The organism is Brevundimonas sp. Marseille-Q4549 (genome assembly GCF_976940555.1).
The window spans coordinates 1,105,820-1,162,139 of sequence record NZ_CDRHXG010000001.1 but is presented as its reverse complement, the minus strand read 5'-3'; the positions used below and the strand labels follow the sequence as shown (position 1 = coordinate 1,162,139).

The window sequence follows — 56,320 nt, the reverse complement described above, 5'->3', positions numbered from 1 at the left end:
GCCGAGGCCGTCCAGCGTCACGCCGCCGATGTCACGGACGCCGCCGCAGGCGCGGATCGCAGGGCGCTGTTCAGCGCCGTCGCCAGGGCCGGCAGGTCCAGCGGCTTGGTCAGATAGGCGTCGAACCCGGCCGCCCGCCCCTTGCGAATGTCGGACGGCGAAGCGGCGGCGGTCAGGGCCAGAACCGGAATCCCGCACGTCGCCGGGTCCAGTCCCAGATGCGTCTTCACCTCATAGCCGTCCATGCCCGGCAAGCCGATGTCCAGAAGCACGAGGTCGGGGCGCAGCGACCGCGCCAGATCCAGACCTTCGGGGCCGGACGTCGCCGAATAGAGCGTCAGGCCCAGTCCGTCCGCCACCTGCCGCAACAGGGCGATGTTGGCCAGACTGTCCTCGATATAAAGCACCACCGCACCCTGCCGCCCCTCGACCGGCGCGGCGCCCGCGGCCGGCAGGCTCAGGGCGAAGATCGCCTCGCCTTCCGCGCCGATCGCGGTCGCGATCCCGCCGCCCATGCGTTCGGCCAGCTGTCTGGCCGTCGTCACGCCCAGCGGACAGGCCAGCCGATCCACCGGATCGTCGAGGGCGCAGTCGGGGTCGAAGACGGTCGTCACCACCCGGTCGTCGATCCGCTCAAGCTCCAGCCTCACCGTCCCGCCCGCCGGCGTGTGGCGGATGGCGTTCAGCATCAGCCGCCGCAGGATGTGCCGCACCCGCGCCGGGTCGCCCACCACACCCAGGCCGGAGGTCGGCGGCGGACAGGCCAGAACGACCCCGGCGGCCCGCGCTTGCGGCTCCAGCCCGTCGCAGACCTGTCGCAGGGCCAGCCGCATGTCGACGCGCTGCGCCGACAGCATGCACACGGCCTCGTGAGCCGCGATGACATCGTCCGCCTCCTCGACCAGCGCCCACAGCACGCCGCCGGCGGCCTCGATCTGGCGCAGGGCCTCGGACTGGCGATGGGTCAGGGGATCGGCGTGGGGATTGGCCTGCAGCCATTGGCTGAAGCCCATGACGGTGGTCAGCGGCGTACGCAGTTCGCGCCCTATGGCGCGCAGCAGTTCCGTTTTCGCGCGATTGTCCTCGGCCAGACGGCGGCTGTCGGCGTCGGCGGCGGACAAGGCTCGGCGCAGCGCGGCCGTCCGCTCGGCGACCTGGCGTTCCAGCCCGGCGTTGCGCCGGTGCAGACCCGCCGCGATTCGGCGGGTCCGCAGCCACATCCAGATCCCAGCGGCGGCTCCGGTCAGCGCCAGAGCCAAGACGAGCAAGACGATATCCATGACGCCCTCCCACGCGAGCAGAATTGCTCGCAAGGGTTGCGTTCCGGTAAATACGCCCGCTTAAGTTATTCTCAGTCCTCGCCGGTCGCGGGTTCGGCCTTGCGGCGCGGCGCGCGACGACGTGGGGCGGCCTCGCCCTCGGGCTCGGCCGCCGCAGCAGGGGTGGTCGGCCGGGTCAGGAAACCGGGCAGGGCCGCAGGCGCTTCATCCTCAGCGGCGGCGGCGGCGGCCGGACGACGGGTGCGGCGGGCCGGGCGTTCGACCGCGGCCTGATTCTGGACGGCGGGCGTCTCGACAGACGTTTCGGCAGGCGCGGCCTCGGCCTGATCAGCGTCGGCCTGCGCGGCTTCGCCCGAGAAGGTTTCACCTTCCTGATTCTCGAAGCGGCGGTTGCGTTCCTCGCGGCGACGCTCCCAGCGCTCGCGGCGGCTTTCGCGGCGACCGCCGCCCTCGCCCTCGGCGCGGGGCTCGCCATCCTCGCGGGGCTCACGCGGTTCGCGCGGTTCACGGTTCTGGTCGCGATTCTGATCCCGGTCGCGATTGTAGTCGCGATCCCGGTCCCGGTTCTGGTTCTGCTCGGCGCGCTCGGCGGCTTCCTGGGCCTGGCGCTCGGCCGCCTGCTGGGCGGCGACGAAGGCGGCGGCCTGAGCGCCCGATTCGTCCTCGAAATCGATATCGAAGCCCTGGTTCGACTGTTCGCGCGCGGCGATGTCCGAGAAGGACCGCTGCGGCTGAAGCGCCCTGAGGACGCGGTAATAGTGTTCGGCGTGCTGCTGATAGTTCTCGGCCAGAACCCGGTCGCCGCTGGAGGCCGCGTCGCGGGCCAGTTGCTGATACCGTTCATAGACGGTCTGGGCGTTGCCCCGGACCTTGATGTTCTCGGGACCTTGCGAATCCCACGAACGATTCGGATTGGCGCTGTTGGCGTTGTTCGCCCCCGCCTTGTTCCGATTGCGTCCGCGTTGACGCTTCATGCCCTTGAAATCTCTCATGCCCGCTACCGTGTGCAGGGGCGGAGCCGACGCCTGAAAGGCCGGGTCCGTCCGTTTCGTGGTTCCGTTTCGCCCGGGGCCGATCCCCGATTGTCGATCTGTCGGAATGCCTTGCCGCCCGCATGGTGCGCCGGCCCTTTCGGACCGACCGTCATGGCCGGCTCAAGCCGCGAACAGCCGGACGTTCATCCGGAAGGCTGCGTCGTGAGTGGGAGACGAGGATAACTTAGCCTGTGCGACGCGCCTTTCCAAGCGATATTCGTCAAGGTGTCGCGGCCCGGACATCGCCCGGTGCTTTGCCGATGCGCGCCGCATGGGCTAGGCATGGGCTTTGAGACGACTACGAGGCTTTATTTCATGCGCGTTCTGGTTCTGGGCGGCGACGGCTTCTGCGGCTGGCCCACGGCGCTGCACCTGTCGGCCGGCGGCTGGGATGTGACCATCGTCGACAACCTGAGCCGTCGAAACATCGACAACGAGTTGGAGGTCCAGTCCCTGACGCCCATCCGCACCATGGGCGAACGAATCAAGGCGTGGAAGGACGTCTCGGGCCGCGACATCGGCTTCGTCAACATGACGGTGGGCAAGGAGTTCGACCGGCTGGTCGCCCTGATCCGCGACCTGAAGCCCGACAGCGTGGTCCATTTCGCCGAACAGCGGGCGGCCCCCTATTCGATGAAGTCGGCGCGGCACAAGCTCTACACCGTCGACAACAACATCAACGCCACCAACCACCTGTTGGCCGCCATCGTCGAGAGCGGGCGCGACGTCCATCTGGCGCACCTGGGGACCATGGGGGTCTATGGCTACGGCACCGCCGGCCTGCGCATCCCCGAGGGCTATCTGAAGGTGACGGTCGATACGGACAACGGTCCGACCGAACAGGAAATCCTGTTCCCGCCCAATCCGGGCAGCATCTATCACATGACCAAGACCCAGGACGCCCTGCTGTTCCAGTTCTACGCCAAGAACGACGGGCTGCGCATAACCGACCTGCATCAGGGCATCGTCTGGGGCTGCCAGACCCAGGAGACCCGCAAGGACGAGCGACTGATCAACCGTTTCGACTATGACGGCGATTACGGCACGGTGCTGAACCGTTTCCTGATGCAGGCGGCGGTCGGCTATCCGCTGACGGTGCATGGATCGGGCGGCCAGACGCGGGCCTTCATCCATATCCAGGACACGGTGCGTTGCGTCGAACTGGCGCTGAACAACCCGCCGCGCCGGGGCGAGCGGGTCAAGATCCTGAACCAGATGACCGAGAGCCGCCGGGTGCGCGATCTGGCCCGGATGGTCGCCGACATGACGGGCGCCCCGGTTCATAACGTCCCCAACCCCCGACAGGAAGCCGACGAGAACGACCTGGTCGTCGCCAACGACCAGTTCAAGGAGTTGGGGCTGAAGCCGATCACCCTGGCCGAGGGACTGATGCGTGACGTGACCGAGATCGCCCGTCGTTACGCCGACCGGGCCGATCTGACACGCGTCCCTTGTGTCTCCGCCTGGAACCAACGTCGGGCCGAAGCGCTGGAAAACGAAGCGTGGCCGTTCGATGCGCCCCCCGCGCAGCACCGCACCGCCTGACCGCCGAAAGACCGACCGCCGCCATGCCGAGCCCCGCCCCCGCCCCGTCCCTGTTGGTCTTCGGCGGCGGCTATGTCGGCCGCGCCGCCGCCCTGGAGGCGATCCGACGCGGCGGCCGGGCCTGGGCCACCTCGCGCGACGCCGACCGCCGTCAGGCCCTGGCGGCCGAGGGGATCGCCGCCCTGGACCCCGCCGATCACGCCGCGCTGAAGGCGGCGCTGGAGCAGGCCACGGCGATTCTGATCACGGCGGCGCCGGACGGTCAGGGCTGTCCGGGTCTTCGGGCGCTGGCGCCCCTGGCTTCGCACGCCTGGCCCGACTGGATCGGCTATCTGTCCTCCACCGCCGTCTATGGCGACCGGGCGGGCGGCTGGGTGTTCGAGGACGGCCCGCTGAACGCCGCCGCCCTGGAAGGCGCCCGCCGCGTGCGGGCCGAGCGCGACTGGCTGGACGGGGCGCGCGGCATGGGGCTGACGATGCAGATCTTCCGCCTGCCCGGCTTCTACGGACCGGGACGCAGCGTGATCGATCAGTTGCGCGACGGCAGCGCCCGTCTGGTGCGCAAGCCCGGCCAGGTCTTCAACCGAATCCATGTCGACGACATCGTCTCGGGCCTGTTCGCCTCGATGGCGCGGCCACGTCCGGGCGCCGCCTACAATCTGACCGACGACGAACCCTCGCCCGCCGATGTGGTGATGGAATGGGCGGCCGAGCGGATGGGCCTGCCCCGCCCGCCCGAGGTCCAGTTGGACGATCCCTCGGTCAGCGACGCCATGCGCCGCTTCTACCTGGACTCAAAGCGCGTCTCGAACGCCCTGGCCAAGGCCGAACTGGGCTGGCGCCCGCGCTACTCGACCTGGCGCGAAGGCCTGGCGGCGCTGCTGGACGCCCCGCCGCCGCTGCGGCTGGCGAGCTGACCCAAGCCCCCGTCATCCTCGGACTCGACCCGAGGATCAGATGATCCGCCGCGCGTGCGACAGGATCGACGCACAACCCGATCCGCGCCCGGTCCTCGGGTCGAGCCCGAGGATGACGGACAGCGTGTGGACCTAGAACGGCAGCAGATTCCGCTGACGGCTATAGCTCATGGTGCCGACGTTGGCGCCCAGGCGCAGGCCGACGCCGGTGCGGATGGGCGCCAGGACGATGCCGTCCGCGCGCTGATAGTTCACGCCCAGGCCGGCGACCAGATAGGCCGACCCCTCCACCCCCGGATAGCGACGATAGATCATGTCGGGGTGATACAGGCCATAGACCAGGGTGAAGACCCGGCTGGCGTTGCCGCCCCAGTCCCAACCGATCGACGCGCCTTGCCAGAACACCTCCTGCGAAGCCGACAGGTCCTTCATATGCAGGGCGCCGCGGCCATAGCGGGCGCCCACGACAAAGGAGCCCGCCCCCTCCTCGCCCGCGATATAGGCGGTCGGACGGTCGCCCTGGTCGGCGAAGACCCGCTCGATGGCGCCGCCCACCACCTCAGCCGCGATGCCCAGTTCGCGCGAGCCCGCCGCCACCAGTTCGTCGAAACTATAGGCCTGGGCGTTCTGGTCCGAGCGGATCGGATAGTTGGGGTCGCGCGCCGGCGCGGTCGCGCAGGCTCCGACAGCCGAGGCGCCGGCGGCGGTGGCCAGGCCGGACAGGATCAGTTGGCGACGATGCATGAGGGGCGCTCCGAAAGGCGGCGGGAAGACGGCCGGCTGAGACGCCGAACTTGACGCCACCGTCCCCGACCTTTGCGGCAGCCTTGCGGCTCTAAGGTTAACCGGACCTTACGGGTCCGGCCTTCGTGAGGCGACGCCGTTAGGGGAAAACGGAGGTCAGCGCATCGATTGAAACAACCGACGTTGCGCCTCATTGATCGACCCATCGGGCAAATCGACTTCGCGTTTGGTGAGGGGCAGATGATGGCGCCGCGCAGTCCAGTCGTAAAATAGCGTACCGTGAAGACCGTTCGCGTCCCTCTTTAAGATGGGACGTTCCCAGATCGCGCCCAGGATTTCACCGGCGCGATCCTCACCGAGACGTCCGATGACATCTTCGACAAGATCCATGTCGGCGCCATCGACGAACAGTTCGGCGTATTCATCTTCCCTCGCTTGGAAGAGGCTGAACGTGGCGTTATCCGCGCCGTCGATGATCTGGATGTTCTTCATGCCGCTATATAGCAGCAGGCATTCTGGGCGTCCCCTCTGGATCGGGAAGCGGCCTTCCGGATCAGCCCAGAAAGCCGCTCCGATAGTCACGCCCTCAGCTTGCCGCCCTGCTTCTCCACCGCCGCCACGATCTTGGCGGTCAGGGCCTCGATCTCGGCCTCGGTCAGGGTGGCCTCGCGCGGCTGGATCACGACTTCCAGGGCGACGGACTTGAAGCCGTCGTCCACGCCCTTGCCGCGATAGACGTCGAAGACCCGAACCTCGGCGATCAGGGCCTTGTCGGCGCCCGTCGCCGCCCGGACCAGATCGCCTACCGGCTTTGCATCCTCGACCACGAAGGCGAAATCACGGGTCAGGGGCATGAAGGCCGACAGGTCGGCCGACCCGCGCGTCTTGCCGGACTTGCCACGCGGTTCGGGCACGTTCTCCAGCACGATCTCGAAGGCCAGCATGGGCCCGTCCGCATCCAGCGCCTTCAGCACGCGCGGATGCAGCTCGCCGAACTCGACCATCACATTCTTCGGCCCCAGTTGCAGCCGGGCCGAACGGCCGGGGTGCCACCAGTCGCGGTTCTGGCCCTGAACCAGCTGCAGCGAGGCGACCGGCGCGCCGATCTCCTCCAGCACGGCGTTCAGGTCGCCCTTCAGCGCGAACAGCGGGTTCTCGCCCGCGCCCTCCCAATGCCGGGCGGCGTGCGGCGCGATCAGGCCGGCGATGACCGTGCGCTGATCCTTCGGCCCGTCGCCCAGATAGATCGGGCCGATCTCGAACAGGGCGGCGTCGGCGAAACCGCGCGCGGCGTTGCGGGCGGCCGCCTGGATCAGGTTCGGCAGGGCCGAGGGCCGCATGCAGTCCAGATCGGCGGCAATGGGGTTTTCCAGCACCAGTCTATCGTCGCCGCCGCCGAACAGGGCCGCCGTCGACTGTTTGGTGAAGGACCAGGTGACGGCCTCGGCGTATCCCAGCGCCGCCAACGCCCGGCGCGCCGTGCGGACGCGGGCCTGGCGCGGGTTCAGCACGCCCCCGGCGGCGTTGGCGACCGGCGGCAGGGCGACCTTGGGCAAGGTGTCGAACCCCTCGATGCGGGCGACCTCCTCCACCAGATCGGCGGGGCCTTCCACGTCGCGGCGCCAAGACGGCGGGGTGACGATCCACGGTTCGGCCTGCCCGGCAGGCGCGGCCTGAACCAGAAAGCCCAGTTGGCCCAGAATGGTCCCGATCCGGTCGTCGGTCAGGTCCATGCCCGTCAACCGCTTCACATGGGCGGGATCGAAGGCGAAGGGCGAAGGACTGGCCGGGGGTTCGCCGACAAAGACGATGTCGGACGGCTCGCCGCCGCACAGGTCCAGGATCAGGCGGGTGGCCAGCTCCAGCCCCGGCGTGACCGAAACCGGATCGACGCCGCGCGCGAACCGATATTGGGCGTCGGAATGGATGCCCAGCGTCCGCCCCGTCTGGGCGATGACCAGTGGATCGAACCAGGCGCTCTCCAGGAAGACGTCGGTGGTGTCGTCGTCGCAGCCGGTCGATTCCCCGCCCATGACGCCGCCCAGACCGATGGGGCGTTCCCCATTGGCGTCGGCGATGACGCAGTCGGTCGGCCCGGCCGCATAGGTCTTGCCGTCCAGCGCGATCAGATGCTCGCGCTCGCCCGTCTCGGCGGACGTCAGACCGCCGCGCACCACGATCTCTGTCCCCGACAGCTTGGCCAGGTCATAGACGTGCAGCGGCCGCGCGCGGTCGTAGGCGATCAGATTGGTCACATCGACCAGACGGTTGATCGAGCGCAGGCCGATGGCGGTCAGACGCTTCTGCAGCCAGGCCGGCGACGGGCCGTTTTGCACGCCGCGAATGACGCGACCGGCGAAGACCGGGCACATCTCGGGCGCCTCCAGCCGTACCGAGATCGGCGACGGGAAACCGCCGCGCACCACGGCGATGTCGAAATGCTTCAGCCTGCCCACGCTGGCGGCGGCCAGATCGCGCGCGATGCCCGCAACGCCCAGCCAGTCGGGCCGGTTCGGCGTGACCTCGAAATCAATGACGGGCTCGGCGCCGAACAGGCCCGCAACCGGCGTCCCGACCGGGATTTCCGGCGGCAGCTCCTGAATGCCGTCGCTCTCGTCGGCCAGCTCCAGCTCCGACGCCGAACACAGCATCCCATTGGACACCACGCCACGCACCGGCTTCTCGACCAGGGTCACGCCCAGGCCGGGCACATAGGCGCCGATGGGCGCATAGATGGTGGTCAGGCCCGCCCGCGCGTTCGGCGCGCCGCAGACGATCTCCTTCACCCCGTCCACCGTCTCGACCTGGCAGACCTGCAGCCGGTCGGCGTTCGGGTGACGCTCGGCCGAAATGATCCGGGCCACCGTGAACGGCGCCAGCTTGGCGGCGGGGTCGAGAACCTCCTCGACCTCCAGCCCGGCCATGGTCATGGCCTCGGCGATCTGATGGACGTCCGCCTCGGTCTCGAGATGGTCCTTCAGCCAGGACAGGGTGAATTTCATGGTCGTCTCAGGCCTTGGGCTTGTCGGTCAGGGTGCTGACCTCGGCGATGAACGCTTCTGGCCCGGTGAAACCGACGCCGTAGAATTCACAGCCTATGAAATGGCAGTCGCGCATCGGAATGGTGCCGATGGCCTTGTCGCCCACGGGGCGCAGCAACAGATTGGCGATGCCGCCACGGCTTTCGCCGAAATTGGTGTCGGAGAAGGTCACGCCGGTCGAGGCCAGGACGATGGCCGGCCCCTGGAACCGGCATCCCCGGAACGTCCGCCCCTCGATCAGCGGAACGCCCTTCGCGGCCGCCGCCGTGAAGAGTTCATACAGGATGATGTCGACGTTTTCGAAGGTCGTCGCATTCAGGTCCGGCGCGTCGGTCAGCGGACGATTGATCGGCAGAATGGACTTCATGCGCCGGCGCCCAGGCCGGCGATCATCTCGTCGAGGAACGCCTGCTCCCCGGTGAAGCCGACGCCCAGGAAACGGCAACGGATGAACTTGCAGTTCTGGATCGGGATCGTGCCCGTCACCCGGGCGGCCAGCGGCTTGACCATGAGATTGCGCGGATCGCCATGCGCCTCGCCCATGTTGCAGGCGTCGAAATGGCATCCCCCAAGCGGAAGCAGGATGCCCGGTCCTTCGATCAGGCATTCGATGAAGGTGCGGCCTTCGATGTTGCCGCCGCCTGCCTGGCGGGTTTCCAGAAACAGCTGAGGCAACCAGATCGAACCATTGCGATATTCGGGCCCCGGGCCGATGGCGTCGAAACTGATCGAGGCTGATTGGGTGTCGGTCATTTCAAATCCTCAGATGTCAGCTCAGGCCCGAGGCCGGGTTGGGGGCGGCGAAGGCGGAAAAGCCATAGTGGGCCAGCCAGCGGGTGTCGGCCTCGAACATGGGGCGCAGGTCCGGCACGCCGTATTTCAGCATGGCCAGACGGTCCACGCCCATGCCGAAGGCGAAGCCCTGATATTCGTTCGGGTCGATGCCGCAGTTTTTCAGCACATTGGGATGCACCATCCCGCAGCCCAGAATCTCCAGCCAGTCGTCGCCGGTGTTGAACACCAGTTTCCCGCCCGAACGGTCGCAGCGGATGTCCATCTCGGCCGACGGCTCGGTGAAGGGGAAGTGGTGCGGCCGGAACCGGGCCTGCACTTCGTCCAGCTCGAAGAAGCGGGCGATGAAGGTTTCAAGCGTGGTCTTCAGATGGCCCATGTGGATGTCGCGGTCGATCACCAGACCTTCGATCTGGTGGAACATCGGCGTGTGGGTAGCGTCCGAATCCTTACGGAAGGTGCGGCCCGGCGCGATGATGCGGATCGGCGGCTTCTGCGACATCATGGTGCGGACCTGCACCGGGCTGGTGTGGGTTCGCAGCACCTTGCGCTCGCCCGTTTCGGGATCGGGCTTCAGGAAGAAGGTGTCGTGCATCTCCCGCGCCGGGTGTTTGGGCGGGAAGTTCAGGGCGGTGAAATTGTGGAAGTCGTCCTCGATGTCAGGGCCTTCCGCCACGGCGAAGCCCATCTCGGCGAAGATGGCGACCATCTCGTCCATCACCTGCATGGTCGGGTGGACCCCGCCCCTGCGACGCGGCCGGGCCGGCAGGGTCAGGTCGATGCGCTCGGCCTGAAGCCGCGCGTCCATCTCGGCCGCCTCCAGCTCGGTCTTGCGTCCGGCGATGGCCGAGGCGACCCGGTCGCGCAGACCGTTGATGATCGGCCCCTGTTCGCGCCGCTGATCGGGGCTCATCGCCCCCATCCCCTTCAACAGGCCGGAGATCGAGCCGGACTTGCCCAGCGCGGCGACGCGCACCTCTTCCAGGGCGGCGACGCTTTCGGCCGAGCCGATGGCGTTGATCAGTTCGAGTTCGAGTGTGGCGAGATCGGTCATTGTGGCTGACGCCTTAACGGCCTCGAGCCGTTTCGTCACCCTTCAAGGCGCGGTTTGACCCGCCGCGATGGCCTCCAGCTCCGACGCCGGCGCCGCATTGGCCGCCCTGGCGAGCGCGCGGGTCTGCACCTTGGCGAGTTTCGATCCGCTAACGGAACAACTGTCGAAAACACGCCGCGAAAGCTTCATGAACGGCAAAGCTGGCGTTAAATTTCAGCCGTTAAGGCGATGGCGGAACAGGTGGGGACCGCGATGCCGCTGATCGGTGATTTCGTCGACTTGATCGCGCCTGTAGCGCCGTCCACCCTGGGCGCAGAGGTGTTCGAGCGGTTTCAGAACGAACCCAACACCCTGGCCTTGGCCGTGGTCGACGATCAGGGCCGGCCCCTGGGCGTCATCGAACGCAACGCCTTCACCCTGCGCATGGCGGCCGAGTTCGGGCGCGCCCTCTACGCCCGCAAACCGGCCGAGAGCCTGATGGACCGCAATGCGCCGATCGCCGAAGCCTCTGCAAGCGCCGAGACCTTCTTCGACGCCTATGACGCCGCCGAACTGGGCGCCCTGCTCAGCGGCTTCATCGTGGTGTCAAACGGCCGCTACCTCGGCGTCGGCACGGCCTTGCAGGTGGTTCAGGCCGGGGCCGCCGTTCACCGCCAGCGCGCCGAGGCGATGGGCGCCCTGGCCCGCGACCTGGCCCTGGCCGAGGCCGAGGCCGTCGCCTCCAGCCGCGCCAAGTCCGAGTTCCTGGCGGTGATGAGCCACGAGATCCGCACGCCCCTGAACGGGGTTCTGGGCGTCGCCGCCCTGATGGACAAGAAGCTGGAGCAGGAGGAGTTGCGTCCCTACGTCCGCACCGTGATCGATTCGGGGCAAAGCCTGCTGCGGCTGCTGACCGACGCCCTGGACATGTCGCGCGCCTCGGCCGGGATGCTGACACTTGAGGAAGAGCCGCTGGACCTCTCGGCCGTCGCCTTCGACATCGACGCCCTGTGGCGCGCGCGGGCCGAGGAAAAGACCCTGTCGCTAAGCGTCCGCGCCGATCTGTCCGTCCCCTTCGTCCAGGCCGACGGGATGCGGCTGAAACAGCTGCTGAACAATCTGATCGGCAATGCGCTGAAATTCACCCTGACGGGCGGGGTCTCGGCCCTGATCGAAAGCCGTGCGGACGGTCAGGTGATCCTGACCGTGGACGACAGCGGCCCCGGCGTGCCCGAAGCCGCCGCCGCGACCATCTTCGAACCGTTCAACACCGGCAAGGCGGGGCGCGAGGGCGCGGGCGCGGGCCTCGGCCTGGCGATCTGCCGCCAGATCGCCGAAAGGATGGGCGGCGACATCGCCCTGGACGCCTCGCCCCAAGGCGGCGCGCGGTTCCAGGTGCGCCTGCCCCTGCGCCCGGCGGTCCAGGCCCAGGCGGCGACGCCGGAAACGGTCGCCCCCACCCCGCACCCGACGCTGCATGTGCTGGTGGCGGACGACAACGCGGCCAACCGTTTCGTCGCCGGCAAGCTGCTGGAGATGTTCGGCTGCACCGCCGAAATGGTCGAGAACGGATGCGAAGCCGTCGCCGCCGTCGCCGCCCGCCCCTTCGATCTGGTGCTGATGGACATCAAGATGCCGGTGATGGACGGGGTTCAGGCGACCCGCGCCATCCGCGCCCTGCCCGCCCCGGCCGGCGCCCTGCCCATCCTGGCCCTGACCGCCAACGCCGACGAACGCGACGAGATGGACTATGTCGCCGCCGGCATGAACGGTGTGGCGCAAAAGCCGATCCAGCCCGACGCCTTGCTTAACGCCATCCGGCTGGTCATGACCGCCGCCGAAACCAACCTGTCCCATGCGGCTTGAAGATCGTCCTTCCGGGGCGTCCGAAAGACGAACCCGGAACCCGGGAAAACATCCCCGACGCCAGATACGTTCAGCCGCGCGACCGCACCCCTGGCTTCCGGGTTCCTCGCTCCGCTCAGCCCCGGAATGACGAAATTCGGAGGCGACTCAACGCCCCAACGAAAACGCCCGCCCCAGCGAACCGGAGCGGGCGTTGATCTTCGCCGTGACGACCTGGCTTACGCCAGGGCGGTGCGGACCTTGTCGGCGATGGCCTTGAAGCCGGCGCCGTCGGCGGCGATGGCGGCCAGGACCTTGCGGTCCAGTTCGATGCCAGCCTTGTTCAGGCCGTTGATGAACTGGCTGTAGGTGAAGCCTTCCAGACGCGCGGCGGCGTTGATGCGCTGGATCCACAGGGCGCGGAAGTTGCGCTTCTTGGCGCGACGGTCGCGATAGGCGTATTGCCCGGCGCGGTCGACGGCGGCCTTGGCCGTGCGGATCGTATTCTTGCGGCGGCCGGAGAAGCCCTTGGCCTGCTCCAGAACCTTCTTGTGCTTGGCGTGCGAGGTTACGCCACGTTTGACGCGAGCCATTTTTTTATTCCCTTCGGGAAGTCCCTATCGTTCGCCGCGCGGCGGCTCACTGCTTGAGGGACTATGCTGTTCAAATTCGTTGAAAATCGTCTGTTCGCGCCACGCCTTAGGCGTAGGGCATGTAGGACTTGATCTTCTTGGCGTCGGCGTCGGACATGGTCTCGGTGCCGCGGTTCTGGCGGATATATTTCGAGTTGTGGCTGATCAAGCGGTGACGCTTGCCCGCAACGCCCGACTTCACCTTGCCGGATGCAGTGAATTTGAAGCGCTTCTTGGCGCCCGACTTGGTCTTCAGTTTCGGCATTTCAGTCTCCTTTTTGGAGGGGCTACCGTCCCTGGGACTACTTGAGCCCGGCGGGTGGCGTCTCTCCAGAGTTTAAGAACCGCCCAGGCATGCCTGTTCGCCCGACGGTTCGGTACGCGAAGGCGCGGCTTCTACGCGAAGACGCCGCCTAAGGCAAGACGAGTCAGGACGGGGTTTTGACGCCGCCGCCGTTGCGGATCACCCGGCCCGCATTGATCGCCATCACCGCCGCCGGAATCGTCAGCAGGGCCCCGATCAGGAAGGGCCAGTCGTGCCCCAGGCCCGAGAACAGCGCGCCGGCGATCATCGGCCCGAAGATGCGCGCGATGGAGCTCGAAGCCATGTTCAGCCCCAGCATGGCCCCCTGCCGGTCGGGCGGCGAGGCGCGGCTGATCATGGCCGAGATATTGGGCATGGCCAGAGACATGCCGCAGGCCCCCAACGCCATGACCAGGGGAATGATCCAGCCCTGCACCACCGGGACCGTCACGGCGCCGATCTCCAGCCGCACGGCCGGGAACCAGGCGACGGGGGCCAGGACCTGCAGCACCAGCGAGGTTCCGAACAGCAACATCCCCGTCGCCAGCACCCTGGATTCTCCGAACCGCCGCGCGAAACGTCCGGCGAGAAACCCCTGGTTCAGCGTCGAGACGACGCCCACGATCATGAAGCTGAGCCCCACTTCGCGCGCGCCCCACTGATAGCGTTGCTCGGCCCACAGGCCGAACACGCTCTCCATCGCCGAAAACCCGGCCATATAGATCAGGGTCACGACCAGAACCCGCGACACCACGTCATTGTCGCGCGCCGCCTTCAGGCCAGACAGAAAGGCCGGGCGCGGCGCAGCAGGATCGGCCTTGGCCCGGCTCTCGCGCAGGAAGACGATCACCCCCACCGCCGCCAGAGCCGCCAAGGCCGACGCCAGAAAGATCGGCAGCTGATAGCCGATATGGCCCATCTGCGGCTGGGTCAGCAGCCCGCCCAGTCCCGGCCCGACGATGAAGCCCAGGCCGAACGCCGCCCCGATCAGCCCCATCCGCCCGGCCCGCTGCTCGGGCGGCGTCACATCGGCCACATAGCCCTGGACCGTCGAGATATTCCCCGCCCCCAGGCCGGTGAACAGCCGCACCGCAATGGCCAGCCAGATGTTGGGCACGAACGCCAGCATCAGATAGCCCAGCGCATTGGCGACCAGCGTCATCAGCAGCACCGGCTTTCGCCCGATCCGATCCGACAGCCGTCCCCAGAACGGCTCGGCGAAGAACTGCCCCAGCGAATAGGCCGAGAACATCAGGGTGATCTGCCACGCCTCGGCCTTCAGGCTCTGGGCGAAGAACGGCAGCAAAGGCACCACCAGCCCGAACCCGACCAGATTGATGAACACCATCGAGAACAGCACGGCCAGGGCCGAAGCCTGGACCTTGGGAGGCGTGGATTGGAACATCGTCATGCCGCCGATCTAGCGCGACGCTCCGCGACTAGCGAGGCGGATTGTGGGTCTCCAGAAACCGCACGGTCTCGCGCAACATCTGCTGACGGGTGTCGGCGCGGGACATCCAGTGATCTTCGCCCTGAAGTTCGATCAGTTCGGCCCGCTTGCCCGCGCGGCGCATCGCCTCGGCCATGATGCGGCTCTGCTCGATCGGAACCACGGTGTCGTCGCGGCCGTGGATCAGCAGCAGGGGACTGTCGACCGCCTCCGCCAGATAGGCCGGCGACCGGGCGTCCAGGGTGCGGTCGTTCATTCGCGCCGCCCCCATGAACCGGTTCCAATAGCGCACGGTCTGGCTGTCGCGACGCCCTTCCTGACGCCCCTCCCAGTTCACCATGCGGCGCAGGTCGGACACGCCGGCGATGGCGACGCCGCAGCGATAGGCGCCCTTGTCCAACGTCAGCCCGGCCAGAGCGGCGTAGCCCCCGTAACTGGCGCCGACGATGCAGACCCGGCTCGGATCGACGATGTGCTGATCGGCCAGCCAGCGGACGCCGTCGGACAGGTCGGTCTGCATCTTACGCCCCCATTCGCCGTAGCCCGCTTCCAGGAAGGCTCGGCCGTATCCGGTCGATCCGCGGAAATTGGCCTGGAGCACGGCATAGCCGCGCGAGGCCAGCGCCTGCGCCCACCAGTCGAAACCGGCGACGTCGCGCGCAGCCGGCCCGCCGTGGGCCAGGACGATCAGCGGCAGCCTCTCGGGCGTCTCGACGCCGGGCGGCAGGGTCAGATAACCCGCAATCTCCAGCCCGTCCGCGGCGGCGTAACGGATCGGGCGAACCGCGCCGACCTGTTCGGACGGGATCGCGGGATAGGCCTCGGCCAGGATGTCGGCCGTCCGCCGATCGAAATCCACCAGCTGATAGAGGCCGGATTCCCCGATATCGGTGAAGACCAGGACGCGGCTCTGGTCCGCGCTCCACGACATCAGCTGCGGGGCCTTGTCGCCCAGCGCCCGCGTGATCGACCGCCAGCGGCTGGCCGAGACCGGGTCGATGAACTCGTAGCGCATGCCATCCTCCTCCATGCGCGAGGCGCCGACCAGAAGGTGCGTCTCGGGGTGATGCAGCAGGGCGTGAGGATGATGCTCAAACGGCAGCTTGGTCCATTCCCCAGTGTCGACGTTCACCTCGAACAGATTGGTCGCCGTATCGGCGTCGGTGTCCTGAGCCGCCAGGTCCGGCCGGTCCGCGCCGATCACCACCGTGCGCGGCGACCGCCCCAGGCCGTGAAACCGCGGCGTATCGATCGGCGCCTCGACCGACCAGGACTCGCGAAAGACGCGGCCGCCCGGCAGCATCATCGACCACCGGCGCGTGAAGTCGACATAGCGCGAATAGGCGATCACGGCGCCCTCGCCGTCCAGCACATAGTCGTCCGTCTCCAGGGTCATCGACTTGACGGATCGCCCCCGGCCGGAATTCAGATCGATCCTGTACAGATCGACCAGTCCGCTATCGACATTGACGCCCCGCACGAACAGCGCCTCGCCCTGGGCCGTGTTTCGCACCGACGCGGGGCCGTAAAGGACGGACAGGACGCCCTCGGTGCGATCCAGCACCTGGACCAGCTTCCGCGACGCCAGATCCAGCACCATGCCGAAATAGAGTTCGGATCGCGGCACGCCCACGAAGGGGATCGCCCGCGTCTGCGAGGTGACGATCAGCACCCGCCCCTCGCCGATCCATCGCAGATCGCGCACCTTGGTCTCGCCCAGGGTCGAGAGGAACAGATGCTCGCCCGTGTCCATCCGCGTGACCGCGATGGCCCGAGCTTCCTGCGTCACCACGATGCGCGCGATCAGTTCGCCGCTGGGCGACAGTTCCATCAGTTCGACGGTCGGAGAGGCGGCGTAGACCTCTATCGGCGGCGGCTCCTGTTGCGCGGCATGGGCGCTGGCGGCGGAACTCCAGGCGCCGGTCGACAGTGCGACGCACACTACGGCCAGGAGCAATCCCGGCAGACCAAACTTCAGCATGAACGCCCCCAAGGGCGAAACTCAACCCGAAGACACGGACCGACGCAAGCGCCGGATGCAAAAACACCCCGGTCCTGCGACCGGGGCGTTCTGGATTTCAGCGATGGATCGCGATCAGCGCGGGGCCAGGATCATGATCATCTGGCGGCCTTCCATCTTGGGCGCGAACTCGACCTTGGCGACTTCGTCGAAGTCGGCCTGGACCTTGTTCAGCAGCTTCATGCCCAGTTCGGGGTGCGCCATTTCACGACCGCGGAAGCGCAGCGTGACCTTGACCTTGTCGCCCTCGTCGAAGAAGCGGTGCATGGCCTTGGCCTTCACCTCATAGTCGTGGGTGTCGATATTGGGCCGCAGCTTGATTTCCTTCAGCTCGACGACCTTCTGGCGCTTGCGCTGCTCGGCCTTCTTCTTCTGTTCCTGGAAACGGTGCTTGCCGTAATCGAGGATCTTGGCCACCGGCGGCTCGGAGGTGGAGACGATCTCGACCAGATCCAACCCGGCTTCCTCGGCGGCTTCCAGAGCGGCGGAGGTGGGCATGACGCCTTGTTTTTCGCCGTTCTGGTCGATGAGCAGAACGCGAGGGGCGCGGATATCCTGGTTCATACGCGGCCCGTCTTTCACGGGCGGCGCTTGCATGGGACGGCGAATGGGCGTCGTTTCCTTATGTGGTCAGATGAAGCGTGTGTCTTGATGAGCAGAAACGCGCGGCGAGCGCCACGTTCCCCTCAAGGCACGGCAATATGACGCTGGAAGCCCCGTTTTTCAAGGGTTGGCGGGCGTTTCCACGACATAGGCGTCATGAAGCGCCAGCACCGCCTCGAACACGTGATCCACGCTCAAGTCCTCAATGGGCGCGAACTGGCCCCTCGTCTCGTTGGAGGCCGCCGTGCGCGTCCGGGGGCCCCACGGGCCGTACAGCCACCATTCGGTCGGACCGAACAGGCCCAGCGTCGGCCGCCCCAGCGCCGCCGAGACGTGCATCAGCCCCGAATCATTGCCAACGAACAGATCGGCCCGGTCGATGGCGGCGGCCGAGGCCAGAATGTCGCCCTTGCCGACGAAGTCGATCGCCCTCGGCCCGGCGGCTTCCAGCGCAGGCGTCGCCGGCGGCCGGTCGCCCGGCCCGCCCACGGGCATGAAGCGCCAGCCGTCGAAACGCGGCTCGGCCTTCAGCTTCTCGACCAGCGCGCCCCAGCGGTCGGCGGGCCAGCTCTTGCCCGGCTGGTGCGCGATCGGCGCCAAGGCGATGATCGGCCCCGGACCGGCGCCCGCCGCCATCTGCGGATCGATCACGGCGGCGGCCTCGGCCCGCGCCGGATCGTCCAGGAAGATTTCGGGGTCCAGCGGCACGGGCGATCCCATCAGGCGCGACACCATCTCGACCTTGCGCAGGCCCGTCTCCCAGCTGCGGTTATAGATGACGCGCCGTTTCGCCGGGATCAGATAGCCCAGCGCCGAGCCCCGGATGTCGATGACCAGATCCCAGCGCGTGCCGACGACCTGTTTCCACAGATCGAGCCAGTGGCCGGACATCTTCTTCTTGTCCAGGATGATCGTCCGCACCACGCCGGGCGCCGAGCGGAAGAAGGGCGCGGGCGGCCGGCCGCAGGCCACGGTGATCTCGGCCCCCGGAACCTGGCGCGCGATCTCGCGGATCACGCCGGACGAGATGACGCAGTCGCCGATGCGGTTGGAGGTGACGAACAGGACCTGGGGCGACTTTGGGGGCGCGGACACTTCTTCCTCCGTCATCCTCGGGCTTGACCCGAGGATCGGCGGCGCCACGCGACAAGTGCGAGACGCAGGGTTACGGCCGGGACCGCCTTCAACCGTCCGTGTGCGTCACGCCCGATCCTCGGGTCAAGCCCGAGGATGACGCACAGGGGAACATCTGGATGACGAACGATAAAAGTCGGGGCACAACACCGCCATGACCGACATCCAGCATCTGTCCCGCCCCGACGGCGAAACCCTGGCTCTCAAGCGCGTCGAGGGCGACGGCCCGACCGTGATCTGGGTCGGCGGTTTCCGCTCGGACATGGAGGGGACCAAGGCCCTGGCGCTGGACGCCGCCGCACGCGAACGCGGCTGGAGCTTCGTCCGCTACGATCATTTCGCCCACGGCCGCTCCTCCGGCGACTGGCGCCAGGCCACCATCGGCCGCTGGCGCGAGGACGCCATCGCCCTGATCGACAGCCTGTCCGGCCCCGTCATTCCGGTCGGCTCGTCCATGGGCGGCTGGGTGTCGCTGTTGGCGACCCTGGCGCGGCCCGAGCGGATCAAGGGACTGGTTCTGGTCAATCCGGCCCAGGACTTCACCGAGCGGCTTATGTGGCCGGGTCTGGCCGATCACGAGCGCCAGGCCCTCCTGCGCGAGGGCGAGACCCTGATCGTCGAGGAAGGCCTCGGCGAATACGTCCTGACCCGCCGGATGTTCGAGGAGGCGAAGGACTGGCTGCTGTTGGACGGGGCGATCCCGATCACCGCCCCCGTCCACATCCTGCAGGGCCGCGCCGACGACGTGGTGCCCTGGCGTCATCAGATCGAACTGGTCGAACGCCTGACCGGCGGCGACGCGCGCCTGGACCTGATCGAAGGCGGCGACCACCGCCTGTCCACCCCCGCCGACCTCGACCGGCTGGTCGCGGCGGTGGAGGCGATGCGCCCCTGACGCCGCTCATCCCCGCGAAGGCGGGGACCCAGCGCTTTGGGCGCTCCTCTGCCTCAAGCTCACGCCGAAGCCGATCCAACGCAGGGTGATGCGTAAAGACCTGGGTCCCCGCCTTCGCGGGGATGAGCGGGTTGTTTTCAACCCTTGCCCGTCAGCGCCCCATACAGATCCGTGCGCCGATCCCGGAAGAAGCCCCAGGCCGCGCGGTATTTGTCCAGCGCGTCCAGGTCGAAGGCGTGGACCAACACCCCCTCCTCCTCGGCGCCCAGTTGCTCGACCAGTTCGCCCTGCTGGTCGGCGATGAAGGAATGGCCGTAGAAGGTCTGGCCGACCTCGGTCACGCGCTCATGACCGATCCGGTTGGCGCCGACCACCGGCACGGCGTTGGACACCGCATGGCCCTGCATGGCGCGGCGCCACGGTTGGGCGGTGTGCAGGCTCGCGTCGTGCGGCTCGGTGCCGATGGCGGTCGGATACATCAGGACGTCGGCGCCCATCAGCATCATCGCCCGCGCGCATTCCGGGAACCACTGGTCCCAGCAGATGCCGACCCCGACCTTGCCGAACCGGGTCTTCCAGACCTTGAAGCCGGTGTCGCCCGGTCGAAAATAGTATTTCTCCTGATAGCCGGGGCCGTCGGGAATATGGCTCTTCCTATAGACGCCCAGCGCCTCGCCGTCCGCGTCCAGCATGACTAGCGAGTTATAGTATTGCGGCCCGTCCTTCTCGAAGATGGACACGGGAATGGCCACGCCCAGCTCTTTCGCCACCTCGGACATCGCCGTCACACACGGATGCTCGCGCCATTCATAGGCGTGGCTGAACCAATGCTCCTCCTGCGACACGCAGAAATACGGCCCCTGGAACAGTTCCGACGGCAGGATCACCTGCGCGCCCTGCCCCGCCGCCTCGCGCACGAAAGCGATGGTCTTGTCGATGTTCGCCTGCATGTCCTCGCCATACGAGGTCTGGATGCCGGCGACGGTGATGGTGCGGGTCATGCGGGCTCCTGCTGGGAGATGCAGTGGAACGAGCCGCCGCCGGTCAGGATGGCGTTGGAGGGCAGCGGAATGATTTCACGGTCGGGGAAGGCCTCCTTCAACGCCTGACAGGCCATGTCGGCCGCACGCGCGTCGCCATAGGTCGGCACGATCACAGCGCCATTGGCGATCAGGAAGTTCATGTGGCTGGCCGGGATCGGGCGTTCGTCCTCGTCCAGCACCAGGCCGGGCGACAGAATACGCACGACCTTCAACCTTCTTCCGGCGGCGTCCGTGACGGCCGCCAGATCGCGCGCCGTGGCGTCATAGACCTCGGCGTTCGGGTCGTTGCGTCCCCAGGCGATGGGGCAGGCCACGACGCCCGGCGCGACGAAACGGGCCAGGTTGTCGACATGACCGTCTGTGTGGTCGTTCAACAGGCCGTCGCCCAGCCACACCACCACCTTGGCCCCGACGGCCTTCTCCAAGGCGGCGGCGGCGACGGCCTCGTCCTGGTTCCAGGCCGGGTTGCGGTTGGGGTTCAACAGGCATTGGCGCGTGGTCAGGACCGTTCCTTCCCCGTCGTGATCCAGCGACCCGCCCTCCATGACGAAGTCGTTCCAGGTCAGGGCCACGCCCGCGTGCGCGCCGATCTGGTCCGCCACCAGTTCGTCGCCCGGCATGTCGTACTTGCCGCCCCAGCCGTTGAACTCGAAGGCGGCCGCCGTCTTCGACCCCGCGCCGAAGATCGGGCCGGTGTCGCGCAGCCAGACATCGCCGAACGTGCCCGCGACGACCTCGACGTTCTCGACCCCGGCGAACCGCGCCCGGGCGTCCGCCAGCGCCGCCTGCCCGCCGACCATCAGCTTGACCTGTTCGCGCCCCGGCCCGGCCAGCGCCCGCACCAACCCTTCGACCTCGTCACGGGCCTGGTCGAGATGGTCGAACCAGTATTCGCCGTGCGTCGGCCAACCCACCCACATGGCGCGATGCGGAGCCCATTCGGCGGGGATGGCGGCGGTCATCGGCGAACTGTCCTGTCTGTGCGGCCCAAGGCGTCCGCAGGCGAAACGCGAGCCGCGCCATATGGCCCCAAGCGCCCCCGACTTCAACGCCCGGCGCCCCCAAAGAAAAAGGGCGGCCCGCGAACGGACCGCCCTTCGTCATCGTTCTGACGCAGGCCTTAGAAGGCGTAACGCAGAGTCGCCATCATGGTGCGCGGCGCGCCGACGCCGGCGAACGGACGGCTGTAGCCCAGCTGACCAGGCGTCGCCGAAGCGCGGGTGCCCAGCGTGCTGTAGTACTTTTCGTCGAACAGGTTGGTGACGTTGAACTGCAGGTAGGTGCCTGCGAAGCCCAGCGACGAGAAGTCGAAGCGGGCGTCCAGATCGACAACGGTGTAGGCATCGGTCTTCAGATCGTTGACGTCGGTGACCCAACGCTCGCCGGTGTACTTGCCCTGGATGCCGGCGGTGAACACCTCGTTGAACTGGTACGAGGCCCGCAGCGAGTACATCTGGTCCGGGGTTTCGACCTGCTTCTTACCCTTGGTCGGCAGGCGGTTGCCGGCGCGGTCATAGACGTAGTCGTCTTGCAGTTCGCTATCCAGGAACGAAGCCGAACCATAGAGGCTCAGCGCCTGGATCGGCGACCAGCCGACCGAGATTTCGACACCCTTGGACTTCACCGAACCCACGTTGCGGTCGACGAACTGGTCCAGGTCAGGCTCGTAGGTGCTGACGATCCGGTTGTCGAACTGGTTGAAGAAGCCCGAAGCCTGGGCGATCAGCGTGCCCGTCACATAGCGATAGCCGAAGTCGATGTTCTTGGACGTTTCCGGTTGAACCGTCGGATTGCCGATGGAGCCGTCGGCCAGACGCGTAGCGGCGTACAGGCTGTCCGTGCGCGGCGCCGACAGCGATTCCGAGTAGCTGGCGTAAACCGACTGGGCGCCGCCGAACTTGTAGGTCGCGCCGATGTTGGGCAGCACGTCGTCGAACTTCACCGTACGCTGATACGGCGCGATATAGTTGGCGCTACGACCAGCGAAGGTGACGTTGCCGTTGGCCAGAGTCGCGTTGGGCGTTTCCGAAGTGCAAAGCACGTTCGAGGAGGCGTTCTGGGTATAGCAGAACTGGTTCAGCTCGCGCTTGAAGAAGGGTGCACGGACGCCGATGTTCAGCGTCAGCGCCTCGTCCAGGAAGCGACCGATGTATTCCAACGAGAACTGGTTCAGCTCGGCATAGGACAGACGGTCGCGCGAACGCAGGGCGTAGCCGTCCAGGTTGACGACGCGATTGCCTTCTTCCTTCAGGCCGCCGAACTCGTCCACGAAACGCGGGCTGGTCGGATCCGAGAAGTCGATGCGGCCGAACAGACCAGTCTGACGGTGGCGTCCCCAGTCCAGAGCGTAAGCGGCGCGCAGGCGGTGATGAGCGTTGATATCCCAGATCAGCGAGCTGTTGACCGTGTAGCGCTGGGTATGGGTGTTGGACGGCGACATGACACGCACGCGATCCAGGATGTCGCCGTCGCCGTTCAGGTCGACGCCGCCGGTCGTGCGGGTGCCGCGCAGCAGCGCGTCGTTTTCAGCCAGGACGGTCTGTTGCGAACCACCGTTGGCCAGGGTGTAGGAGAACGAGGGGTCGATCGTCAGGATCAGGCCCTGCGCCAGCGTAAAGCGCGACTGACCGCGGATGTTGCCCGTATCGGACGGGTTGATGCGCAGCCCCCAGTAGTTGGCGCTGTTGCTGTCGACGTCGGCGACGTTCGGACGAACGGTCGGCGCGGTGTAGGCGCGGTCGAAATCGACGCCCCAGCCGAAGGGGCTGGTCTCGACATCGCTGACGCAGACCTGAGTGCGCGCCACGTCGCAGAAGCCCGTCGCCGTCGCCAGGTTCGGCCCGTTGTAGTTGTTGTTGCGGTTCTCGTTCCAGTGCGCGGCCAGCGACAGGAAGTCGCCGTTGTCACGCAGGGGCTGATAGATCCGGGCGTTGTACTGGGTTTTCTCCAGTTGGCCGAGACCCTTGAACTTGTCGTATTCCTGGTGCGAAACGGCGAACCAGGCCGAAGTTCCCCACGGGCCGACCGCGCCGGTGTCGATCAGACCCATGATGCGGTTGTAGCTGAAGTCGCCCAGCGAACCTTGCAGCCAGCCGCCGAAGTCCTTGGCGGGACGGCGCGTGACATAGTTGATGGTGCCGCCGGTGGCCGATGCGGTGGGGCTGTCGACATCGGTCGAGCCGGTGTTGATCGACGCGCGTTCGATCAGTTCCGGGTCCAGTTGCTGGTTGGTGTAGGTGGCGTAGTTGCCGGTATCGTTCAGCGGAATGCCGTCGAACGTCAGCGACACGCGGTTGCCGTCGAAGCCGCGCAGACGAATGTTGCCGCCCGACGAGCCGTAGGGGTCGGCGTTGGTGAAGCTGAGGCCAGGCGTCAGGTTCAGCGTCTGCAGGATGGTTTGGCCAGCGGACTGGGTGGCGATGAACTGTTGACCAATGGTGTTACGCGTCTTGGCGACAGTTTCAGCCGTGGCCAGACCTTCGATGGTGCGTTGACCCCGGACGCCGGTGACGACGACTTCACCGACTTCGGTCGCTTCCGTGCCGGTCGACTGGGCCGAGGCGGCGCCGGCGAACACGAGCGAACTCGCGAGAGCGGTGGTCGCCCAGATCAGGCGGTTGCGGTTGGTCATTGCATCTATCCCCAGATGGAAGGCGTGAAGGCGGCAGGCGTGAGTCGCCTGCCTCGATGCCGCCCCCTCTAAGGCCAATGTCGGAACGTCGGGCGACAGTTATATGACACTGATATGACAGAGCGGAGGGGTGGTGCCGGCGCCACACCCCATCGCGGGTCAATCCTCGGATCGTTCGAACACCGATACGACGCCTGCGGCCGTCCGGGCGATGGCCCTCGGCTCGTGGAAATTGCCGTTGACCTGGCTCTGGGCGATCACATGGGCGCGGAATCGGTGGAACAGGGCGGCGTCCGGCGCCTGCGGATTGCGCCAGAAGTCGTCGATATCCTGCTGATCCGTGAGACCTTCGAAATCGAAGAAGGCGTCGCCCAGCACCTTGACCGGCGTATGGAACCCCAGGGCGGAAAGCGCAGCGCTTGAGTTGTTCACGATCATGCCGCGCGAGGCGCGACACAACTGGGCCAGATTGCCGCCGTCGATGAAGTCGACGCGCCCCTCGACGCCCCGCTCGACCGCCAGACGGCGCGTCACGGCCTGAAGATCGACCAGACCCGGATCCAGCGGATGGTTCTTGACCACCAACCGGTCGCCGGCTTGGGCATGCCGGGCGAAACTGCTTATGACCGCTGCAAGGAAGGCCGTATTGTCGGCATAGCGCGAATATCGCAGCAGCTGGGCGTCGCCCTCGCGTTGGAGACAGGCGATGAAAAAGGGGCCGCGCGGGGCGATGGCGGCGACATCGCAATCTGCGCGAGACCTAAGCGACAGCGCCAGATAGCGACGGATATGGCCCAGACACTGCCGCAACGGCGAGGCGGTATAGTAGTTGACGTAGTTCGGAAACAGGAACCCGCCTAGACCCTGCGCCAGATGATAGGCGCTGATGTTCACGACATGGTGCGGCAAAATCTTGCCGACCGGCGTCGGCTCGATCAGGCGAGGCGCAGGCGCCGGATAACCCTGTGCGAAACGCGGCAGGGCGCTGGAGCCGTTCACGCCGTTGCGCTCGACCGTGATCCAGTCGGGCCGGAAATAGCCGTTCTCCAGCACCCAGATCCGCACACCCATCGCCTCGCCGGCGGCTACGACCGCGCGATTGTAGGGACCGCCCTCGCCGAACAGAACCACGTCGGTGAAGCCCTGCGCGACGTCCGGCAGGCGCGAGGCCCACGCCTGGGCGTCGCCCTTGAACACGATGGCGCCCCGACGTCGCCAGGAGACGGCGTCGCCGGCGTTGAAGATCATCCGGGCGACTTCGGCGCCTCTGGATTCGAGCACCGCCGCCAAGGCGCTGGCGAAAGGACCGAAGGGCGCGGTGACGATCAGAAAACGTCGTCCGGAAAGCGCCGCCCCGCTACGGCGGAACGGAGCGTCCAGCACGATTGAGCGGCGCGGCTCCGCAACGGCCGGCGTTCGTAGGCGGAGGGGCGCGCTCGCACCCAGGACGTTCTCGGCGCGCAGGCGATAACGTCGACGGCGACGCCCTTGGAACGCTTTGGAGGACTGACGCAGATCGACCACTAGGACCGCTCCCGGCGCGGCCGCGCCAGCGACGGCGCGGCCGCATCGCCGATGCAATCAGAACGTTTGAAAGATCGGATCATTTGCCCCCTATGTCGCGCGCGACATATTTGTAATCAATCGAAAAACACCGTCCGAAGACAGGCCTGTCGTCGAGTGATGCAGATTGAAGACACCCCTCCAAAACAAAGCAAAGCCGCCCCGTGTCCCTTTCGAGAACGGGACGGCCCGCTGGTCTTGCAACGTCATGACGCATCGATTTCCGGCCCGGATTTTTGCTCCGGGCCGGGTTTCGCTTGGTCTTAGAAGTTGATGTCGATGGTCGCGCGACGGTTGAGCGGTTCGCGCACGCCGTCGGCGGTGGGCTTGGCCAGGTTGGTCTCGCCCTTGCCGTCCAGGGCGATCACGCCGCCGTTGACGCCTTGAGCCACCAGGGCGTCCGCGACGGTGCGCGAACGACGGTTGGACAGACCCAGGTTATAGGCGGCCGAACCCGAGGTGTCGGTGTAGCCGACGACCAGAACGCGGGTCGGAGCGCCCGACTTGGCGTAGTTGGCGGCCTGCGTCACCACCGAACGGGCTTCAGCCGTCAGGTCCGAGCGATCCCAGTCGAAGTAGACCACGAACTGACGCGCGGTTGGCTTCTGCACCACCGGCGGGGGCGGCGGGGGAGGCGGCGGCGGGGGCGGAGGCGGAGGCGGCGGGGGCGGAGGCGGCGGCGGCGGCGCGTCTTCGGCGCCGAAGCTGTAGCGCAGACCCAGGGTCACGGTGTGCGACTGGTCGTAATCGCCGTCCCAGGTGCCGTTGGTGGTGGCGCCCGGACCCGTGCCGACCGTGGTCGAATCCCACGAGGCGTCGCCCGTCAGATAGCGGTAGGTCAGGTCGATGTTGGCGCGGTCGCCGATGGCCCAGGCCAGACCGGCGATCGCCTGGGCGGCGAACTTGGTCGAGCTGTCGTCGGCGGTGAAGGTCGCGCCGCGGTTGGCGCGCAGGTTGCCGACCGTATCCGTCTTGACGTGGTTCACGCGGCGCCCAGGCCGACAAACGGACGGATGCCCCAGGCTTCATAGCCGAAGTCGTAGATGACATTGGCCATCAGCGTCATCGACTCGATGTCGCCTTCCGGCGAATAGCAAGGGCCGGTGGTAAGCGTCAGGTTGCACAGGCCCTGCGTGCCGGAAACGGCGCGCACGGTGCCGATGTCGCCCGAGCGGTAGCCGCCTTCCAGTTCGACGCGCCAGTTCGGGTTGAAGCGATACAGGCGCGCAAAGGCGGCCCAGCCGTTGTTCACTTCATAGTTCCAGTTCGCGCCCGTCGTCGACGACTCGGCGTTGATCTTGTCGATCCACTGATAGTAAGCGTCAACCGCGCCGTACCAGCCGTTCGGTTCCGCCGACGCCGCGCCAGCTGCGAACAGCCCGGCGGTCGCGACGGAAGCTAGAAGCAAGTTCTTCATATGCATCCTCACTCGAATAAGATTTGCCCGAAGCCGAGCTGTTGCACGGCGTTCCCGAGCCGAACGGTGTCGGCAGGGGGCGGTTCCCGCTTATAGCGACGATTGTGGCGACTGTGGCGCCGTTCCAACACATTATTCGGCCCGGAACGAGAAAATGACCCCCTATCGGCGCTTTTTCCGCCTTCCTTGGCCGCTTGCCTTGACGCGGGGTGAGGCGCCTAAAGTCCCTTTGCAAAGTCACACAGCCGCGCCGCAGCGAAACGGCGTGGAAAGGAAGGAAGCACCATGCGCGAAGCCGTCATCGTCTCCACCGCCCGCACGCCCATCGGCCGCGCCTATCGCGGGTCCTTCAACGACACCCAGGCGCAACAGCTGGGCGCCCACGCCGTTCGTCACGCCGTCCAGCGCGCCGGGGTCGATCCGGCCGAGATCGAGGACGTGGTCATGGGGGCCGCCCTTCAACAGGGTTCGACCGGCACGAACGTCGCGCGCCAGATCGCCTTGGCCGCCGGCCTGCCCGCCTCCGTTCCCGGCATGAGCCTGGACCGCCAGTGCGCCTCCGGGCTGATGGGGATCGCCACGGCGGCCAAACAGGTGATCTTCGATCAGCAGAAGATGGCCGTCGGCGGCGGGCTGGAGTCGATCTCTCTGGTCCAGAACCAACATATGAACCTTTACCGCATGAAGGACGAGGCGCTGCTGAAGCTGGCGCCGCACATCTATATGTCGATGCTGGAGACGGCCGAGGTCGTCGCCCGTCGCTATGGGATCAGCCGCGACGCCCAGGACGAATACGCCTTCCAGTCCCAGCAGCGCACGGCCGCCGCCCAGGAGGCCGGACGGTTCGACGCCGAGATCGTGCCGATGACGACCTCCATGCTGGTGATGGACAAGGCCACCGGCCAGACCTCGTCGAAGGAAACCACCCTGTCCAAGGACGAAGGCAATCGTCCCGACACCACCCTGGAGGGTCTGAAGGCGCTGAAGCCCGTCTTCGGCGGCGGCGAGGAGATTCAACAGGGAGAGTTCATCACCGCCGGCAATGCGTCCCAGCTGTCGGACGGCGCCTCGGCCTGCATCGTCATGGAGGCCGGAGAGGCGGTCAAGCGGAACCTGCAGCCACTGGGCGCCTATCGCGGCATGGCGGTCGCCGGCTGCGAACCGGACGAGATGGGCATCGGCCCGGTCTACGCCGTGCCCAAGCTGCTGAAGCGCCACGGCCTGACCATCGACGACATCGGCATCTGGGAGCTGAACGAAGCCTTCGCGGTCCAGGTCCTGTACTGCCGCGACACCCTGGGCATTCCCGACGACCGGCTGAACGTCTCGGGCGGCGCCATCTCCATCGGCCACCCCTACGGCATGTCCGGCGCCCGCATGACCGGCCACGTCCTGATCGAGGGCAAGCGGCGCGGCGCTAAATACGGCGTCGTCACCATGTGCATCGGCGGCGGCATGGGCGCGGCCGGGCTGTTCGAAATCTTCTGAGATCGCCCGAAAGCCGCGCCCACATCAAACAAAGCTTCGAAACGCCAGCGTTTCGAAGCGGCGCGGCCGGGCCGGTCGAAATCTACTGAGAACACCCGAAAGCCGTGCCATCCAACCCCGTCATCCTCGGGCTTGCCCCGAGGATCGGATGCGGATCGGGCTGTGCGTCGCTCTTTTCGCAAGGCGGCGGACCATCCGGCCCTCGGGTCAAGCCCGAGGGTAACGGTTGGAAAACGTCAAACCTTCTCGCTGACCTTGATCGCCACCCGACATCCCGCCTTGATCACGCTGGACAGCAGGCGATAGGCAGGGGCCTCGCGGCTGCCGTGTTCGATGGCGTGGTCGTGGTGCGCCAGTTCCTCTTCGCGGAACTGCTTCAGTTCGGCGGCCAGGTCCGGGTCACGGTCGCCGATCTCGGCGATCTGGTCGGCATAGTGTTTCTCGATCACGCTCTCGACCGCCTCGGTGCAGGCGTGGGCCGCTTTCTCGCCCATCAGGGCCGTGCCGGTGCCCAGGGCCGAGGCCGCCAGACGCCACAAGGGCGTCATGACGGTGGGCCGCACCCGACGCTCGTTCAGCAGACGGTTGAACCGGTCCAGGTGCACGGCCTCCTGGTCCTGCATTTCCGACAGGTCGCGCACCATTTCGCCATGCGCCTTTCGACCCTCGAACACCGCCTTCTGAGCGCGATAGATCAGGACGGCGGCGTATTCGCCGGCGTGATCGACCCGCAGGATTTCGTCCATCCGGGCCTTGTCGGCGCCGGCGCCGGGGCGTGGCAGGGGAATGTGGGCGGCGTCGCTCATCGGCTCAGGCCTTTTCGATCCGGGGCGCGCGGGCGTCCTTGGGGCGTTTCGCGGCCAACAGGCTGAACACCGCCAGCGCCGCCGAGATCACGGCGTTCCATCCGGCCATGGACAGGCCCCAGCGCCAAGCCACGTCGCCGCAGCCGATGACCTTGACGGCCGGCCCCGTGCCCAGGGCCAGGGCCGTCAGACTGTCCAGATCGACCTTGCCGCCGACCGAGGCACAGGTCGCCGGCAGCGCCCACCAGCCGTATTCACCGCCCATGTGGAAGACAGCCGTGACGGCTCCCGTGGCGAAGACCGCCGCCAGCAGGAAGGAGGCGATCCGGGGCGTGCCCCGCCGTCCGCCGCTGAACAGGGTCCAGCCCGTCGCCAGCGCCGCCACCACGACGGCGCCCCAATAGACCTCGCGTTGTTTCAGGCAAAGATTGCACGGCGCCAGGCCGCCGAACCGCTCGAACGCATGGGCCGCGCCCAGCATGGCCAGCGACGCGGCCAGGGCGAAGGCGGTCCACCAGCGGGTGAGAAGGCGATAGAGGTCTCTCATCGTATCCCGGTCATACTCCGCCGCCGGCCCGCCGTCGACTTACAGAAGCTTCAGCAGAATAAAGCCGCCGATCAGCAGCGCCACGCCGATCCCGAACGACAGGGCCAGGCGCTGCTCGACGACTTTCAGCATGGGCGGCCCCCATGTCTTCAGGATCCAGGCCTCCAGGAAGAAGCGTCCGGACCGGGTGATCGCCACCGCCAGGACGAACAGGCCCAGATGAAAATGCGCCAGCCCCGCCGCCACCGTCACCAGCTTGAACGGCACCGGCGTCAGCCCCTTGGCCAGGATGACCAGAAAGCCGTTCGAGGCGAACCAGGACTGATAGACGGCCATGTCCATGCCGTGGCCGAAAATCTCCAGCAACCGCACCGCCAACGGCTCCAGGAAGATCCCGATCGCATAGCCGAAAAGCGCGCCCATCAGAGAGGCGATGGAACAGACCGCCGCATAGCGATAGGCGCGCTCTGGTCGAGACAGGATCATCGGGGCCAGCATCACGTCCGGCGGAATGGGAAAGAACGAGGCCTCAGCGAAGGACACCGCCGCCATGGTCCGCTCCGCATAGGGCTTGCGCGCCTGTTCGAAGACCCAGTCGTAAAGCTTGCGCAGCATGGTGATCCCTGTCGCCGTCTCCCTGCCCCTAGCAACGCCCGCCCGCCGCGTCACGGCGTCCCAACGCCTCAGCTTGCTTTTTGAGCTTAGACTTCCGGGGCGGGTCATCACGTCCCCGTGGCTTCGTCTTGGCTCCGTCGCCTTCCACGACTAGGTTCCGCGCCAATCGGCGGCCCCTATCGGTTAAGTCCGCCTCAAAATCCGTGCGGGAGACGCGCCATGAACGACATGACCCAGGACCAGCCGACGGCCCAACAGATCGACCAGGAAAACCCCCTCGGCGTCGACGGCTTCGAATTCGTCGAATTCACCGGCCCGGAGCCCGAGGCCATGATTTCGCGTCTGGAGACGATGGGCTTCACCCAGACCCATGTGAATCCGACGACCGACGTGGTGCGCCTGAAGCAGGGCGACATCACCATGCTGGTTCACCGTTCGCCCCAGGGCCAGGCGGCGGACTTCGCCCGTGATCACGGGCCCTCAGCCAACGGCATGGCCTTCCGCGTCGCCGACGCCAAGGCCGCCTTCGAGGGCGCCCTGGCGCGCGGGGCGGTCAAGGCCGAAGGCGCGGCCGGCGGCGCCCTGGGCCAGGACTATCCCTATATCCTGCAAGGCATCGGCGGCTCGCTGCTCTATGTCATCGACCAGTACGGCGAGACCGGCTCTCTCTACGACAGCTGGGACGAGATCGAGGGCTGGGAAGAGGTTGAGCGCAAGAACTCGGTCGGGCTGGAGGTGCTGGACCACCTGACCCACAACGTCCGTCGCGGCCAGATGCGCACCTGGTCCGGCTTCTACAACTCGATCTTCAACTTCGAGGAGCAGAAGTATTTCGACATCAAGGGCAAGGCGACCGGCCTGTTCTCCCAGGCCATGATCGCGCCCGACCGCGCCATCCGCATCCCGCTGAACGAAAGCCAGGACGAAAACTCCCAGATCGAGGAGTTCATCCGGCGCTACAACGGCGAAGGCATCCAGCACATCGCCCTGACGACCGAGAACATCTTCGAGACGGTCGAGGCCATGCGCGAACGCGGCGTGGACTTCCAGGACACCATCGAGACCTATTTCGAACTGATCGACAAACGCCTGCCCAACCACGGCGAGGACGTGGAACGGATGCGCAAGAACCGCATCCTGATCGACGGCTCGGACGAAGAGGGCCTGCTGCTGCAGATCTTCACCCAGGACACATTCGGCCCGATCTTCTTCGAGATCATCCAGCGCAAGGGCAACGAGGGCTTCGGCAACGGCAACTTCCAGGCCCTGTTCGACTCCATCGAACTGGACCAGATCCGTCGCGGCGTCATCAAGGTCGACGCCTGAATGCGGCTGCGTCCGCCGACATGGCTGCCCTGGCTCGGCCCGGTCCTCGCGGCCGGCGCCGGGGCCCTGGCGGGCGAATACTGGCTGGGAGGCGGGTTCTGGGTGGTGCTGTTCGCCGCCCTGATCTGCGGCTTCGCGCCGATCATCGGCTATCAGGTGTGGAAGCGGCTGCACCACCGAGGGTGAAGTCCCCCTCCCTGCTTCGTCATTCTCGGGCACGGCCCGGGAATGACGGGCGAAAGACGCCTCGATTCAGATTCTCGACCCGATCGACCTGACACGCGCGCGCGTCGGGCTACAATGCGCGCGCCTCATCGGGGAACAGCATGACGCGCATCGGACTCATCGGACTGGTTGGACTCTTTTTTCTGGGATCGGCCGCCCGGGCCCAGGAGGCCCCACGCTGGTCTCTGGCGATACACGGCGGGGCGGGGGTGATCGAACGCGCCAATCTCAGCCCGGAACAGGACGTCGCCTATCGCGCCGCCTTGCAGCAGGCGCTGGACGCCGGTTCGGCCGTGCTGGCGCAGGGCGGCTCGGCGCTGGACGCGGTCCAGGCCGCCGTTCAGGTCATGGAGGACGACCCCCTGTTCAACGCCGGGCGCGGGGCGGTCTTCACCGCCGCCGGACGCAACGAACTGGACGCCGCGATCATGGACGGGACAAACCGCGCCGCCGGCGCCGTCGCCGGCCTGACGACCATCCGTCACCCGGTCGCCGCCGCCCGCGCCGTGATGGAAAAATCGCCCCACGTCTTCCTGATCGGTCCCGGCGCCGAGGCCTTTGCGGCCCAGCAGGGCCTGGAACAGGTCGATCCGGCCTTCTTCTTCACCGAGCGCCGCTGGCGCGGATTGGTCGACGCCCTGACCGCCAAGGGCCTGCCGATCCCCGACCGGCCCCAGGGCGCGCCGCCGCCTCCGGCCGTGCCGATGGCCGCCAACGATCCGTCCGCGCCGCCGTTGAACGAGCGTAAGTTCGGCACCGTCGGCGCCGTCGCCCTGGACAGCCAGGGCCGCCTCGCCGCCGCCACCTCGACCGGCGGGACCACCGCCAAGCAATGGGGTCGGGTCGGGGACGTGCCGGTGATCGGCGCGGGGACCTACGCCTCCAACGCCGACGGCTGCGCGGTCTCGGCGACCGGCGACGGCGAATATTTTATCCGCGCCACCGTCGGCCGCGACATCTGCGCCCGCATCGCCTTGGGCGCGGCCGGACGGACGGCAGGCAAGGCCGAGGTCGAGGACGCCAAGTCGCTGGGCGGTCTGGGCGGCGTCATCGTCATGACCACGGACGGCGTGCCCGCCTTCGCCATGACGACGTCCGGCATGTATCGCGGCGCCGTCTCCTCCGCCGCCCAGCCCCACGTCGCCATCTACGCCGACGAGGACTGAGCCCGATTCCGGACCATTCGGACTCTTTGGACTCTCTTTATTCTTGCCCCGGACCTCGCCCATGCCCGCCCCCGACGACGAACTGACCCTGATGGCCAATGAAGAACTGGACGCGGCCTGCGCCATGCCCTTCGTCGAGGTGAAGAAGATCACGCCCTGGGGCGACAGCTACGAAGGCTTCGCCCCGTCCGGCCGCACGGTCGAGATCGAGCGTCGCTACCTCTGGGCCGTCGAGCCGGAAGGCGGCGTCATCGTCGAGGTCGAGGTGCGCGACCGCGCCGCCCGCGCCGGCGCCGAAGCCCGCGCCCTTCTGACGGCCGCCGAATGATCCGGTCGGTTCCCAATCCCGCAAATCCGGTCTAGGCCTTGGTCATGAAACTCGCCTCGCTCAAGCACGGCCGCGACGGCCGCCTCGTGGTCGTCTCCAAGGACCTGAACTGGTTCACCGACGCCTTCCTGATCGCCCCGACGCTTCAGGCGGCGCTGGACGACTGGGACAACTGCGGTCCCCGGCTTCAGGCCCTGGCCGAAAGCCTGGAGCATGAGGGCGTGCCGCGCGGCCGGTTCCACGAACGCGACGCCGCCTCCCCCCTGCCCCGCGCCTATCAGTGGGCCGACGGCTCGGCCTATGTGAACCACGTCGAGCTGGTGCGCCGCGCGCGCGGGGCCGAGATGCCCGAAAGCTTCTGGACCGACCCGCTGATGTATCAGGGCGGCTCGGACGGCTTCCTGGCGCCGCGCGATCCCATCCCCCTGGCCGACGAGACCTGGGGCTGCGACCTGGAGGCCGAGATCGTGGTGGTCGTCGGCGACGTGCCGCAGGGCGCGACGCGCGAACAGGCGCTCGACGCCATTCGCCTGGTCGGCCTGGTCAACGACGTGTCCCTGCGCAACCTGATCCCGGCCGAACTGGCCAAGGGGTTCGGCTTTGTCCAGTCCAAGCCCGCCAGCGCCCTGTCGCCCGTCCTGGTCACGCCCGAGGCGCTGGGCGACCGCTGGAAAGACGGCAAGCTGCACGGCGCCCTGTCGGTCCAGCTGAACGGCCGCGATTTCGGCCGCGCCGACGCCGGGGTGGACATGACCTTCGACTTTGGAACCCTGATCGCCCACCTGGCCAAGACCCGGTCGCTGTCGGCCGGGACCATCATCGGTTCGGGCACCGTCTCCAACAAGGACGCCGACGGCGGCCCCGGCAAGCCGGTCAGCGAGGGCGGCCTGGGTTATTCCTGCATCGCCGAGGTCCGCACCGTCGAGACCATCCTGCGCGGCGCCGCCGAGACGCCCTTCCTGAAACACGGCGACACGGTGCGGATCGAAATGCTGGACGACCGCCACCACACCATCTTCGGCGCCATCGAACAGACCGTGGCCCCGCTTTCCAGCGCGGGCTGACGGCGCTAGGCTGATCGCAGCGGCCCGATGGCCGTCAAGTCTTTGGGGAGAGACGACGTGCCGCCTGAAAACTGATCCCGCTGCTCATGATCCCGATCATGCTGGTGGTGGTGCTGCTGAAGAACCGCAGGAAGCGGGTGCTGAAGCCCCAGTTCCTGTGGATCATGCCGGCCATCGTCCTGCCTCTGATCGGCCTGGGCCTGTGGGGCATGGCCCAGAACCCCAACGCCGCGCACGCCCCGTTCGGCCCCGACGCCTGGGCGGTTCTGGCCGTCGGCGGCGTTTTGGGCGGGATCGCCGGCTGGTATCGCGGCAAGACCGTCACCATCGAGAAAGAGCCCAATGGCGTCCTGATGGCCCAGGCTTCGCCCCTGGGCCTGATCCTGCTGGTCGCCCTGTTCGCCGGCCGGTCGCTGCTGCGCGACCTGATCGAGGGCCACGCCGCCCAATGGCATCTGAACGCCATGGCCGTCACCGACGCCTTCCTGGTCTTCGCCATGGCGCTGATCGTCATGCAGCGCGTCGAAATGTACATCCGCGCCCGCCGCGTCCAGGCCGGCCGCCTGGACGACCATGTCGAGGTCGTGGCGTAAGGTTGCGCTGGACGCGGCCTCGACCCTTGTGGCATGAGGCGGTCCTTCCGCTGCGGGCGTGGTGGAATTGGTAGACGCGCTGGACTCAAAATCCAGTTCCGAAAGGAGTGCCGGTTCGACCCCGGCCGCCCGCACCACTCTTCGTCGGCTCAGCCCAGCTGCCGATGGAAGAACCCCGTCACATCCGCCAGCACGGTCGCCTTCTTCCTGAACAGGGGCGAGAAGGTCGCGATCAGGTCGGCGTGGTCCAGACCTGGATAAAGCTTGGCCTCCGAGCGCCCGCCAACCGCGCGCATCCGCTGATCCAGAATGACCGTGTCCTCGTCGTGGACCACCGTGTCGGCCGTGCCGTGGCCCAGCCAGATCGGCGGGGCGTCACGACGCACGAAGGTCACGGGCTGGGTCAGGGTCGGGTCCGGCGCGCGGCCAAACGCATTCTGCGACGCCGCCACATCGAACGGCAGGAAGTCGTAGGGCCCCGCCAGTCCCGCCGCCGCCCTGATCAGATCAGGCCGTTCGACCGCGGCCATATAGCGACGGTCCAGGGCGATCATCATCGCCAGATACGCGCCCGCCGAATGGCCCAGCACACCGAGTCGGGCGGGATCGCCGCGATAGCCGTCCACGATGTCCGCCGCCTTGGCCGTCGCGGCCGCCGCATCTTCGACGAAGGCCGGAAAGACGACCTGGGGGACCAGCCTGTAATCGGGCAGGATGACCACGAACCCCTGCGCCGCCAGCGCCTGCGCGGCCCAGCCGTACAGTTCGCGCGAGCCTGAATCCCACCCCCCGCCATAGAAGAAGACCAGTGTCGGATAGGGGCCGCCGCCCTTGGGCGCATAGACGTCCATCCGTTGGCGTGGATCGTCGCCGTAGGCCAGGTCCCGCGCCACGCGCCGCACGCCGTGATCGCGGGGGCCCAGGGTGTTGAGCAGGCTCAAGGGCGAACAGGCGGCGGCCAGAAGGCCCAGCGCCGGGGCGAACAGGCCGCGTCGGGTCATGAAAGAGGATCCATGGCCGTTTCTACGATGGAAAGGCCGGATCGGTCTTCGGCGTCAGGCAAATTAGCGCGCGCCCGCCATCAGGCGACCACAGTCGGCGTCTTCCGCCAGGCCTGGATCGACGAAGGCGAACAGGGCCGTCACCGGCGCCACCAGCGTCCCCAAAAGGCCCGCCAGCCCGCCCTGCGAGACCACCTCGCCGGCGTCCACCCCGATCCGCGGCGCGGCCAGCGGACCTGAGACGTTGATTGGCGCCCACAGCCGCAGCAGGCGCGGCTTCTTGGACTCGCCCTCGATCCGCAGGTTCAAGGTCTCGGCGCCCAGATCGATGCTCCCCTTGCCTTGGGCTAGGACGACGTCTGTGTCGATGACGAAGGTGCGCGCCTGGGCCTTGCCGCCCCGCACGTCGAAGTCGGCGACGGCGCAGCGGATGGTGCTGACCGATTGATCGCCGCTGAGCAGTTTCAGCAGGCCCGCACTGGCGTTGACGCCCAGCAGTTCGGCGAAGGCGGCGCGCATCCGGCCGTTGGGCACGATCAGGCTCATGGACCCGTTGGACGCCGCCGCGAACTCATGAATGGAGGCGCCCGGCCCCTCCAGCCGCGCCCGGCCCAGCGCCAGGCCGCTGACGGGGACCGAGCCGTTTCGCGCCGGCACGATGGATTCCAGCGGATAGCCGGCCAGACGCAGATCGACCGTGTTGCGCGGGATCGCCTGGGTCGCGTCGATCCGCGCCGTCCCGTTCAGGGAACCGCGATTGAAGTCGAAACTGATGGGGTCCAGCTTCAATACGCCGTCCTTCAACACCGCGCCCAGGTCGACCTTGCGGACATCCAGGTGATTGGCCTTCACCGCCGCCGCGCGATAGGTCAGGCTGCCGTCCATGGTGCGCAGGCGGTCCGTCTGCAGCTTGGCGTCGGGCAGCAGCTTGCTGCCGACCAGGATCGGCGCCTCCGTGTTCCGACCCGACGGATCGGTCCGCACCCGCGCGCCCAGGACCGCCGCCAGATCGTCGATGTCCAGCCGCCGCGACGCCAGTTCGGCGTCGACCCGCAACCGCCCGCCACTCTCGATACGCACCTGGCCCGACAGATCCGACGCCCCGACCCGTCCGTCGAAATCCTTGAAGGTCCAGACCCGCCCGTCGCGGTTCAGCGCGCCCGACAGGCGGTAGGGCGGCGTATTGGGCAGGGTCACGCCCGTCAGCAGATAGAGGTCCGACAGGTCCTGCCCCTCCAGCGTCATGGCCGCGTCGAACCGGCCCAGGTCGAACGGCCGGGTGATCCGTCCCCGCGCCGTCAGGGCCGACCCCGCGCCCCGCACATCGGCCTGGAAGGCGTAGGGTCGGTCGCGGCGGATGTCGATGAAAGGGCCGCCTTCGATCCGCACCGTCATGGGCGAACCATGTACGGCGCCGCGGCCGTCCAGCACGAAACCGGCCGTTCCGCCCGCCGTCTCCTGAGCGTTGACCGTGGCGTTCAGGGACAGGCCGCGCCGCTGCTCCTCGAAGGTCAGGGCGCCGTCCCTGATAATCAGACGTTCGATGGGCGGCAGCATGGCGCCGCGTCCGTCGTCGGGGCGGTCGGCGTCCAGCCGCCAGCTCTTGCGACCCTGCCGGTCGGAGATCATCACCACGCGCGGCCGGGTGATGCTGAGCAACGGCATCTCCACCCGTCCGACCAGCAGGGGCGCCAAGCGGACCGAGGCGCGCACCTCGTCCACATCGGCGGTGTCGCGGTCCCTGGCCCAGTCCGGCCCGCCGACCTTCAGCCCCCGCACCACGACCGACGGGGTCCAGCTCAGCAGCCTCACGTTCAGGTCGCCGGTCAGGGCGATCTGCCGGTCATATTTGGCCGAGGCCCACCGACTGATCGGCCCGCGCAGCAGGTTCCAGTCGAACAAGGCGGCGAACAGAACCACGGCCACGATCAGGGACAGCAGCACGCCGCCAACGATCCGGGCCGTGGGAACCATGCGTCGCACCGCCGCCTGAACACGTTCGCCGTCCTGCAGAAAGGCCTGGCCCGCGCGCAGCCGCGTCCCTGCCGCCGCGACGATGCGACGCGCGGGCGGGGCGATCCTTCGGTCGTACCAATCCCTGAACACGCGCGGCTCCCTTCAGGTCTTTGCCAACGCGCGAAGGCCGGTTTGGCGCCGCACGAAAAAGGGGCGCGATCCATGATCGCGCCCCCGGTGCTTTCCGATATGCCGCGACCTTACCGCGCCGGCGTCAGATATTTGTTCAGCCAGCCGAACACCTCGTTGTGCCATTGCAGGCTGTTGGCCGGCTTCAGCACCCAGTGGTTCTCGTTGGGGAAGACGATCAGGCGGCTGTCGATATTGCGGCCCTGCAGGGCGGTGAAGGTGGACAGCCCCTGCGCGGTCGGGATGCGGAAGTCGCGGTCGCCCTGAACCACCAGCATCGGCGTCTTCCAGTTGTCGACGTGGTTGGCCGGATTGAACTTCTGATAGCCCTCGCGGTTACGCCACGGCGCGCCGCCGTATTCCCATTCGGTGAACCACAGCTCCTCGCTGGAATAGCCCATGGCGAAGGTGTCGAACACGCCGTCGTGGTTGACCAGGCATTTGAATTCGTTCGACCAGTTGCCGGCGATCCAGTTGATCATATAGCCGCCGTATGAGGCGCCCAGGGCGCAGGCGTTGTCGCCGTCCAGGAAGCTGTATTTCGCTTGAGCCGCCGCCCAGCCCTTCTGCAGGTCTTCCAGCGGGCGGTCGCCCCAGTGCTGGCTGATCGCGTCGGTGAAGGCCTGGCCGTAGCCGGTCGAGCCATGGAAATCGATCATCACCACCGCATAGCCCGCGCCCGCATAGGTCTCGGGGTTCCAGCGATAGGACCAGCCGTCGCCGAAAGAGCCCTGCGGCCCGCCGTGGATCAGGAAGGCGACCGGATATTTGCGCCCCTCGACATAGCCGACCGGCTTGATGACATAGCCGTGGACCGTCTCATTGTTCCAGCCGGGGAAGCTGAACTGCTCGTATTCGCCGAACGATTTGGCGGCGAAGGCGGGGTTTGACTGCGTCAGGCGACGCGGCATCTCGCGGCCCAGATAGGTCTTGAAATACAGGTCGCCCGGCTCGCGCAGGCTGTCCTGGGCGAAGACGAAGCCGGAGGGCGTCTGCTGGAAGGCCGAGACGTGGCCCGCCCCCGTGATCGGCGTCACCACGCCGTTGCGCGTATCCACCGCGAACAGCTTGGTCGTGCCCACGTCGCCGGCGATGGTGTACAGGGTGTGCCCGTCGCGCGACCATTGCAGCGTATCGGCCGACCGATCCCAGTTCGAGGCGACCTCGCGCTTCTGGCCCGTCGCCATGTCCATCAGCACGATCTGATAGCGGTCGGCCTCGAAGCCCGGTCGGGCCATGGCGCGATAGGCCAGGGTGCGGCCGTCCGGCGAGAAGACCGGGCCGGCGTCCCACGCCTTGTTGTCCGCCGTCAGATTGGTGAAGGTTCCGTCGCCCGACAGGCCGTTGGTCTTCCACAGGTCGAAGTTTGTGCTCCACGGTTCGGTCTGGCCCGCCAGACGCGCGGAAAAGACCACGGCGTCGCCCGCCGGGGTGAAGACGAAATCGCTCTCGTCGCCGAACGGCTTGGACGGGGTGTCGCCGTCGAAGCCCTTGGTGATCCAGGTCGGCGTTCCGGTCGCCTTGCCGTCGCGGCCGATGGACTGGACGAACAGATGGTTCTGGGTGTGGTCATTCCACGTATCCCAGTGGCGCACGAACATCCGGTCATAGACCTGGCCTGTCGACTTCTGCTCGGCGATGGCCTTGCCCTGTTCAACCGAGGCGTTCAGGTCGGCCGCGTTCGGATAGACGGCCAGGGAGGTGGCCACCTTGTCGCCCGTCGGACTGATGCGATAGGCGTTCACGTCCAGCGGCAGATTCGTCACCTGCACCGGCGCCGCCGTGGGCGAGGCGACGCGCCAGACCTGGCTGGTCCCCGACTTGCCCGACAGGAAATACAGATTGCCGTCCCCGCCCCAGCGCGCGGTGTTGGCGCCCTGGTCCGAGATGGCCAGGCGGCGCGGCGCGGCGTCCGGCGTGTTCAGGTCCAGCATCCACAGGCTGCCCGCGCGCCGATTAGCTTCCACATCCGTCGTCGTCACCGAATAGACGACGTAACGCCCGTCCGGCGACACCTGCGGATCGCCCAGCCGGTTGGCCGAAATCATGTCCTGATAGGTGAAGGCGTCCGAAGTCGCCGGCGCCGCCGGCTGGGGCGCGGGCGGAACCTGCGCCAGCGCAGGCGCGGCGGCCATCAGGGCGCCCGACAAGGCGATGCTCGCGCAGGCGGCGGACAGAAGGGAACGGTGACGCATGGGTCTTCCTCGGAAATCTTGCTGCGGCAGGCGTAGCACCGCCGCCCGCCGGACGAAAGTTGTCGTGAACGGATGTGGAAGTCGCGCATCTTGCCCCCTGGGACCGAACCGGCGACAAGCGGTCTTCCATGGATTCAGCCGCCCTTCCCGCCCGACACCGACCGCACATCGTCGATGTGCTGATCGCCGAGCGTGCGCCGCGCCTGACCGCCTCGCCGCTGTGGCCCGTGGTGCGTCCAGCGCTCTATGCCGTGCTGGGCTATGGGGCGGCGGTGCGGATGGCCGACGCGATCCAGCCGCTGTCGGGCGCCGGGACCTTCGACCATGTGTCGGACCTGCTGGGGCTGAAGGTGACGACGACGAACCTCGACCGCCTGCCCGCGACCGGCCGCTGCGTCGTGGTGTGCAACCACCCGACCGGCATCGCCGACGGGGTCGCCGTCTTCGATGCGATCAGGCGGCGACGCGGCGACATGATCTTCTTCGCCAACGCCGACGCCCTGCGCGTCTCGCCCCGGCTGGACGAGACGATCATCCCCGTCGAATGGGTCCACGACAAACGCACCCGCGAGAAGACCCGCGCCACCCTGAGCGCGGCCAAGGAAGCCTTCGAGGCCGAACGCTGCGTGGTCATGTTCCCGGCTGGTCGTCTGGCGCGGGTGGAGAAGGACGGCCTGCTGACCGATCCCGAATGGGCGCCGACCGCCGCCTCCCTGGCGCGCAAATACGAGGCGCCGGTGGTGCCGATGCACATCACCGGCCCCTACAGCCGCCTGTTCCATCTGTTCGACAAGGTCTCGCAGGAGTTGCGCGACGTGACCCTGTTCCACGAACTGCTGAACAAGGAAGGCAAGCCGTTCGGCGTCGATGTCGGCCTGCCCATCCCCGCCGACCGTCTGGACGTGGACGCCGCAAGAGCCACCGAAGCGCTGAAGGTCTTTACCGAACGCACCCTGGCCGCCGATCCTGACTCGGTGTTCCCATGAAGATCGCCCTGTCCGACGCCGAGGCCACCACCCGTCTGGGTCAGGTCATCGCCCCCCTGCTGGCGGCGGGCGACAGCGTCCTGCTGTATGGCCCCCTGGGCATGGGCAAGTCGACCCTGGCGCGCGGCCTGATCCGCGCCCTGACCACGCCGGACGAGGACGTGCCCAGTCCGACCTTCACCCTGGTCCAGTTCTACGACAGCGAACCGCCCGTCGCCCATTTCGACCTCTATCGCCTGACCCGACCGGAAGAAGCCTTCGAGATCGGTCTGGACGAGGCGCTGGACGAAGGCTGCGTCGTCATAGAATGGCCCGAGCGGCTGGGCGACGATCCCGGTGCGTTCCTAGGCCGCGACCGGCTGATCATCGAAATCTCCGAACAGGGCGAGGGCCGCCTTGCGACCGTTTCAGGCGTAGGCCGATGGGAAACGGGGCTGAAGGAACTGCATGTCTGACCGCGAAACCCTCCGTCTCGACTTTCTGAAGGCCGCCGGTCTGTCCGACGCCGTGCGCGCGCCCCTGCCCGGCGACGCCTCCACCCGGCGCTACGAGCGGCTGACGCCCGCGACCGGCCCGAGCCTGATGCTGATGGACCAGGCGCCCGCCGCCGAAAGCCCGCCCTGCGATCCGTCGTGGACGCCGGACCAGCGCCGCGCGGCGGGCTGGAACGCCGTCGCCCGCCTGTCGGCCGGACGGATCGAAGCCTTCGCCGCCGTCGCCGCCCATCTGAAATCGCTTGGCCTGTCCGCCCCCGACATCCCGGCCCTGGATGCGCCCAACGGTCTGGCCGTGCTGGAGGATTTCGGCGACGCCCTGTTCGCCCGCGTGATCGCGGACGGCGCGGACGAGACGCCGCTTTATCTCGCCGCCATCGAGGCCCTGGCCGTCCTGCACGCGGCGGGCGATCCGCCCGCGACCCTGCACGGACCCGGCGGCGACTGGCCCCTGCTGACCTATGACGAGACGGCGCTTCAGGGCGGGGCCGATCTGTTCGTCGACTGGTTGCCCCGGCTGGACGACCGCGTGACCTTCGACGCCGCCGCCGTCGCCGACTGGCGCGAAGCCTGGGCGCCCATTGTCGCCTCGGGCGCGGCCGGGGCCTCGGTCATGGCGCACCGCGACTATCACGCCGAGAACCTGATCTGGCTGCCGGAGCGTCAGGGCCCCGCCCGCGTCGGCATGATCGACTTCCAGGACGCGGTGCGCGCCCACCCGTCGTGGGACCTGCACTCCCTGTTGCAGGACGCCCGCCGCGACGTCTCGCCAACGCTGGAGGCCGAGGCCCTGGACCGCTATTTCGCCCTGCGTCCCGGCGTGGACCGCGCCGCCTTCATGGCCGACTACGCGGGGCTGGCGGCGCTGAATCAGGCGCGGATCATCGGCGTCTTCGCCCGGCTGATCGCCCGCGACGGCAAGCCCCGCTATCGCCAGTTCCTGCCCCGGATGTGGCGACATCTGAACGCCAATCTGGACCAGCCGTCGCTGGCGCCCGTCGCCCGCTGGTTCGACCAACACGTCCCGGCCGAGATGCGCGCATGACCGCTGTTCCAAAGACCGCCATGGTTCTGGCCGCCGGGCTGGGCACCCGGATGCGTCCCCTGACCGATGACCGGCCAAAGGCCCTGGTCGAGGTGGGCGGCCGCGCCCTGATCGACCATGTGCTGGACCGTCTGGCCCAGGCCGGGGTCGAACGGGCGGTGGTCAACGTCCACTGGTTCGCCGACCGGCTGGAGGCGCATCTGGCGGCGCGCGGGCGCGGCCCCGACATCCTCATCTCCGACGAACGGGCCGAACTGCTGGAGACCGGCGGCGGTCTGAAGAAGGCCCGCCCCCTGCTGGGCGACGACCCCGTCTTCGTCGCCAATATCGACAGCGTCTGGATCGACCGGGGCGATGCGCTCGCCGATCTGGTCCGCCTGTGGAACCCCGAGACGATGGACGCCGCCCTGCTGCTGGCCCGCCGCGAGGGCTCCATCGGCTTCGAGGGCGACGGCGATTTCTTCCTGTCGGAGGATGCCCGCCTGACCTTCCGGGGCGACGCCCCGTCCGCCCCCTTCGCCTATATGGGCGTCCACATCACCCGCCCCGGCTATGCCGACGACGGCCCCGCCGGCGCCTTCTCCCTCAGCCCCCTGTGGCGCAGGTCGGCGGCAGAGGGCCGCCTGTTCGGCTGCGTTCTGGACGGCGACTGGATGCACGTCGGCGACCCGCAGGCGCGGGATCAGGCCGAGGCCAGACTGGCGGGAGCGGCGTGAGCCTGTTCGATCCTTTCTCGGACGCCCCTCAAGCAGCCGACCGCCGCGGGGTCGGCGCCAGGGAAACGGGAATGCGCCCCCGCTGGTACGCCATTCCCGCGCACCGGCCCTTCCTCGAAGACCTGGCGGCGGGGGTGCTGGCGTGGCTTGGCGATCTGCCGCCCGAGACCCTGTCGGACGCGACGATCCTGCTGCCTAACCGCCGGGCCGCCCGCGCCTTCACCGGCGCCCTGTCCAAACTGTCCGGCGACCGGCCCGTCCTGTTGCCGCAGGTGCGGCCTCTGGGCGATCTGGAGGAGGACGAGCCGCCCTTCACCCCCGGCGCCCTGGGCCTCGATCTGCCGCCCGCCATCCCCGCCCTGACGCGCCGGTTCGAGATGGCGCGGATGATCGTGGAGCAGTTCGACAACGACCTGACCCCGATGCGGGCGCTGGACCTGGCCGATGCGCTGGGCGGCTTCCTCGATTCCTGCCAGCTGGAGGAGGTTCCCGAGCCGGAACGGGTCGCCACCCTGGTCGACGGCGAAATGGCCGAACACTGGGAGCGGTCGGCTGAGTTCCTGAGGCTGGGCGTCATCGCCTGGCCCAGACGCCTGGCCGAACTGGGGCTGGTCGATCCCGCCTGGCGACGCGCCACCCTGCTGCGCCGTCTGGCCGAACTGTGGGACGCCCATCCGCCGACCCAGGCCGTCATCGCCGCCGGGTCCACCGGCACCGTGCCCGCCGCCGCCGATGTTCTGGGCGCCGTGGCCCGCGCGCCCCAGGGCTGCGTCGTCCTGCCCGGCCTCGATCTCGATCTGGACGACCGCGTCTGGGCCCAGATCGACGAAGAGAACGAACAGCACCCCCAGCGCGCGCTGAAACGCCTTTTGGAGCGGCACAGCATTGACCGCCGCGCAGTGCGTCCGTGGTTCCAGCCGCCCGTCTCGCCCCCGGCTGAACAGCGCGGTCTGGCCCGCCAGCGCCTGCTGAACGAGGCCCTGCGCCCCGCCGACGCGACGGGCGACTGGCGCGCGGCCATCCGCGACATCCGCGCCCGCGCCGTCGAGGCGGGCCGCGCCGCCGACCCCATCGCCGAGGGGCTTCAGGGCCTGTCGGTGCTGAACCTGCGCCATGACGAAGAGACCGCCGCCGCCATCGCCCTGATGATGCGCGAGACGCTGGAGACGCCCGGCAGGACCTGCGCCCTGGTCACGCCGGATCAGGGTCTGGGCCGCCGCGTCGCCGCGCGTCTGGAACGCTGGGGCGTCGTGCCGGACGCCTCGGCCGGTCAGCCCCTGAACCGGATGCCGGCGGGCGTTCTGGTCGAGCTGTGCGCCCGCTGGATCGCCGACCCGACGGATCCGCAGGTGCTGCTGGGCCTGCTGAAACACCCGCTGGTCAGGCTGGATTTAGGCGACGGGATCGACGCCGACCGCGCCGTTTCGGCCTTCGAGCTTCTCGCCCTGCGCGGCCCGCGCCAGACCCGTTTCGACCGCATCCGCCGCAAGCTGGACAAGGCCGCAGGCCCGGATCGCGACGGCCAGCCGCCGTCCGAGGGCCGCCTGAAACGCCTGGCCCAGGCCCGCGCCCTGTCGGATCATCTGGAAGCTCTGGTCACGACGGCCTGCGCCGCCTTCGCCCCCGCCGCGCCACTGGACGCCGCCGCCCGCGCCCTGACCGTGCTGATCGAGGCGCTGGCGGGCCAGGAGGCCTGGGCCGGACCGGACGGCGAATGCGCCGCCGGTCTGCTGTCGAACCTGATCACGGGCGGCGCGACGCTGGGGGCTGTCACGGCTGATGATCTGGTCGAACTGGTCAAGGGCCTGCTGGCCGACGCCGTGGTGCGCACCGGCGGGGCCACCCATCCGTCGCTGCGCATTCTGGGGGCCATAGAGGCGCGTCTGGTGCGGGCCGACCGGATGATCCTGGCCGGGCTGGAGGAAGGCGTCTGGCCCCAGGGCGCGCCGGTCGATCCCTTCCTGTCGCGGCCCATGCGAAAGGCGCTGGGCCTGCCCCCGCCCGAACGCCGCATCGGCCAGAGCGCCCAGGATTTCGTCCAGGCCGCCTGTGCGGACGAGGCCATATTGATCCATACCGAACGACGCGGCGGCCAGCCCGCCGTGCGGTCCCGCTGGCTGTGGCGTCTGGACATGCTGACGCGCGGCGCGAACACCGAGGAGACGCCGGTCGCCGTCGCCGCCCCCGCCCATGTCGCCGACTGGACCCGCGCCCTGGACGCCCCTGGGCGCGACACGCCCGACTATGCGCGCCGCCCGGCCCCGACCCCGCCGGTGGCGCGCCGCCCGCGCGAACTGCCCGTCACGGGGGTCGAGCGCTGGGTTCGCGACCCCTACGCCGTCTACGCCCAGCGGATTCTGGGGCTGAAGGTGCTGGATCGGCCCGGCGCCTCGGCCGAGGCCATGGCGCGCGGCAACGCCATCCACGAAGCGATCGAACAGATGGTCCGCCTCTGGCCCGAAACCCTGCCCGACGATTGCGCCGACCAGATCGCCGACCTCATCGTGGCCGCCATGACCGAGGCGGGGTTCGAGGACGCCGCCCTGGCCCGCGAACGCCCGCTGGCCAGGAACGCCGCCCTGTGGCTGGAGCGGTTCGAGCGGGAACGGCGCGCGCGCGGCGCTACCCTTTTGATCGAACAGTCGGGCGCCATCGCCTTCGACGCGCCCGGCGGCCCCTTCACCGTCACCGCCCGCGCCGACCGGATCGAGCTGGACGCCACGGGCGCGGCGGTTCTGGACTTCAAGACCGGCCAGACGCCCAGCCAGAAACAGGTGGTCCAGGGCTTTGCACCCCAGTTGACCCTGACCGCCGCCATCCTGGCCGAAGGCGGGTTCGACGCGCCCCCGACCGAGGCGACCGAGCTGCTGTATGTCAAGGTCACTGGCCGCCGCGATCCGGGCAAGGTGGACGACGTCTCGCGCCAGGGCCGCGGCAACAGCCTGACCGCCGCCCAGCTGGCGACGCGCGAACTGGACCGGCTGAAGCTGGGCGTCGCCGCCTTTGACGACCCGGCGACCCCCTACACCTCATGGGTCGCGCCGCAGTTCATGGGCAATTTCGGCGGCAACTACGACCATCTGGCGCGCGTCTGGGAATGGCACGTCGTCGGCGGCGAGGACGAGGCGCCCGAATGACCGACATCTCTCCCGTCGACGCCAATCCCCTGGATATGGCCCGCGCCCATCAGGCGACCGCCGCCGACCCGACCCTGTCGGTCTTCGTCACCGCCAACGCCGGTTCGGGCAAAACCACCACCCTGGTCAGCCGCGTGGCGCGCCTGCTGCTGAAGCGGGTGCGGCCCGGCGAAATCCTGTGCGTCACATACACCAAGGCCGCCGCCGCCGAGATGCAGGCCCGCCTGTTCGAACGGCTGGGCGAATGGGCGGTCGCCGACGACCGGGCCCTGGCCGCCGATCTGGCGCGGCTGGACGGGCGCGATCCGGCCAGCCTGACCGACGCCGAACTGTCCGAGGCCCGCGTCCTGTTCGCCCGCGCGCTGGAGACGCCGGGCGGGCTGAAGATCCAGACCATCCATGCCTTCTGCGAGAAACTGCTGCGTCGCTTCCCGCTGGAGGCCGGGGTCGCGCCGGGGTTCGAGGTGCTGGAGGATCAGGCGGCCCTGGCCCTGTCGCACGCCGCGCGTCAGGATCTGGCCCGCTACGCCCTGAACGACGGCGACGGGCCGGTGGGCCGCGCCTATGCTCATTTCGCCGTCGAACTGGCCTGGGACGGCTTCCACGCCCTGCTCGATACGATCGAGGCGAAGCGCGAGCCGCTGCTCGACTATCTGGCCCGCATCGACGCGGGGACCGCGCCCGGCCCGCACGAACTGGTCGGCGTCACGCGCGATGAGACCCCCGCCCAGATCGAGGCCGGGTTCATGGACTGGCTGAACCCGGCCGACTGGCTGGCCGCCGCCGACGGGTTCGCCACGGGCGGCGCCAACGACAAGAAACTGGCGGGCCAGATGCGCGATGCGGTTCCGCCCGCCACGACGCTTCAGGCCATGACGCCCATCTTCATCGATTCCAAGGGCGTGGCGCGCGACAGGTTCGGCACGTCCAAGGCTCCGCCCGGCGCGGCCTCCTATCTGGCCGATGTGTCGCTGAAATACGTCTCGACCCTGGACCGGGTGCGCGCCGCGCGCGTGGCGGACGAGACGGAAAAGGTGCTGACCCTGGCCCGCGTCCACGCCGCCCTCTATGAGACCGCCAAGCGGGCGCAGGGCGCGCTGGACTTCACCGATCTGGTCGGACGCACGGTCGAGCTGCTGACCAGACGGGCCACCGCCGCCTGGGTGCTGTACAAGCTGGACGGCGGCATTGAGCATGTGCTGATCGACGAGGCGCAGGACACCGCCCCGGATCAGTGGGACATCGTCCGTGCCCTGACGGAACCTTTTTTTGCGGGCTCAGGGGCCGAGCGCCGCGACCAAGCCATCCCTCGCACCGTCTTCGCCGTGGGCGACGAGAAACAGTCGATCTATTCCTTCCAGGGCGCCCGCCCCGAGCGGCTGCGGCAGGAGGCGCGGGTCTATGACGATTTGGTGCGCGCGGCGGGCGCCGACTTCCGCGAAGTGCCGCTGGACACCTCCTTCCGCTCGACCGTCGAGGTGCTGGACTTCGTCGATGCGGCCTTCGCCAGCCCGATGCGCACCCGCGCCCTGGTCGGAGAGACCGGCGAGATCGCCGTCCACCGCCCCGCTCGTCTGGGGCAATATGGGTCCGTCGACCTGTGGCCCCTGTTCGAAGACCCCGCCGCCCCCGAGCGCGAGGCCTGGAACGCCCCCGTCGACAAGGAGGACAGCCGCAGCGCCCGCAAGCAGCTGGCCCAGGCCCTGGCCCGCCACATCCGCGATCAGGTCCAGACGGGCGCCGCCATCCATGATCCGAAACAGCGCGGAGCGATGCGGCCCGTCCGTTACGGCGACTTTCTGGTGCTGGTGCGCCGCCGCGACACCACCTTCGAAGAGATCATCCGCGCCCTGAAAGCCGAAGTCGTTCCGGTCGCGGGCGCCGACCGGCTGAAACTGTCGAACCATATCGTCTTCGATGATCTGATCGCGCTCGCCCGGTTCGCCCTGTTCCCCGACGACGACCTGTCGCTAGCGGAAATCCTGCGCAGCCCCTTCTGCGATGTGTCCGATTTCGGTCCCGCCGACGCCCTTTATCCGTTGGCGGACAAGGTGGGCCGCGAGGGCCGCAGCCTGTGGCGCGAACTGCAGCGCCGCGCCCACGAACACCCGGCCTGGACCGCTGCGCGCGACCTGATGGCGGCCCTGATCGCCGCGCGCGACCGCGATCCTTTCGCCTTCTTCTCGACCGCCCTGAACCGCGTCGGTCCCGATGGGCGATCCGGCCGCGCGCGGATTCTGGACCGGCTGGGCCGCGAGGCGGAAGAAGCCATCGACGAAACCCTGGCCCAGGTGCTGGCCGCCGAGGAGCGCGGCGGGCGCGATCTGGAGACCTGCTTGGCTCTGCTGGAACAGGCCGATGTCGAGGTGAAGCGCGAGATGGAGGGGGCGCGCGACGAGGTCCGCGTCATGACCGTCCACGGCTCCAAGGGGCTGGAGGCGCCCATCGTCATCCTGCCCGACACCACCGGCAAGGCGAAGCCGCAGGGGCCGACCCTGATGCCCGCCGCATTGCCGGATGGAACCGAGGCCTGGCTGATGTGTCCGTCCAGCGCCAAGGCCGACTGCGCCGTCTCCGCCGAGGTGCGTCAGGCGCGCGTAGATCGCACCGACGCCGAATCCCTGCGCCTGCTCTATGTCGCCCTGACCCGCGCGCGTGACCGCCTGATCGTCATGGGCCGCAGGATGAGCCGCCCCAAGGAGACCGGCTATGAGGAAGGCAGCTGGTGGGACGTCATCGCCGGAACCTTCGACCGGCTGGCGCAGGACCGTCCCGATGCGGTGCAGTTGTTGGACGGCGGGATTCTGAGGTTCGGGGTCGATCCCGAGACCGCGCCGCGCCTGGGCCGGACCACGACGGACGCCGCCGGCCTGCCCGCCTGGGCCGCCGCACCCCCGCCCGCCGACGCCGCCGCCCGCTTCGCCTCGCCGTCGCGGATGGAAGGGTCGATCCGCATTCCGGCCCCCTCGCCCCTGGCCAGGAGCGAATCCGGCGGCGCATCGCTGGGTCGGTTCCGGCGCGGCGACCTGATCCACCGGCTGCTGGAACGGCTGCCCGACATCGCCCCCGCCGACCGTGCGGACGCCGCCGTGCGCCTGTTGTCGCGCGAGACCGATCTGGACGCGGCCCAGCGCGCCGAGATGATCGCCGCCGCCTTCTCGGTGCTGGACGACGCCCGGTTCGCCCCCGTCTTCGGCCCAGGCTCCCGCGCCGAGGTCGCCCTGACGGGGTCCGCCCCCGACCTGCCGCCCGGCGTCGCCATCAACGGCCGCATCGACCGGCTGGTGGTCACGCCCGACCGGGTTCTGGTCATCGACTACAAGACCAACCGCCCGGCCCCCGCCGCCCTCGACGCCGTCGATCCGGCCTATGTGCTGCAGGCGGCGGTCTATGTCGCGGTGCTGAAACGCCTCTATCCCGACCGCCCGGTCGAGGCCGCCCTGGTCTGGACCGATGGGCCGAAGCTGATGCCCATCCCGCAGGCGATGCTGGAGGCGGCGCTGACGGGCGGTTGATTTGCCCGCGATTCGCACCCACATCTGCGACTGAACGCTGGACAGCCGTCCGGCGCGCCACAATTCGGCGTTCAAGCAGCGAGGCCCCGCGGGCCAAGCGATAGCGCCACAAAGGGAGACCATTCATGGCGACTGTAAAAGTCACCGACGAAAGCTTTGACGCCGACGTCCTGAAAGCCTCGACCCCCGTGCTGGTGGATTTCTGGGCCGAATGGTGCGGCCCCTGCAAACAGATCGGCCCGGCGCTGGAGCAGATCGCCGACGAACTGGGCGGCCAGGTCACGGTGGCCAAGATCAATATCGACGACAGCCCCATGACCCCCTCCAAACTGGGCGTGAAGGGTATCCCCACCCTGATGCTGTTCAAGGACGGCCAGATGACCTCGATGAAGGTCGGCGCCATGCCCAAGGGCAAGATCGTCGAATGGCTGGCCGAGGCGGGCGTCAAGGTCGACGCCTGATCCTTCGCCGCCCTTGAAGATCAAACGCCCGCCGGTCCCGACCGGCGGGCGTTTTCATGCTAGGATGCCGCCATGAGCGACGAAGACCCCATCACCGCACCGGCGGCGACCGACGACATCCCCGGCGAAACCCCGGTCCAGAAGGCCCTGCGCCTGAAGAACGCCAAGATGGACGCTCGCCCCAAGCCCCCGCGCGGCGGCCGTTTCCAGCGCGAACAGTCTGCCCGGATCGCGGCAGGCAAGTCCAAGCCCTGGATGACGCGGTAGTTTAGCGCGCCCAGCCCCTCACCCTCCCCGTTCCGGGGAGGGTAGTCGCGCCAGCGACCGGGTGGGGGCGGCCCGGCGGGCACGCGCTTTGTGAATCAAGGACAGGTCTCCACGGCGTCGCACGGCCGCCCCCGCCCGACCTCGCTGCGCTCGGCCCCCTCCCCCGCAGGGGAGGGGTTCAAGCGGTGCTCAGACCGGCCAGGTCTCTTCGCTGGCGCCCAGCACTTCACCCGCCAGATACAGCGACCCGCAGATGGCGACGCGGCCGGCGCCTAACCGAAGCGCCAGCCTCAAGGCCTCATCGACCGATCCGGCGGGCGTCGCGGCCAGACCGTGTCCGCGCGCCACGGCGGCCAGGGCCGCCGGGTCCGCCGCCGCGCCGTCGAAGCCTACGGTGAAGATGGTGGCGTGGCTGTCCTTCAGGGCAGCGAAGAAACCGCCCGCGTCCTTGTTGGCCAGCATGCCGCAGATCAGGGCCAGCGGACGCGGCGCCCGCGCCTGACGCTCAGCCAGGAACGCCGCCAGCGCCTTGGCCGCATGCGGGTTGTGCCCTCCGTCCAGCCACAGTTCGGCCTCGGCCGCCCGCGCCGCCTCGCCGTAAGGACCGGCCGAAATCCGTTGAAGGCGCGCAGGCCAGCGCACGGATTTCAGCCCCTCGGCGATGGCTGCTTCCGGCAGATCCAGCTCCAGCGCCGCCGCGATGGCCACGCCCGCATTGTCGATCTGGTGCGCGCCCGCCAGGCCCGGCGCGGGCAGGTCCAGGAACCGTTCCTGATCCTGAAACGCCAGCCCGCCCCGTTCCGCCCAGGCGTCGAAATCCACCCCCATGACCGCCAGGGGCGCACGAACCGCCTGCGCCGCCCGTTCGATGGCGGCCATGGCGGCCTCCTGCTGGCGCGCGATCACCCCCGGCGCGCCCGGCTTCAGCACCCCGGCCTTTTCCGTCGCGATGCCCGCGAGGTCGGTCCCCAGGAACTCGGCATGATCATAGTCGACCGGCGCGATCACGCTGAGCAGCGGCCGCTCGATCACATTGGTGGCGTCCAGCACCCCGCCCAGCCCCACCTCGATGATCGCCAGGTCGGCGGGCGTCTCGGACATGGCCAGGAAGGCGGCGGCGGTCGTGCTTTCGAACACCGTCGCCTCTCCAGACACGGCCTCGATCCGGTCCAGGATGGCGTTCAGCGCCTGATCCTCGATCAGTTTTCCGGCCAGCCTGATCCGCTCGTTGAACCGAACCAGATGGGGCGAGGTGTAGGCATGGACCCGCAGGCCCGCCGCCTCGGCGATGGCGCGGATCATCGCCACGGTCGATCCCTTGCCGTTGGTGCCCGCCACATGGACCACCGGCGGCAGCCGATGCTGGGGGTCGCCCAGCGCGGCGCACAGCGCCCTCATCCGATCCAGCGACAGGTCGATCCGTTGCGGATGCCGCGCCCGCAGGCGCGCGGAGATCGGGTCCACGGCGATCAGGCCGCCTGGCGGTTTCCGCCCATCAGCATGGACAGGATCTGGCCCAGCATGCGCGGCAGGTCGGCGCGGGAAACGACCCGGTCCACCATACCCTTTTCCTGCAGATATTCGGCGCGCTGGAAGCCGGGCGGCAGTTTCTCGCGGATGGTGGCCTCGATCACGCGCGGACCGGCGAAGCCGATTAGGGCGCCCGGCTCGGCCAGATGCACGTCGCCCAGCATGGCGTAGGAGGCCGTCACCCCGCCCGTCGTCGGGTCGGTCAGGACCACGGCATAGGGCAGTTTGGCGTCCTTGACCTCTTCCACCGCCAGGGTGGTGCGCGCCATCTGCATCAGGGACAGGGCGCCTTCCTGCATCCGTGCGCCGCCGGCGGCGGTGAAACAGATCAGCGGAACCTGACGGGCCACGGCCTCGCGCGCAGCCTTGATGAAGGCCTCGCCCGCCGCCATGCCCAGCGACCCGCCCATGAAGGTGAAGTCCTGCACGATCACGACCGCGTCCTGACCGCCGACCGAACCGTAGCCGATGGCCATGGTGTCCTTGCGGCCCGCCGCCTTCCTCGCCGCGTTCAGCCGGTCCTTGTAGGACTTGCCGTCCGAGAATTTCAGCGGGTCTTCGGGCACGTCCGGCGTCTCGATCGTCTCATAGACGCCGCCGTCGAAGGTGGCCTTCAGGCGCGTGGGCGCGTCGATGCGCATGTGCCGGCCCGACGGCGTCACCCACAGGGCGCTCTCCAGCTCCGAGCGATACAGCATGTCGCCCGTATCGGGGTCCTTGACCCACAGATTGTCGGGCGTGTCCCGGCGAGAGACGATCTTGCGGACGCCGGGCGCAAAGCGGCTCAGCCATCCGCCGCGCTTTTCCTGCGGCTTGGTCTTGTCGTTCATGGGCGCGCTCTTAGACGGTTTCCGCGACGGAAGCACTAGCAACAGATCGAACGGCGTCGCTCAGCGCCTTCACCTGGGCCAGAACGCGCGGGGCGGCCGGTTCGTTCGCCGCGACGGCGGCGGCGACCTCCTCCACCAGGGCCGATCCGACCACGACCGCATCCGCGACCCGTGCGATGGCGGCGGCCCGCTCCGGCGTCTTGATGCCGAAGCCGACCGCGACCGGCAGGCCCGAGGCCGCCCGCACCCGCGCCACGGCGGGCGCCACCACTTCGGCGTCCGCCTCCTTGACCCCCGTCACGCCCGCGACGGCGACATAATAGACGAAGCCCGACGTCCCCTGTACCACCACCTTCAGCCGCGCGTCGTCAGAGGTCGGCGTAGCCAGGCGGATCAGCGAGATCGACACCTTGTCCAGCGCCTGGACCAGCGGCGCGGCCTCTTCCGGCGGGCAGTCCACCACAATCAGGCCGTCGATGCCGCAGTCGGCCGCATAGACGGCGAAGGCGTCATAGCCCAGGCTCTCGATCGGGTTCAGATAGCCCATCAGCACGATGGGCGTGGCGTCGTCGCCCTTGCGGAACTCCTTGGCCAGATCCATCGTCGAGCGCAGGCCGAAACCGGCCGCCAGACCCCGGATCGCCGCCTTCTGGATCGGCGGCCCCTCGGCCATCGGATCGCTGAACGGAAAGCCCAGTTCGATGACATCCGCGCCTGCCGCAGGCAGGCCCTTCAGGATCGCCAGCGCCTCCTCGCGCGACGGATCGCCCCCCATCACATAGGGAATGAAGGCCGCACGGCCCTCGGCCTTCAGCGCCTTGAAGCGCGCATCGATACGGGCGGTGGTCATTGCGGCGGCGTTCCAGCAGCGGCCGGGGCGGCCGATCGCGCGGCGCACACGTCGCCGGGAATGGTGGCGAAGCCCAGATAGGCGGGCAGTTCGGCGACGGCGGTCTTGGAGGTGTCGTAGAAGGCGACCATCTGCATCCCGTCGCAGCCGCCCGCTTCGCGGCGCTTGATGAAGACGACGCGGTTCTCGTCGCCCCCCGCCGCGAGCCAGTTCTTGGTCTCCAGGTCGGCGATATAGGCGTCAGCCAGGGCGCCGATCTGACCCAGCGGCGCCGTGACGCACCAGGCCCGACCGGTCAGATTGTTCAAGCCGCCGCAATCGGGCGACAGCTCCGCCCCGGTCAGCAGGCCGACATCGGCGGGACCGCCCTGCGGCGCCGGCGTCTGCACGGCCGCCTCGGCCTGAACGGCGGCGGACAGGGCCAGCGCAGCGCCGGCGATCGTCAGAGTACGGATCACAGTTCCACTCCCAGATGTCTGGCGACCTGGAAGATGTCCTTGTCGCCGCGTCCCGACATCAGCAGGACGACATCGCCGCCCTTGCCGACTTCCTTCGCGATCTCGCCGGTGCGCGCAAGCGCATGGGCGGGTTCCAGCGCCGGGATGATGCCTTCCAGCTTCGAGCACAGTTGAAACGCCTCCAGCGCCTCGTCATCCGTCGCCGAGCGATATTCGGCCCGACCGATGTCGTGCAGCCAGGCGTGCTCCGGCCCGATGCCGGGATAGTCCAGCCCGGCCGAGATCGAATGGCCCTCGACGATGTTGCCGTCGTCGTCCTGCAGCAGATAGGTCCGGTTGCCGTGCAGCACGCCGGGCCGCCCGCCCTTCAGCGACGCGGCGTGATCCGGCGTATCCAGCCCATGCCCCGCAGCCTCGACCCCGATCAGCCGCACGCCCTCGTCCGCGATGAAGGGGTGGAAGGCGCCGATGGCGTTCGATCCGCCGCCGATGCAGGCGACCACCGCCTCGGGCAGCTTGCCCATCTGCGCGCGCGACTGGGTCTTGATCTCCTTGCCGATCACCGACTGGAAATCGCGCACCATGGCCGGATAGGGGTGCGGCCCCGCCGCCGTGCCGATGATGTAATAGGTGTCCGCGACGTTCGTGACCCAGTCGCGCATCGCCTCGTTCATCGCGTCCTTCAGGGTCGCGGCGCCCGCCGTGACGGGGAAGACTTCGGTTCCCAGCAGGCGCATGCGGAACACGTTGGGCTGCTGCCGCTCCACGTCCACCGCCCCCATATAGACGGTGCAGGGCAGGCCAAAGCGCGCCGCCACGGTCGCCGAGGCCACCCCGTGCTGGCCCGCGCCGGTCTCGGCGATGATGCGGGTCTTGCCCATGCGACGGGCCAGCAGAATCTGGCCCACGCAGTTGTTGATCTTGTGCGCGCCCGTGTGGTTCAGGTCCTCGCGCTTAAGCCAGATGTTGGCCCCGCCGAAATGCTCGGTCAGGCGTTCGGCGAAATACAGCGGGCTTTCCCGGCCGACATAGTGGGTCAGGAAGCCGTCCAGCTCGGCCTGGAAACTGGGGTCCGCCTTGACCGCCTTATAGGCCGCGTCCAGTTCGTGGATCAGCGGCATCAGGGTCTCGGCGACGAACCGACCGCCATAGGGGCCGAACCTACCGGCCGCGTCGGGCCAGGCGTAGGCGTTCGCCAGCGGGGCGGAATCGGCGGCTTGCAGAGGCGTCTGTGCGTTCACGGTTCGACTTTCACGCGGGGAGGCGTCGGAATTACGACCGGCGCACCGCCTCGATGAAGGCCGCGATCCGGCCCGCGTCCTTAACACCCGGCGCGCTTTCGACGCCAGAGGACACATCCACCATCGGCGCGCCGGTGATCCGCAGAGCCTCGGCGACATTGTCCGGGTTCAGACCGCCCGCCAGGAACCAGGGATGGCGAAACGCCCTGTCCGCCAGCAGGGTCCAGTCGAAACTATGTCCCACCCCGCCCGGCAGGACCGACCCTTCATGCGGTCTGGCGTCGAACATCAGATGGTCGGCGTGATAATCCCACTCGTCCGCCGCCGCGAAGTCGTCCGCCTGCCGGATCGGCAGGGCCTTGACGACC

Annotated in this window: 51 protein-coding genes and 1 tRNA gene (1 of these 52 only partly in view); 20 read left to right on the top strand and 32 right to left on the bottom strand. The window is 68.3% G+C overall.

Annotation, left to right across the window (positions count from 1 at the left end; translation table 11 throughout):
• Positions 1-17: 17 nt before the first annotated feature.
• Both ACWPV3_RS05845 and ACWPV3_RS05840 read right to left on the bottom strand, forming a co-directional pair.
• Positions 18-1,280, bottom strand: a complete 1,263-nt coding sequence (locus tag ACWPV3_RS05845) for an ATP-binding response regulator (protein WP_453977186.1) — start codon at positions 1,278-1,280, stop codon at positions 18-20.
• A 71-nt stretch (positions 1,281-1,351) separates the two neighbouring features.
• Positions 1,352-2,254 carry a DUF4167 domain-containing protein gene (locus tag ACWPV3_RS05840; protein WP_453977185.1) on the bottom strand — a complete coding sequence of 301 codons (903 nt, stop codon included), beginning with the start codon at positions 2,252-2,254 and terminating at the stop codon, positions 1,352-1,354.
• Positions 2,255-2,629: 375 nt separating this feature from the next.
• On the opposite strand from ACWPV3_RS05840, the gene ACWPV3_RS05835 reads away from it, so the two are divergent.
• Together ACWPV3_RS05835 and ACWPV3_RS05830 are read left to right on the top strand one after the other, a co-directional pair.
• Positions 2,630-3,859 (top strand): NAD-dependent epimerase/dehydratase family protein, encoded by a 1,230-nt coding sequence (locus ACWPV3_RS05835; protein WP_312736040.1) that lies wholly within the window; start codon positions 2,630-2,632, stop codon positions 3,857-3,859.
• Between the two features lie 23 nt (positions 3,860-3,882).
• Positions 3,883-4,776 carry an SDR family NAD(P)-dependent oxidoreductase gene (locus ACWPV3_RS05830; protein WP_453977184.1) on the top strand — a complete coding sequence of 298 codons (894 nt, stop codon included), beginning with the start codon at positions 3,883-3,885 and terminating at the stop codon, positions 4,774-4,776.
• Between the two features lie 132 nt (positions 4,777-4,908).
• Here ACWPV3_RS05830 and ACWPV3_RS05825 read toward each other — a convergent pair whose 3' ends face one another.
• The 6 genes from ACWPV3_RS05825 to pheS form a co-directional block, all read right to left on the bottom strand.
• Positions 4,909-5,520, bottom strand: a complete 612-nt coding sequence (locus ACWPV3_RS05825) for a DUF1134 domain-containing protein (RefSeq protein ID WP_292183049.1) — start codon at positions 5,518-5,520, stop codon at positions 4,909-4,911.
• 156 nt (positions 5,521-5,676) lie between these two features.
• Positions 5,677-6,102 (bottom strand): hypothetical protein, encoded by a 426-nt coding sequence (locus tag ACWPV3_RS05820; RefSeq protein WP_453977183.1) that lies wholly within the window; start codon positions 6,100-6,102, stop codon positions 5,677-5,679.
• Complete coding sequence (pheT, locus tag ACWPV3_RS05815) at positions 6,099-8,522, bottom strand: phenylalanine--tRNA ligase subunit beta (RefSeq protein WP_453977182.1); 2,424 nt, start codon at positions 8,520-8,522, stop codon at positions 6,099-6,101. Before pheT ends, ACWPV3_RS05820 begins: the two co-directional genes overlap by 4 nt.
• A gap of 7 nt (positions 8,523-8,529) precedes the next feature.
• A complete protein-coding gene (locus ACWPV3_RS05810; protein ID WP_453977181.1) occupies positions 8,530-8,928 on the bottom strand; it encodes a hypothetical protein in 399 nt (132 codons plus the stop codon).
• Positions 8,925-9,314: a hypothetical protein gene (locus ACWPV3_RS05805; RefSeq protein ID WP_453977180.1), complete on the bottom strand. Its 390-nt coding sequence runs from the start codon at positions 9,312-9,314 to the stop codon at positions 8,925-8,927. The genes ACWPV3_RS05810 and ACWPV3_RS05805 overlap by 4 nt, the downstream gene beginning before the upstream one ends.
• 16 nt (positions 9,315-9,330) lie before the next feature.
• Positions 9,331-10,407 carry a phenylalanine--tRNA ligase subunit alpha gene (gene pheS / locus ACWPV3_RS05800; RefSeq protein ID WP_312736054.1) on the bottom strand — a complete coding sequence of 359 codons (1,077 nt, stop codon included), beginning with the start codon at positions 10,405-10,407 and terminating at the stop codon, positions 9,331-9,333.
• Positions 10,408-10,647: 240 nt separating this feature from the next.
• On the opposite strand from pheS, the gene ACWPV3_RS05795 reads away from it, so the two are divergent.
• Positions 10,648-12,252, top strand: a complete 1,605-nt coding sequence (locus ACWPV3_RS05795; RefSeq protein ID WP_453977179.1) for an ATP-binding protein — start codon at positions 10,648-10,650, stop codon at positions 12,250-12,252.
• Positions 12,253-12,470: 218 nt separating this feature from the next.
• On the opposite strand, the gene rplT is transcribed toward ACWPV3_RS05795, so the two are convergent.
• The 6 genes from rplT to ACWPV3_RS05765 form a co-directional block, all read right to left on the bottom strand.
• A complete protein-coding gene (gene rplT, locus ACWPV3_RS05790) occupies positions 12,471-12,824 on the bottom strand; it encodes a 50S ribosomal protein L20 (protein WP_453977178.1) in 354 nt (117 codons plus the stop codon).
• A gap of 106 nt (positions 12,825-12,930) precedes the next feature.
• Positions 12,931-13,128 (bottom strand): 50S ribosomal protein L35, encoded by a 198-nt coding sequence (gene rpmI, locus ACWPV3_RS05785; RefSeq protein ID WP_292089339.1) that lies wholly within the window; start codon positions 13,126-13,128, stop codon positions 12,931-12,933.
• 163 nt (positions 13,129-13,291) lie between these two features.
• Positions 13,292-14,572 (bottom strand): MFS transporter, encoded by a 1,281-nt coding sequence (locus tag ACWPV3_RS05780; protein WP_453978506.1) that lies wholly within the window; start codon positions 14,570-14,572, stop codon positions 13,292-13,294.
• A gap of 34 nt (positions 14,573-14,606) precedes the next feature.
• Complete coding sequence (locus tag ACWPV3_RS05775; protein WP_453977177.1) at positions 14,607-16,598, bottom strand: alpha/beta hydrolase family protein; 1,992 nt, start codon at positions 16,596-16,598, stop codon at positions 14,607-14,609.
• Positions 16,599-16,712: 114 nt separating this feature from the next.
• Complete coding sequence (gene infC / locus ACWPV3_RS05770) at positions 16,713-17,234, bottom strand: translation initiation factor IF-3 (RefSeq protein ID WP_312736062.1); 522 nt, start codon at positions 17,232-17,234, stop codon at positions 16,713-16,715.
• A 126-nt stretch (positions 17,235-17,360) separates the two neighbouring features.
• Entirely contained in the window at positions 17,361-18,335 is a 975-nt protein-coding gene (locus ACWPV3_RS05765; RefSeq protein ID WP_453977175.1) for a glycosyltransferase family 9 protein, read from the bottom strand.
• 193 nt (positions 18,336-18,528) lie between these two features.
• Here ACWPV3_RS05765 and ACWPV3_RS05760 point away from each other — a divergent pair, with 193 nt between their 5' ends.
• A complete protein-coding gene (locus ACWPV3_RS05760; protein WP_453977174.1) occupies positions 18,529-19,269 on the top strand; it encodes an alpha/beta fold hydrolase in 741 nt (246 codons plus the stop codon).
• A gap of 137 nt (positions 19,270-19,406) precedes the next feature.
• On the opposite strand, the gene aguB is transcribed toward ACWPV3_RS05760, so the two are convergent.
• From aguB to ACWPV3_RS05730, 6 genes are all read right to left on the bottom strand, one after another.
• On the bottom strand, positions 19,407-20,270 hold the full coding sequence (gene aguB, locus ACWPV3_RS05755) for an N-carbamoylputrescine amidase (protein WP_453977173.1): 864 nt from the start codon (positions 20,268-20,270) through the stop codon (positions 19,407-19,409).
• Positions 20,267-21,274, bottom strand: a complete 1,008-nt coding sequence (locus tag ACWPV3_RS05750; protein WP_453977172.1) for an agmatine deiminase family protein — start codon at positions 21,272-21,274, stop codon at positions 20,267-20,269. Before ACWPV3_RS05750 ends, aguB begins: the two co-directional genes overlap by 4 nt.
• A gap of 158 nt (positions 21,275-21,432) precedes the next feature.
• Complete coding sequence (locus tag ACWPV3_RS05745) at positions 21,433-23,943, bottom strand: TonB-dependent receptor (protein ID WP_312736066.1); 2,511 nt, start codon at positions 23,941-23,943, stop codon at positions 21,433-21,435.
• Between the two features lie 159 nt (positions 23,944-24,102).
• Positions 24,103-25,326, bottom strand: a complete 1,224-nt coding sequence (locus tag ACWPV3_RS05740; protein WP_453977171.1) for a capsule biosynthesis protein — start codon at positions 25,324-25,326, stop codon at positions 24,103-24,105.
• A gap of 443 nt (positions 25,327-25,769) precedes the next feature.
• Complete coding sequence (locus ACWPV3_RS05735) at positions 25,770-26,492, bottom strand: OmpA family protein (RefSeq protein WP_453977170.1); 723 nt, start codon at positions 26,490-26,492, stop codon at positions 25,770-25,772.
• Complete coding sequence (locus ACWPV3_RS05730) at positions 26,489-26,923, bottom strand: outer membrane beta-barrel protein (protein ID WP_453977169.1); 435 nt, start codon at positions 26,921-26,923, stop codon at positions 26,489-26,491. Before ACWPV3_RS05730 ends, ACWPV3_RS05735 begins: the two co-directional genes overlap by 4 nt.
• A 285-nt stretch (positions 26,924-27,208) precedes the next feature.
• On the opposite strand from ACWPV3_RS05730, the gene ACWPV3_RS05725 reads away from it, so the two are divergent.
• Entirely contained in the window at positions 27,209-28,411 is a 1,203-nt protein-coding gene (locus tag ACWPV3_RS05725; RefSeq protein ID WP_453977168.1) for an acetyl-CoA C-acyltransferase, read from the top strand.
• Between the two features lie 236 nt (positions 28,412-28,647).
• Here ACWPV3_RS05725 and ACWPV3_RS05720 read toward each other — a convergent pair whose 3' ends face one another.
• From ACWPV3_RS05720 to ACWPV3_RS05710, 3 genes are read right to left on the bottom strand one after another with little or no spacing between them, the layout of a single operon-like run.
• Positions 28,648-29,217: a demethoxyubiquinone hydroxylase family protein gene (locus ACWPV3_RS05720; RefSeq protein WP_453977167.1), complete on the bottom strand. Its 570-nt coding sequence runs from the start codon at positions 29,215-29,217 to the stop codon at positions 28,648-28,650.
• A gap of 4 nt (positions 29,218-29,221) precedes the next feature.
• Positions 29,222-29,764 carry a disulfide bond formation protein B gene (locus tag ACWPV3_RS05715; protein ID WP_312736451.1) on the bottom strand — a complete coding sequence of 181 codons (543 nt, stop codon included), beginning with the start codon at positions 29,762-29,764 and terminating at the stop codon, positions 29,222-29,224.
• 39 nt (positions 29,765-29,803) lie between these two features.
• Positions 29,804-30,379, bottom strand: a complete 576-nt coding sequence (locus ACWPV3_RS05710; protein WP_312736452.1) for a YqaA family protein — start codon at positions 30,377-30,379, stop codon at positions 29,804-29,806.
• 219 nt (positions 30,380-30,598) lie between these two features.
• Here ACWPV3_RS05710 and hppD point away from each other — a divergent pair, with 219 nt between their 5' ends.
• The 7 genes from hppD (at position 30,599) to ACWPV3_RS05675 (ending at position 35,218) form a co-directional block, all read left to right on the top strand.
• Complete coding sequence (hppD, locus tag ACWPV3_RS05705; protein ID WP_453977166.1) at positions 30,599-31,705, top strand: 4-hydroxyphenylpyruvate dioxygenase; 1,107 nt, start codon at positions 30,599-30,601, stop codon at positions 31,703-31,705.
• A complete protein-coding gene (locus tag ACWPV3_RS05700) occupies positions 31,706-31,891 on the top strand; it encodes a hypothetical protein (RefSeq protein ID WP_292087936.1) in 186 nt (61 codons plus the stop codon).
• A 140-nt stretch (positions 31,892-32,031) separates the two neighbouring features.
• Complete coding sequence (locus ACWPV3_RS05695) at positions 32,032-33,096, top strand: isoaspartyl peptidase/L-asparaginase family protein (RefSeq protein WP_453977165.1); 1,065 nt, start codon at positions 32,032-32,034, stop codon at positions 33,094-33,096.
• A 61-nt stretch (positions 33,097-33,157) separates the two neighbouring features.
• Positions 33,158-33,424 carry a hypothetical protein gene (locus ACWPV3_RS05690; protein ID WP_453977164.1) on the top strand — a complete coding sequence of 89 codons (267 nt, stop codon included), beginning with the start codon at positions 33,158-33,160 and terminating at the stop codon, positions 33,422-33,424.
• Between the two features lie 44 nt (positions 33,425-33,468).
• Positions 33,469-34,488, top strand: a complete 1,020-nt coding sequence (locus ACWPV3_RS05685) for a fumarylacetoacetate hydrolase family protein (protein ID WP_453977163.1) — start codon at positions 33,469-33,471, stop codon at positions 34,486-34,488.
• A gap of 86 nt (positions 34,489-34,574) precedes the next feature.
• Positions 34,575-35,081: a DUF1453 domain-containing protein gene (locus ACWPV3_RS05680; RefSeq protein WP_453977162.1), complete on the top strand. Its 507-nt coding sequence runs from the start codon at positions 34,575-34,577 to the stop codon at positions 35,079-35,081.
• Between the two features lie 52 nt (positions 35,082-35,133).
• Positions 35,134-35,218: transfer RNA gene (locus tag ACWPV3_RS05675), tRNA-Leu, on the top strand.
• A 12-nt stretch (positions 35,219-35,230) separates the two neighbouring features.
• Here ACWPV3_RS05675 and ACWPV3_RS05670 read toward each other — a convergent pair.
• From ACWPV3_RS05670 to ACWPV3_RS05660, 3 genes are all read right to left on the bottom strand, one after another.
• Entirely contained in the window at positions 35,231-36,082 is an 852-nt protein-coding gene (locus ACWPV3_RS05670) for an alpha/beta hydrolase (protein WP_453977161.1), read from the bottom strand.
• Positions 36,083-36,145: 63 nt separating this feature from the next.
• Entirely contained in the window at positions 36,146-38,188 is a 2,043-nt protein-coding gene (locus ACWPV3_RS05665; protein ID WP_453977160.1) for an AsmA family protein, read from the bottom strand.
• Between the two features lie 110 nt (positions 38,189-38,298).
• The gene (locus tag ACWPV3_RS05660; RefSeq protein WP_453977159.1) at positions 38,299-40,422 is read right to left on the bottom strand and encodes a prolyl oligopeptidase family serine peptidase; all 2,124 of its coding nucleotides are present in this window, start codon (positions 40,420-40,422) and stop codon (positions 38,299-38,301) included.
• Positions 40,423-40,550: 128 nt separating this feature from the next.
• Between ACWPV3_RS05660 and ACWPV3_RS05655 the strand changes: the two genes are divergently transcribed.
• From ACWPV3_RS05655 to ACWPV3_RS05620, 8 genes are all read left to right on the top strand, one after another.
• A complete protein-coding gene (locus tag ACWPV3_RS05655; RefSeq protein WP_453977158.1) occupies positions 40,551-41,408 on the top strand; it encodes a GNAT family N-acetyltransferase in 858 nt (285 codons plus the stop codon).
• Entirely contained in the window at positions 41,405-41,863 is a 459-nt protein-coding gene (tsaE, locus tag ACWPV3_RS05650) for a tRNA (adenosine(37)-N6)-threonylcarbamoyltransferase complex ATPase subunit type 1 TsaE (protein ID WP_453977157.1), read from the top strand. Before ACWPV3_RS05655 ends, tsaE begins: the two co-directional genes overlap by 4 nt.
• Positions 41,856-42,947, top strand: coding sequence for an N-acetylmuramate/N-acetylglucosamine kinase AmgK (gene amgK / locus ACWPV3_RS05645; RefSeq protein ID WP_453977156.1), 1,092 nt, complete (start codon positions 41,856-41,858; stop codon positions 42,945-42,947). Before tsaE ends, amgK begins: the two co-directional genes overlap by 8 nt.
• Positions 42,944-43,663: an N-acetylmuramate alpha-1-phosphate uridylyltransferase MurU gene (gene murU / locus ACWPV3_RS05640; protein ID WP_453977155.1), complete on the top strand. Its 720-nt coding sequence runs from the start codon at positions 42,944-42,946 to the stop codon at positions 43,661-43,663. The genes amgK and murU overlap by 4 nt, the downstream gene beginning before the upstream one ends.
• Positions 43,664-43,734: 71 nt before the next feature.
• Positions 43,735-46,800 carry a double-strand break repair protein AddB gene (gene addB / locus ACWPV3_RS05635; RefSeq protein WP_453977154.1) on the top strand — a complete coding sequence of 1,022 codons (3,066 nt, stop codon included), beginning with the start codon at positions 43,735-43,737 and terminating at the stop codon, positions 46,798-46,800.
• Positions 46,797-50,315 (top strand): double-strand break repair helicase AddA, encoded by a 3,519-nt coding sequence (addA, locus tag ACWPV3_RS05630; protein WP_453977153.1) that lies wholly within the window; start codon positions 46,797-46,799, stop codon positions 50,313-50,315. Before addB ends, addA begins: the two co-directional genes overlap by 4 nt.
• Positions 50,316-50,440: 125 nt before the next feature.
• Positions 50,441-50,776, top strand: a complete 336-nt coding sequence (gene trxA, locus ACWPV3_RS05625) for a thioredoxin (protein WP_313454695.1) — start codon at positions 50,441-50,443, stop codon at positions 50,774-50,776.
• 72 nt (positions 50,777-50,848) lie between these two features.
• On the top strand, positions 50,849-51,043 hold the full coding sequence (locus ACWPV3_RS05620) for a hypothetical protein (protein WP_313454696.1): 195 nt from the start codon (positions 50,849-50,851) through the stop codon (positions 51,041-51,043).
• A gap of 189 nt (positions 51,044-51,232) precedes the next feature.
• Here ACWPV3_RS05620 and ACWPV3_RS05615 read toward each other — a convergent pair whose 3' ends face one another.
• The 6 genes from ACWPV3_RS05615 to ACWPV3_RS05590 form a co-directional block, all read right to left on the bottom strand.
• Positions 51,233-52,507: a bifunctional folylpolyglutamate synthase/dihydrofolate synthase gene (locus ACWPV3_RS05615; RefSeq protein ID WP_313454697.1), complete on the bottom strand. Its 1,275-nt coding sequence runs from the start codon at positions 52,505-52,507 to the stop codon at positions 51,233-51,235.
• A 5-nt stretch (positions 52,508-52,512) separates the two neighbouring features.
• The gene (accD, locus tag ACWPV3_RS05610) at positions 52,513-53,403 is read right to left on the bottom strand and encodes an acetyl-CoA carboxylase, carboxyltransferase subunit beta (RefSeq protein ID WP_453977152.1); all 891 of its coding nucleotides are present in this window, start codon (positions 53,401-53,403) and stop codon (positions 52,513-52,515) included.
• A 10-nt stretch (positions 53,404-53,413) separates the two neighbouring features.
• Complete coding sequence (gene trpA / locus ACWPV3_RS05605) at positions 53,414-54,253, bottom strand: tryptophan synthase subunit alpha (protein WP_453977151.1); 840 nt, start codon at positions 54,251-54,253, stop codon at positions 53,414-53,416.
• Positions 54,250-54,711, bottom strand: a complete 462-nt coding sequence (locus ACWPV3_RS05600) for a hypothetical protein (protein WP_453977150.1) — start codon at positions 54,709-54,711, stop codon at positions 54,250-54,252. Before ACWPV3_RS05600 ends, trpA begins: the two co-directional genes overlap by 4 nt.
• On the bottom strand, positions 54,708-55,910 hold the full coding sequence (gene trpB, locus ACWPV3_RS05595; protein WP_453978505.1) for a tryptophan synthase subunit beta: 1,203 nt from the start codon (positions 55,908-55,910) through the stop codon (positions 54,708-54,710). Before trpB ends, ACWPV3_RS05600 begins: the two co-directional genes overlap by 4 nt.
• Positions 55,911-55,983: 73 nt before the next feature.
• Positions 55,984-56,320: the 3' portion of a phosphoribosylanthranilate isomerase gene (locus tag ACWPV3_RS05590; RefSeq protein ID WP_453977149.1), read on the bottom strand. It continues 305 nt past the right edge of the window; only the last 337 of its 642 coding nucleotides appear in the window; its start codon lies off the right edge, out of view; it ends in the stop codon at positions 55,984-55,986.

Excerpts from the sequence above, each read along its gene's own strand:
- ACWPV3_RS05845 (WP_453977186.1), bottom strand. The coding sequence starts at position 1,280 with ATGGATATCGTCTTGCTCGTCTTGGCTCTGGCGCTGACCGGAGCCGCC.
- ACWPV3_RS05840 (WP_453977185.1), bottom strand. The coding sequence starts at position 2,254 with ATGAAGCGTCAACGCGGACGCAATCGGAACAAGGCGGGGGCGAACAAC.
- ACWPV3_RS05835 (WP_312736040.1), top strand. The coding sequence starts at position 2,630 with ATGCGCGTTCTGGTTCTGGGCGGCGACGGCTTCTGCGGCTGGCCCACG.
- ACWPV3_RS05830 (WP_453977184.1), top strand. The coding sequence starts at position 3,883 with ATGCCGAGCCCCGCCCCCGCCCCGTCCCTGTTGGTCTTCGGCGGCGGC.
- ACWPV3_RS05825 (WP_292183049.1), bottom strand. The coding sequence starts at position 5,520 with ATGCATCGTCGCCAACTGATCCTGTCCGGCCTGGCCACCGCCGCCGGC.
- pheT (WP_453977182.1), bottom strand. The coding sequence starts at position 8,522 with ATGAAATTCACCCTGTCCTGGCTGAAGGACCATCTCGAGACCGAGGCG.
- ACWPV3_RS05810 (WP_453977181.1), bottom strand. The coding sequence starts at position 8,928 with ATGAAGTCCATTCTGCCGATCAATCGTCCGCTGACCGACGCGCCGGAC.
- ACWPV3_RS05805 (WP_453977180.1), bottom strand. The coding sequence starts at position 9,314 with ATGACCGACACCCAATCAGCCTCGATCAGTTTCGACGCCATCGGCCCG.
- pheS (WP_312736054.1), bottom strand. The coding sequence starts at position 10,407 with ATGACCGATCTCGCCACACTCGAACTCGAACTGATCAACGCCATCGGC.
- rplT (WP_453977178.1), bottom strand. The coding sequence starts at position 12,824 with ATGGCTCGCGTCAAACGTGGCGTAACCTCGCACGCCAAGCACAAGAAG.
- rpmI (WP_292089339.1), bottom strand. The coding sequence starts at position 13,128 with ATGCCGAAACTGAAGACCAAGTCGGGCGCCAAGAAGCGCTTCAAATTC.
- ACWPV3_RS05780 (WP_453978506.1), bottom strand. The coding sequence starts at position 14,572 with ATGTTCCAATCCACGCCTCCCAAGGTCCAGGCTTCGGCCCTGGCCGTG.
- ACWPV3_RS05775 (WP_453977177.1), bottom strand. The coding sequence starts at position 16,598 with ATGCTGAAGTTTGGTCTGCCGGGATTGCTCCTGGCCGTAGTGTGCGTC.
- infC (WP_312736062.1), bottom strand. The coding sequence starts at position 17,234 with ATGCAAGCGCCGCCCGTGAAAGACGGGCCGCGTATGAACCAGGATATC.
- ACWPV3_RS05760 (WP_453977174.1), top strand. The coding sequence starts at position 18,529 with ATGACCGACATCCAGCATCTGTCCCGCCCCGACGGCGAAACCCTGGCT.
- aguB (WP_453977173.1), bottom strand. The coding sequence starts at position 20,270 with ATGACCCGCACCATCACCGTCGCCGGCATCCAGACCTCGTATGGCGAG.
- ACWPV3_RS05750 (WP_453977172.1), bottom strand. The coding sequence starts at position 21,274 with ATGACCGCCGCCATCCCCGCCGAATGGGCTCCGCATCGCGCCATGTGG.
- ACWPV3_RS05745 (WP_312736066.1), bottom strand. The coding sequence starts at position 23,943 with ATGACCAACCGCAACCGCCTGATCTGGGCGACCACCGCTCTCGCGAGT.
- ACWPV3_RS05730 (WP_453977169.1), bottom strand. The coding sequence starts at position 26,923 with ATGAAGAACTTGCTTCTAGCTTCCGTCGCGACCGCCGGGCTGTTCGCA.
- ACWPV3_RS05725 (WP_453977168.1), top strand. The coding sequence starts at position 27,209 with ATGCGCGAAGCCGTCATCGTCTCCACCGCCCGCACGCCCATCGGCCGC.
- ACWPV3_RS05720 (WP_453977167.1), bottom strand. The coding sequence starts at position 29,217 with ATGAGCGACGCCGCCCACATTCCCCTGCCACGCCCCGGCGCCGGCGCC.
- ACWPV3_RS05715 (WP_312736451.1), bottom strand. The coding sequence starts at position 29,764 with ATGAGAGACCTCTATCGCCTTCTCACCCGCTGGTGGACCGCCTTCGCC.
- ACWPV3_RS05710 (WP_312736452.1), bottom strand. The coding sequence starts at position 30,379 with ATGCTGCGCAAGCTTTACGACTGGGTCTTCGAACAGGCGCGCAAGCCC.
- hppD (WP_453977166.1), top strand. The coding sequence starts at position 30,599 with ATGAACGACATGACCCAGGACCAGCCGACGGCCCAACAGATCGACCAG.
- ACWPV3_RS05700 (WP_292087936.1), top strand. The coding sequence starts at position 31,706 with ATGCGGCTGCGTCCGCCGACATGGCTGCCCTGGCTCGGCCCGGTCCTC.
- ACWPV3_RS05695 (WP_453977165.1), top strand. The coding sequence starts at position 32,032 with ATGACGCGCATCGGACTCATCGGACTGGTTGGACTCTTTTTTCTGGGA.
- ACWPV3_RS05690 (WP_453977164.1), top strand. The coding sequence starts at position 33,158 with ATGCCCGCCCCCGACGACGAACTGACCCTGATGGCCAATGAAGAACTG.
- ACWPV3_RS05685 (WP_453977163.1), top strand. The coding sequence starts at position 33,469 with ATGAAACTCGCCTCGCTCAAGCACGGCCGCGACGGCCGCCTCGTGGTC.
- ACWPV3_RS05680 (WP_453977162.1), top strand. The coding sequence starts at position 34,575 with ATGATCCCGATCATGCTGGTGGTGGTGCTGCTGAAGAACCGCAGGAAG.
- ACWPV3_RS05670 (WP_453977161.1), bottom strand. The coding sequence starts at position 36,082 with ATGACCCGACGCGGCCTGTTCGCCCCGGCGCTGGGCCTTCTGGCCGCC.
- ACWPV3_RS05660 (WP_453977159.1), bottom strand. The coding sequence starts at position 40,422 with ATGCGTCACCGTTCCCTTCTGTCCGCCGCCTGCGCGAGCATCGCCTTG.
- ACWPV3_RS05655 (WP_453977158.1), top strand. The coding sequence starts at position 40,551 with ATGGATTCAGCCGCCCTTCCCGCCCGACACCGACCGCACATCGTCGAT.
- tsaE (WP_453977157.1), top strand. The coding sequence starts at position 41,405 with ATGAAGATCGCCCTGTCCGACGCCGAGGCCACCACCCGTCTGGGTCAG.
- amgK (WP_453977156.1), top strand. The coding sequence starts at position 41,856 with ATGTCTGACCGCGAAACCCTCCGTCTCGACTTTCTGAAGGCCGCCGGT.
- murU (WP_453977155.1), top strand. The coding sequence starts at position 42,944 with ATGACCGCTGTTCCAAAGACCGCCATGGTTCTGGCCGCCGGGCTGGGC.
- addB (WP_453977154.1), top strand. The coding sequence starts at position 43,735 with ATGCGCCCCCGCTGGTACGCCATTCCCGCGCACCGGCCCTTCCTCGAA.
- addA (WP_453977153.1), top strand. The coding sequence starts at position 46,797 with ATGACCGACATCTCTCCCGTCGACGCCAATCCCCTGGATATGGCCCGC.
- trxA (WP_313454695.1), top strand. The coding sequence starts at position 50,441 with ATGGCGACTGTAAAAGTCACCGACGAAAGCTTTGACGCCGACGTCCTG.
- ACWPV3_RS05620 (WP_313454696.1), top strand. The coding sequence starts at position 50,849 with ATGAGCGACGAAGACCCCATCACCGCACCGGCGGCGACCGACGACATC.
- accD (WP_453977152.1), bottom strand. The coding sequence starts at position 53,403 with ATGAACGACAAGACCAAGCCGCAGGAAAAGCGCGGCGGATGGCTGAGC.
- trpA (WP_453977151.1), bottom strand. The coding sequence starts at position 54,253 with ATGACCACCGCCCGTATCGATGCGCGCTTCAAGGCGCTGAAGGCCGAG.